The following is a 41,603-nucleotide window of genomic DNA, read 5'->3' on the forward strand; positions in this document are numbered from 1 at the left end:
TGGAATAGTGGGCGCGCAACGGCACGCCTGTTTGCGCGCGCATGGGTCGTGATCGAGCATCCTGGCCGCGGCGTACACCACCGCGCGAACCTTGCCCCCGGCCGGCCGCACGGCACGCCTCGGACCATGTCCGACGCAACGTAACAGCGCATTTTAAAGAAATCAAACGGTCCGCAACGCAGTTTTTTTGTAAGAATTCCCTTCGCGTCACGCCATTCTGTAGTAAGGGTCTGTAATTTCGGGCACTCTGACCGGCACGCCCGCGCACATCGTTCGGAACCCGTAATTTATGCGGGGTTATCAACAGAAAATGTGGAGAGGGCTGTGGATAATCGCTCCAAACGCGCTACAACTCATTGATGTCACGCGTTTTTCGCGTCGCGCCCGTTTCGCGCCGACGCAACTCGTCATATGATGAACGCGCGCGCCCGGACAGCTCGATGCGCGCGACGGGGATCCCAACGGCGGGTCCGGCGCGGCATCCAGCATGCGTTATCCGACCGGAGCCCCGCCCCGATCCGCACCTGCCAACAAAGTCTGCGAGCCGATCATGTCCAAGCCGAGCGAGCGCATCGTCGTATTCGTCACGACCGCGCAGAAACGCGCGATCACCACGACCGCGGAAGATCTGGGCATCAGCGTGAGCGAGCTGATGCGGCGCGCGGTGCTGAGCTTCGGCGCGACCAGCGAGCAGGTCAAGGCGGCGAGCATCGTCGACCGGTTGCGCGCGCCGCGCGCGCCCGATGCGTTGAACGCTGCGCTGCAGCGCGTCGCGCGCGGCACCCGTTATGCACGCGCGAGCGCACCGGCGGCGGTGCCCACGCGTGAGATCGATAGTGACACCAGCCATTCGCATAGCGCGGCGGATGCGCCGAATCCGCCTGACGCAGCGGGTATTTCTGCTTCTGCCAGCACCGCCACGCCCGACCAACCCGTCAGCACATTGAAAGCATCGCCGGCCGCAAGCGTGCCGCCCTCGACGCTCGCGCCCGCTCATCGCGGCTCGCTGCTGCCCGCCGGCGTCGTCGCCGCGCTCGCCGCCGAACAGGACGAACAGGTCACGGCCAGCGCCGAAGCACTCGCGCGACTCATCGCGGGCCGAGCCGCCGATAGCGCGGATACCACCGATAGCGCCGATACCGCTAATACAACCGACCACCGCGAAACCGCTGAACGCGCATCGCCGCCGTCCGGCACGCCGGCGAGTCTGCGCAATTCGCTAAAACGTCGCCGCGCTGCCCCTACCCCCGACGACGACGATCCGCACGGCGATCCGAGCACCGAAGGCGGCCGCTTCGCGTGACCCGACACGTGACGCGACACGTGACGCAAGACGTGAAGCGAGCCGTGACGAATCCAAACGAACACGTGACGAACGCGTGACCGGCGTAACGGAAAATTACGCAGCGTTGCCAGCGTCGCCCGCGCACCTTTCCTGACGCAATTCGAGAGAACCAATGGTGTAACATCCGCCGGCAAGTTCATGCGCGGCGCGTTGTCCATTGCGGCTTTCCTGCATCGACACAGCGAGCTGCGCGCGCAGCGCGCCGCGGACAATCGGCCACCCCTATTGCAATTGGCGAGCGCGCCCCGAACTGGGCTGCGAACGTCGCGCAGCATCGTGCGCGGCGGCGTAAAGTAGCAATTCAAAGCAGTGCCGGCGCGTGGACCTCGTCCGCGCGCCGCTTACATTCACTGGAGGTTTTCATGTCGCTTTTTGACAGCATTTCGCGCACGCTCAAAGGTCTTCTGAACGATGCGGCCGACTCGGTGCAGGATCCGTCGCGCGACTCGCGCCAGATCGTGCGCGAACTCGACGACAGCATCGGCCGCGCCGAAAACTCGCTGATCGAGATTCAGGCGCAGGTCGCCACCCAGCAAAGCAAGCGCGATGTTGCCGCGGACAAGGCGAAGAAGTATGAAGACGGCGCGCGCCGCGCGCTGCAATCCGGCGACGAGGCGCTCGCGCGCGAAGCGCTCGCCGCGCAGGCCACCGCCGAAGCGGAACGCGATGCGTTGACGAAGGAACTGACCTCGCTGGAGCCGTCGGTCACGCAACTGAAGAGCCAGATCGACGACATGCGCACGCGCCGCAACGACCTGAACGCGCGCTCGAACATCCTGCAGGCCAAGCAGCAGATCGCCGAAGCGAAGGACGTCGCGGCAACCGCGCTGGGCGGCATCGGCGGCAAGAATCTCTCCGAAGATTTCCAGAAGCTCGAAGACAAGGTCGCGCTGTCGAATGCGCGTTCGGACGCACGCCTGAATTCCGCCGATGTGAAAAGCGGCAAGGCGCTCGACGACAAGCTCGCGGATCTGAACCGCGGCCCGTCGGTCGAAGATCGTCTCGAAGCATTGAAGAAGCAGTTGAACACGCCGGCGCAGTAAGTAGTTATCGACTGATGGAGACGGGCGCACCGCGCCCGGTCCGCACATGAAAAAACTTTTCGCAACCGCCTTCGCTTCGCTGCTGCTGGTGTCGGCCGCCGCGTTCGCGGTGCCGACCGTGCAGCAGATCGAGTCGGCGATGGCGCAAGGCAACTGGCAGCAGGCCGACACCGACCTTACAGAAGTGTTGCAGGCGCATCCGAACAATGCGCGCGCGCACTATCTGTACGCGCAGGTCCTCGATCGCGAAGGCCGCTACGCCGACGCGCTCGCGCAGATCCAGCAGGCGAAGACGCTCGATCCGCAGATCCGCTTCACCGACCCGGCCCGCTTCGCGCAAACCGAAGCGCGCCTGCGCAGCGATGCGCAGCGCGTGGGCGGCAGCGTCACCCGTCGCGCCGACAATCCGTTCGCGCAGCAGAATGCGCCTGCTGTGCAGCAACAATCGACGCTCGCGTCGCAAGCGCAATCGCATGGTCCGGGGGTGGGTATGTGGATCGGTATCATCGTTTTGATCGCCGTGATCGCACTGGTGCTGCGCTGGACGCTGCGCCGCGCGCGCGGCCAGCAGGATACGCGCGCCGACGACGAACGTCGCGCGCAAATGAAACGCGCAACCGAGATGCTGAACGCGGTGCGCTCGCTCAAGCTCGACGTGAAGCTGTCCACCGCGCCGGGTCACGAGCTGCTGGAGAAAGACGTCGAGGCGACCGAAGAGCAGTTGCGTGGCGCGGTCGAAACGCTGTCGAACGGCAAGAATCCGTTGCCGCCGTATCAGCTCGACGAATTCGAGCAGCGTATCGCCAGCCTGCGCGCGCGCGCCGACGGCCGGCCCGATCCGACTGCCGCATCGGTGGGCAGCGGGCAGTCCGCGTATGCTCAGGAAGCCGAACGTTTGAATCAGCAGCAGGCGCCTTATCCGCAGCAGGCGCCCTACCCGCAGCAACCGCAGCAGCCGCCCGTCATTGTGCAGCAAGGCGGCGGGCTCGGCGGCGGGATGGGCGGCCTGCTGACCGGCGTGCTGCTCGGCGAAGCGCTGAATCATGGCCGCGACCGGGTGATCGAGCGCGATGTGATCGTCGATAACGACGAGCTGCGCCGCCGTGGCGGCGACAATGGCGGCAACCTCGATTTCGGGCAGGGCTCGAACGACTGGAGTGACGACGGCGGTGGCGGCGGTGTCGATATGGGCAGCAACGACGATTCGGGTGGCTGGACGGATACCTGATCGCCTCGTGCTGGCCAATTTCGCCACGCGTTGATTAAGAACAGGCTCCTTCGTGGAGCCTGTTTTGCGTGGGCGGTTCGGTCGGTGTGCGCGCGCGCCGGCTTGCGCGCCCCGCCGCTTACGCCTACGCCGCCGCTTCCGCCTCGCTGCCCGCCTCGTGCTGCGCGAGCACCGCCGCGCCCGCGAACAGCCGCACGATGAACCGTTCCGCGTAACCGATCAACGCTTGCCGGCGCGCCGCATCGGCATCCAGATACTCGGCCGACAGATGGAACAGCTGCAGCACGATCTGCGTGCTGACTTCCTCGACGCTCGCGCGCGCCAGTTGTGGCATCAGTTTGAGTTGCACGACGTCGTCGGCCATTTCCGCCGCGATTTCGTGCAGATTCGCGCGCACCGCGTCGCGCAGCGCCGGCGACGTGCCGTGATATTCGACCAGCGCGCTCAGAAACGCCTCGCGATTTTCCAGCGCGAACTCGAAGAACGCGACGCACGCGCGCCGCGGCACGCTGTGCGGTTCGTCGTGCGCGGCGAGCCAGCGCTCGCGCCGCAGCATCGGCCGCAAACGCCGGCTGACCGACGCGATCGCTTCGCGCGCGAGGTCGTCGAGCGCGTCGAAATGGCGATAGAACGTATTCGGATTGAGGCCGGCTTCGCGCGCGAGTTCGCGCAAGCCGAGGCTCGCAAAGCTGCGGCCGCCGGCCGTCAGCCGCAACGCGGCTTCGATCAGCTTGCGTTTGCCGGGCGCCAGCTCCGCGCCGGACGATGCGTCGGGGAAGGTCGTCATCGTGCTTTCAATCGTCGCGCGGTGTGCGCGTTTAATAGCAGCACTCTAAACGATCTTGACGCGATGTGTACAGTTGTCTACCCTGCGCTTTATTCCGCGTGTAGACAGCTGTAGACGCCGACGCGCGGACCGCTTTCACCCCGTGCCGGAGACCGTTGTGACGCCTGCCCTTTCCGCCTCATCCGCCACGCCGCGAATCGCGATCGTCGGCAGCGGCTTTGCCGGTCTCGGCATGGCGATCCGGCTGCTGCGCATCGGCATCACGTCGTTTACGATCTACGAGGCCGCGGATGACATCGGCGGCACCTGGCGCGACAACACCTATCCGGGCGCGGCCTGCGATATCCCTTCGCATCTGTATTCGTTCTCGTTCGAAGCGAACCCCGCGTGGTCGCGCGCGTTCAGCGGCCAGGCGGAAATTCTCGCGTATCTGCGCCATTGCGCGCGCAAATACGGCATCGAGCGCTACGTGCGCTATAACGCGAAAGTGCGCGCCGCGCGCTTCGACGACGCGCGGCAAAGCTGGCTCGTCGAACTCGAAACGAAGAGCCCCGACGAAACGCCCGAGACCATCGAAGCCGACGTGCTGATCGCCGCCAGCGGTCAGCTATCGCGCCCCGCGCTGCCGCGCATCGAAGGGATCGAGCGCTTCGCGGGCAAGCTGTTTCATTCGGCGCGCTGGGACCATGCGTATCCGCTCGACGGCAAACGCGTCGCGGTGATCGGCACCGGTGCGAGTTCGATCCAGTTCGTGCCGCAAATCCAGCCGCGCGTCGCGCACCTGGACCTGTTCCAGCGCACCGCGCCGTGGGTGATGCCCAAGCGCGACAAGCCGATCGGCGAGCGCGCGCAGCGCCTGTTTCGCGCGCTGCCGTTCACCCAGCGCCTCGTGCGCAGCGCGCTCTACTGGCGGCACGAATCGCACGCGCCCGGCTTCATCGTCAATCCGAAGCTGATGGAGATGTCGATGAAATTCGGCCTCAGCTATCTGGACCGGCGCGTGAAAGACCCGGCGCTGCGCGCGAAGCTCACGCCCAATTACCGGCTCGGCTGCAAGCGCGTGCTGCTCTCCAGCGACTACTACCCGGCCGTCAGCCAGCCGAACGTCGAGGTCGTGACGAGCGCGATTCGCGAGATCGTCGCCGACGGCATCGTCACCGAAGACGGCGTGCATCGCCCGGCGGACGCGATCATCTGCGGCACCGGTTTCCAGGTCAACGACGTGCGCGCGCCGTTCGAAGTAACCGGCCTCGACGGCGCCGATCTGAGCGAGCTGTGGCTGCGCGACGGTCCCGAAGCGTATCTCGGCGTCAGCATCGCGAACTTCCCGAATTTCTTCATGCTCGCCGGCCCGAATACCGCCCTCGGCCACAACTCGGTGATCTACATGATCGAGTCGCAACTGCAGTACATCGTCGATTGTCTGCGCGTGCTGCGCAAGCAGCGCGCCCGCACAATGACGCTGCGCGCCGATGTGCAGCGCGAATTCAACGCACGCCTGCAGCAGCGGATGCGGCACTCGGTGTGGACCAGCGGTTGCCATAGCTGGTACCAGACCCACAGCGGCAAGGTCACCGCGCTCTGGCCCGGCTTCACGTTCAGTTTCCGCCGGCGCACCCGGCGCGTGAAGCCGCGCGACTATCGCTTCGCGCGTTGATCAGGATGACGTAGCTTGTGAACGCGGCGCCGCCGAAGCGCCGCGCGATTTCGCACGACCAGACTGGCACAACCACGGAGACAAACCAGATGACACGTATCGATGCGGGCTCGCGCGACTGCGCACTCAATCCCGAACCTGACGCCGCCAGCGCGCCGTTGCCGCGCCGCTCGCTGGCCGCGCGGCTGGGCATCACCAGCGTCGCGCGCGCGGACCTGCGCCGCCGCTATACGCAACCGGGCTCCCAGTTCGTGTCGATCATGGGCGCCGACGTGCACTACATCGATGAAGGCCACGGCGACACGCTCGTGATGCTGCACGGTTTCGCGTCGTCGCTGCATACGTGGAATCGCGTCGCCGACGAACTGACGCGCTCGCACCGGGTGATCCGCCTCGATCTGCCGCCGTTCGGCGTCACCGGGCCGCTGCGCTCGGCGAGCGGCGCGATCGAAACGATGAATCTGCCGGCCTACCGCCGCTTTATCGATACCTTCATGCAGGCGCTCGGCATCGAACGCGCGACGCTGCTCGGCAATTCGCTCGGCGGGTTGATTTCGTGGGACTACGCGCTGCGCCATCGCGGCGCGGTCGAGCGGCTGGTGCTGATCGATTCGGCAGGATTCCCGATGAAGCTGCCGGTCTATATCAACCTGTTCAACAGCGCGCTGGTGCGCGCGAGTTCGACGCACTGGCTGCCCGAGACGATCGTCAGGAGCGCGGTGCGCAACGTGTACGGCGATCCGCGCAGGATCGACGCGCTGGCGCTGCGCCGCTACATCGAGTTCTTTCAGGCAGAAGGCACGCGCGAGGCGATCGGCAAGATGGTGCCGACGCTGGACTTTCGCGAAGTGGACACCGATGCGCTGCGCACCCTCGAGGTGCCCACGCTGGTGCTATGGGGTGCGAAAGACCGCTGGATTCCGACCGCGCACGCGGCGCAATTTGCGAGCCGCATTCCGCGCGCGCAATCGGTCATGTATGCGGGGCTCGGCCATATTCCGATGGAGGAAGCGCCCGAGCGCGTGCTGAACGATCTGCGCGCGTTTCTGGACGCGCCGCGCGCCTGAGCCGCCGGCCCGCCGCCGGGCCGCCAGCGGCGCGCCGCCGCTAGCCGCGGCTGCCGCCCAGCAGAAGCAGCAACTCCCACAGAAACTTGCAGATCATCACGATCAGTTCCCACAAGCGAAACAGCGGCTCCCAGTCCAGCACGCGCAGAAGGGACTCGATCATTACGAACATCGTCAGGTCGGAAATAGTGATGGCCCCGCGACGCGGCCTCTCTGTTCATCATAGCGACTGCGGGATATCCCCGATCAAGTCGTGCGTAAGTTCGCCGTAAACGCATCGGAAGCCCCACTTTATAAATCGCCGCATCCGCAATGGATCGCCAATCAGGAGACCTTCATGACGCGCTTCAGTTTTCGCCGCGCGGACCGTTCGCGCACGGTCGTCGGCGATATTGCCGCACAGGCCGGCAAACTGGGCATCGAAATCTGCGACGTGTCGGGACACGTCGACGAAGTCGCCGCGCGCGTCGAGCGCCAGGCGCAAGTATGCCGTGCGCTGCGCGAATCGGCCGCGCAAACGCTCGCCGGCAATCACCGGATCGCCGCGGCCGCGCGCGAAATGCGCAGCGTCTCGGCCGAAGCGGCAACCGGCGTGCAGCAATCGCAGAGCACGCTGGAAGCGTCGCTCGCCGACATTCACGGGCTCGTCGAAGGGGTGACCGTGATCGAGAGCCAGATCGGCGCGCTGCGCAGCGCGCTCGCGCACGTGAGCCGCGTGTCGGAGGAAATCTCGCTGATCGCGCGGCAAACGCATCTGCTCGCGCTGAACGCCGCGATCGAAGCGGCGCGCGCCGGCGAGTCGGGCCGCAGTTTCGCGGTGGTGGCCGCCGAGGTCAAGAACCTGTCGGCGAAAACCGCGCAGGCGACCGGCCAGATCGAAACCACGCTCGCGCAGCTGACCCAGCAGACCGAACAGCTGATCAACGAAGGTTCAGTGAACACCGCGCGGGCGCACCGGGTGCGCGAAGGCACCCGCAAGATCGGCGACGTCGTGCACGCGACCGGCGACGCGATCGCGCAACTGAACACCGAGGCCAACCAGATCGCGTCGCTGACCGGCGAGATCGAAACGCAATGCGATGGGCTCGAAGCTCAGGTGCTGGAAATGGCGAGCGGCGTCGAGGATTCGAGCGAGAATTTCGTGCAGGCGAAAAACCGGCTCGGCCATCTGCTCGGCGTGTCGGAGACGCTGATCGAGCTGACCGCGGCCACCGGGGTGGAGACCGCCGACACGCGTTTCATCGGCGCGGTGCAACAGACCGCCGCCGCGGTCGGCAAGCTGTTCGAGGCGGCGGTCGCGCGTGGCGACATCACGCTCGACGAGCTGTTCGACTCGCGCTACGTGCCGGTGCCGGGCAGCAATCCGCAGCAGTTCACGACCCGTTTCACCGCATTCACCGACCGCGTACTGCCGGCACTGCAGGAACCGTTGCTCGAACTCGATCCGCGCGTGGTGTTTTGCGCCGCGGTCGACGTGCGCGGCTATCTGCCGACCCACAACCTGAAGTTCTCGTTGCCGCAACGCGACGACGCGGTGTGGAATTCGGCGAACTGCCGCAACCGCCGTATGTTCGACGATCGCACCGGGATCGCGGCCGCCTCGCATACGAAGACGTTTCTGCTGCAGACCTATCGACGCGACATGGGCGGCGGCCAGTTCGTGATGATGAAGGATGCGTCGGCGCCGGTGTTCGTCGGCGGCCGGCATTGGGGCGCGGTGAGGATTGCCTACAAGGTGTGAGCGAGGTGTGAGCGCCAGGCGGGTTCGCCAGCGGCGCCGCGATGAGCGGGCGCCGCGCACTCACGCGCACGACGCCCCGCGCGTTCGGATCAGACCGCCATCACCGAGCGTTTGCGCTCGGCGCGCTGCATGAAGAAGTTAGTCGCGACCACGCCGACCGTGACGACCGCGATAAATAGCGTCGCCAGCGCGTTCATCTCCGGGTTCAGGCCGAGACGCACGCGCGAGAACACCACCAGCGGCAGCGTCGTCGAACCGGGCCCGGACAGGAACGCCGACAGCACGAGGTCGTCGATCGACAGCGTGAACGACAGCAGCCAGCCCGACACCAGCGCCTGCGAAATCAGCGGCAGCGTGACCGAGAAGAACACCCGCAGTGGCGTCGCGCCGAGATCGAGCGCGGCTTCTTCGAGCGACGGATTCAGTTCGCGCACCCGCGACTGCACGATGATCGCGACGTACGAAATGCACAGCATCACGTGGCCGGCCCAGATCGTGAAGATCCCGCGTTCGGCCGGCCAGCCGATCAGGCGCGCCATTTCGACGAACAGCAGCAGCAGCGAGATGCCCTGAATCACTTCGGGGATCACCAGCGGCGCGTTGATCATCCCGGTGTACAGCGTGAAGCCGCGAAAGCGGCCCATCCGCGCGAGCACGAAACCGGCCCACGTGCCGATGATCACCGACGCGAACGCGGTCAGCAGCGCGATCCGCAACGACAGCCACGCTGACGCGATCAGCTCGTCGTCGTGCAGCAGCGCCACGTACCAGCGCGTCGAGAAACGCGTCCACACGGTGACCAGCTGCGATTCGTTGAACGAATAAACGATCAGGCTGACGATCGGGATATACAGGAACAGAAAGCCGATGCCGAGCGCGATCAGCTGCAACATGCGATTCGGTTTCATCGACGGCCCTCCTCCAGCGCCTTCGCCTGCGCGCGCTGGAACAGCGCCATCGGCACCAGCAGCAGCAACACCATCGCGCAGGTCACCGCGGACGCCATCGGCCAGTCGGCGTTGTTGAAGAACTCATTCCACATCACGCGGCCGATCATCAGCGTATTCGCGCCGCCGAGCAGCTCCGGGATCACGTACTCGCCGACCGCCGGAATGAACACCAGCAGGCAGCCCGCGATGATGCCGTTTTTCGACAGCGGCAGCGTGATCTGCCAGAACGCTTTCCACGGTTTCGCGCCGAGATCGTAAGCGGCTTCGAGCAAGGTCAGATCCATCTTCACCAGATGCGCGTACAGCGGCATCACGAGGAACGGCAGGTACGAATAGACCATGCCGATATAGACCGCGGTGTTGGTGTGATACAGCTCGATCGGCGTATGGATCAGGCCGATCGACATCAGGAAGTTGTTCAGCAGCCCGTTGTTCTTCAGGATGCCGATCCATGCGTACACGCGGATCAGGAACGACGTCCAGAACGGCAGCATCACCGCCATCATCAGCAGATTGCGGTGGGCCGGGTTCGAACGCGCGATGTAATACGCCATCGGATAGCCGATCAGCAGACACAGCAGCGTCGAGATGGCCGCGACCACCACCGAGTTCACATAGGTCGCGAAGTACAGGCTGTCGGTCAGCAGGAACGCGTAATGCGACAGGTCGAGCGTGATGCGCAGCGCGCCTTCGCTGAACTCCACCAGTCGCGTGTACGGCGGAATTCCGAGTTGCGAGTCGGCGAAGCTGATCTTCACGACCAGCAGGAACGGCACGAGGAAAAACAGCAGCAGCCAGATGAACGGCCCCGCCACCACCGCGGTGCGGCCGGTCAGCTTCAGACGCCGCACCGGCCACGCGAAAAACGAGGTCAGTGCGCCTTTCATGCCGTCAGCACCACGCCGGCCGACGCGCTCCAGCGCACGTACACTTCGTCGCCCCAGGTGGGCGTTTCGATTTCGCTGAGCGCGAGGCTCGTCACGTTGGCGATCACGGTCTTGCCGCCGTCGAGCTTCACGTGATACAGCGAATAGCCGCCCATGTATGCGATATTCGTGACCACGCCCTTGCCCCAGTTGTACGCGCCCTCGGGCGGCTTACGGGTCAGCGCGATGCGCTCGGGGCGCACCGAGATCGTCACCGGCATGCCGAGCGGCCCGGTGATGCCGTGGTTCACGTGCAACCGGCAAGGCAGGTCGGGCGTCTCGATGAACACGTGATCGGGTTCGTCCTCGACCGTGCGGCCGTCGAACAGATTGGTCGAGCCGATGAACTCCGCCGAGAAGCGGCTGTTCGGATATTCGTAGACTTCGTGCGGGGTGCCGAGCTGGACGATCTGCCCTTCGCTCATCACCGCGAGCCGGCTGGCCATCGTCATCGCTTCTTCCTGGTCGTGCGTGACCATCATGCAGGTCACGCCGACGCTGTCGAGAATATTGACGAGTTCGATCTGGGTGCGCTGGCGAATCTGCTTGTCGAGCGCGGACATCGGCTCGTCGAGCAGCAGCAGTTTCGGCCGCTTGACCAGCGAGCGCGCCAGCGCGACGCGCTGCTGCTGGCCGCCCGACAGCTGATGCGGCTTGCGTTTGGCGAAGCGGCCCATCTGCACGAGTTCGAGCGCGCCGGCCACGCGCTCTTTCAGTTCGGCCTTCGGCACGCCTTCCTGCTTCAGACCGAACGCGACGTTCGCCTCGACCGTCATGTGCGGAAACAGCGCGTACGACTGGAACATCATGTTGACCGGCCGGCGATACGGCGGCAGTTGCGCGAGGTCCTCGCCGTCGATCAGGATGCGCCCGGAGGTGACGGTTTCGAGGCCGGCCATCATCCGCAGCAAGGTCGACTTGCCGCAGCCCGAACTGCCGAGCAGCGCGAACAGTTCGCCCTTTTTGACCGACAGGTTGACCCCTCTGACCGCGACGGTTTCGCCGAACTTCTTGACGACGTCGACGATCTGGATGAACTGGTCCGCGGCGTCGCCGACGGCGGCGTTCGGGCCCGGGGACGGCGCGGCGTTGCCTGCCAGCGCGCCCGGCTGGTCACTACTGATCATAATGCTGCTTCACTCCGGCGTTTGACGAACAAAGCCCCCGGTGAACACCGAGGGCTTCTTGATGATGCTGATCCCGACTTGCTGCCGCTTAGCGGCCGGACTTCAGTTCGGTCCACAGGCGCGTTTGCAGGCGCTGGATTTCAGGCGGCAGCGGCTTGAGCAGGAACAGCGTCTTGATGGTTTCCGGCGACGGGTACACAGCCGGATCGTTGGCGACGTCCTTGTCGACGTACTTGCGCGCTTCGGTGTTCACGCTCGGGTAGTACACCGAGTTGGTGATCGCCGCATGCACCTGCGGCGTCTCGATGTAGTTGATCCACGCGTGCGCGGCTTCCTTGTGCTTCGCGTCCTTCGGAATCGCCATCACGTCGAACCATACCGGCGCGCCGCCCTGCGGAATGTAGTACTCGATCTTGTACGGCTTCTTCGCTTCGGCCGCGCGATGCTTGGCGATCACGACGTCGCCCGACCAGCCGAACGCAAAGCAGACGTCGCCGCCGACGAGGTCGTTGATATAGCCCGACGAGTTGAACTGCGTGATGTACGGCCGGATTTTCTTCAGCACTTCGAGCGCGGCGCGGTAGTCGGCCGGGTTCGTGCTCATCGGGTCCTTGCCCATGTAGTGCAGCGTCGCCGCGAACATCTGGTCCGGCGCGTCGAGCACCGACACGCCGCAGGCCTTCAGCTTCGAGATGTTTTCCGGCTTGAACAGGATGTCCCAGTTATTGAGCGCGGTGTCCTTGCCCAGAATCTGCTGCACTTTGTTGACGTTGTAGCCGAGACCCGTGGTGCCGTACGCCCAGGGCACCACGTACTTGTTGCCCGGATCGGCGCCGGCCACCAGCGCCATCAGCGCCGGATCGAGATACTTCAGGTTCGGCAGCTTCGATTTGTCGAGCGGATCGAAAATGCCGGCGGCAATCTGCTTGCCCGCGTAGTTGCTGGTCGGCACGACGATGTCGTAGCCCGAGTTGCCGGTCAGCAGCTTGGCCTGCAGCGTGTCGTCGCTGTCGTAGTTGTCGTATTTGACCTGGATCCCGGTCTGCTTCGTGAAGTTCGGGATCGTGTCCTTCGCGATGTAATCGGACCAGTTGTACACGTTGAGCTGCGTATCCTTCGCAGCGGCCGTCAGCCACGGCGCCGCGCACAAAACCAGCGCCGCTACCTGCCCTGCAATCCGTTTGTTCATCCTGATCTCCGAACCCCTGTCGTCGCTCAAGCCGCGGCCTCGCGCGCAGCCCCCTGAAAACCCCGAAAACTACCACCAAATATTGCCCGCTCCAAAAAGAAACCCGGAGCTGTCGCGCAAACGGTACAGGCACAGGCCGTACCACTGCAAAATGGCCGCAATTTTAACGGGTTATCGGCGTGTGTCCACCGGAAAATACGCGCGCGGCAAGCCGCGGCAGCCATGCTGAGCGTGGATTGCAGGCGATTTGGCGGGTTGTTGTCAAACGGTTGTCGGGTGGTTGCCGGGTTGGCGCGGCGTCGCGCGCGCCGCAATGCACCTATGATGATTTCCTGATGCCCAGCGCGGGTGCCGGTGGTGCGTGCCGGTGGTGCGCGCGTCGGGAAACGCGCGCCGGATCGCGGCCGGCGGCGCACAATGGTTGCTGATCGTTGCTGATCGCACGGCGCTTGCGGCGACTGAACCGGTGAACCGGCAACGGCCAACCGGCAACGGGCATGTGGCTTGCAGCAGAATGCGTTTTCCGGGCTCGGGTATCGATGAACACCAATCCTTTCGGGTTGCGCTCGAACCGCCGCCGGCGTGTGCCCGGGGATCCGGCGCGCCCGGCGCACTGGTTTTCGTTTCTCGGCGCCGGCGCGCTGATCGCGGTCGGCTATATCGATCCCGGCAACTGGGCGACCGCGCTGGGCGCCGGCGCGGGCTTCGGCTACCGCCTGCTCGGCATCGTCGCGCTGTCGAGCCTGATGGCGATGCTGCTGCAATGGCTGTCGTCGCGGCTGGGCGTGGTGACGGGACGCGATCTCGCGCAGCTGTGCCGCGAACGCACCGGCCGCGGCGGCACGCTGTTCCTGTGGCTGACCAGCGAGGTCGCGATCATCGCCTGCGACGTCGCCGAGGTGGTCGGCAGCGCGGTCGCGCTGCAATTGCTGCTCGGCGTGTCGCTGACGGTCGGCGTGCTGATGTCGGCGGTCTGCACGTTCGCGCTGCTCGCGCTCCAGCAGCGAGGCCGCAAGCTCGAGGCGGTGATCGCCACGCTGATCGGCTTCGTCGGTTTGTGCTTCGTGGTCCAGCTCGCGCTCGCGCGGCCCGACTGGCGCGCGGCGCTGGCCGGCACCGCGCCGAGCGTCGAGTTGCTGCGCAACGCGGGGATGGTGTGGCTCGCCGCGGGCATCGTCGGCGCGACGGTGATGCCGCACAACCTCTATCTGCATTCGGCGCTCGTCAAACATCACGCGCCGGACGGCAGCGACGCGCAGATCAAGGTCGCGCTGCACGTGATCAATCTCGATACGTTCGGTTCGCTCGCGTTTGCGTTCGTGATCAACGCGGCGCTGCTGATCGTCTCGGCCGCGGTGTTTTACACGAGCGGCCATCGCGACGTGACCGATCTGGCCGATGCGCATCGGCTGATCGCGCCGCTGGTCGGCAGTCACTGGGCCGGCATCCTGTTCGCGGCGGCGCTGCTCGCGTGCGGGCTGAGCGCGACCGTGACCGGCACGCTGGCCGGCCAGGCCGTGATGGAAGGCTTTCTGCAATTGCGGCTGCCGCGCTGGAAGCGCGCGCTGCTCACGCGGGCGCTCGCGATCGGGCCGGCGTTGCTGGCGGTCGCGCTGTTCGGCCCGCACGGTTCGAATCAACTGCTGGTCGCAAGCCAGGTGGTGCTGAGCCTGCAACTGCCGCTCGCGGTGGTGCCGCTGATCCGCTATGCGTCCGATCCGGCGCTGATGCGCGGCTGGCGCGTGCACGGCGTGCCGCTCGCGTCGGCGTGGTTGTCGGCGGCGTTCATCATCGTGCTCAACGGCGCGTTGTTGTGGCAACTGGCGGCGGGCGCGTCACAGTGAACCACCGTGAAAGGTCGCGGCCGACGGCGAATCGCGCGTATCGGTTAACATAGCGGCACTTCGCTTCTGCGCCTCAAGGTTTCCGATGACTTCGAATCTTCACGATCTTCCCGACAGCCCATGCATCGGCGTATGTTCCACGCTCTTCGACGAGGTCTGCAAAGGCTGCGGCCGCACCGCGTCGGAAGTGTCCAACTGGGTGTTTCTGAGCGACGAGGAAAAACGCGCGATCTGGACGCGTATCGAGCAGGAAGGGACCGCGATGCGGTTTCAGAACGATAAGGTGTGAGGCCGCGCTTGTCGCGAGCCGTGCATCGCACGGTTGGCCCGCGGTGCGGACCATGAAAAAATGCCGGGGCAGTTGAACTGCGCCCGGCATTTTTTATCGCTATTTGCGAAGGCCAAGGTGAAGTGAAGGCGATGGCAAACGCGCCACGCTTCCCGCATTTTCAAACCCGGTGATTCGCCGCAGCGCTCACCTTCCGGCTGCGTCAATCAACCGATGGATCGCACGCGCACTGGAGCGCGGGCGCCTTGCTCGCGCGTTCCGCCGCGGCGAGCCGTTGCAGCGTGGCGAGACCGAGCAGCGCGAGCCCGAGCCCCAGCGTGAAATCGGCATGCACGCCCGCGCGGTCGACGATCGTGCCGCCCACCGCCGAGCCCGCCGCGATCGCCACCTGAATCACGCTGACGAACATCGCCGAACCCGCTTCGGGCAGGTCGGTCGTGCCGCGCTGAATCCACACGCTGAAGCACAGCGGCAGCGCACCGAACGCGATGCCCCACAACAGCATCCCGGCGGTTTCGCCGATCGGCGAATGCTCGAGCAGCAACATCGACGACATCGCGCCCAGCAGCAACAGGATCATTGCCGCGACCGATTTTTTCAGGTGGTCCGATATCACCATCGACGTCAACGCATTCGAGAAGAAGCCGATCAGACCGAAGCCGAACAGCAGCAGCGTGATCGTGCTCATCGCGAAGTCGTGTTCGAGCAGCGGCGCGATGTACGTGTAGGTCGAGAAATGCGCGCCGAACACGAGTGCGACCATCAGCATGCTGAGCCGCGTATGCGACCTGCCCAGCAGAGCCTTGAAGTCGGCCAGACGCAACGCCGATGCCGACGGCAACGACGGCACGAGCAATAGCTGCGCGAGCAGCGCGAGCGCGACCAGCCCCGCGGTGGCCGCGAACGCGAACCGCCACGACGCGAACGATGCGATGAACGTGCCGAGCGGCACGCCGACCACGGTTGCGAGCGTCACGCCGGTCAGGATGGTAGCGGTCGCGCGAGCCGCATCCTTCGACTGCACGAGACGCGGCGCCGCCGCGGTCGCGAGCGTCCAGAAACCGCCCAACGCGGCGCCGAGCAACGCGCGGCCCGCCAGCATCACTGCCAGATTCGGCGCCGCCGCGCAGACGAGGTTCGCGATCAGCAGCATCGCGGTGAGCAGCAGAAACACGTAGCGTCGATCCATGCGGCCGGCGCTGACGATCAGCGTCGGCGCCGAGATCGCGGCCAGCACGCCGGGCGTGGTGACCATCAGACCGGCGACACCGGTCGACACGCCCAGGTCATGGGCGATTTGCGGCAACAGGCCGACCGGCAAAAACTCGGCCGTTACGAACGCGAATGCGCTGACGGCCACGGCAATGACCGATAGCCATTGCGCGGCCGAGGTCGTGGAAGTCGAAGTTCCATCGACGGAGATTGGAGGCGTAGCGGTATCGATTTGCATGATGGGACGGGTGACAGATTGAATGCCCAACTGTAAGGTGGGATTCGGTCCGGAAAAAGCGGTGTTCTCTGAAAAGAGTGGCCAGCGTGGCTGAACAATGGCCATGCGGGTATCGCAACACGAGCAGCGTCGGAAGACGAACTACGGACAACCGAACAGCGATTCGCGCAAGCGGGCAGACAAACCCCGCGGAGATTACCGGCGTGAAGAAAAAAGCCCACTTCTGCGAAGCGGGCTTTGCGGCGATTCGCGTGCGGCGAACGGCTCGCCGCACGAATCGTTTTATTTACTCGACACCCTGACTCGTCAGGAAATCCTCGTAGTTGCCGCCGAAGTCGGTCAGCGTGCCGTCGGTCTTCACTTCGATGATCCGGTTCGCGAGGCCGCTGACGAACTCACGGTCGTGCGACACGAAGATCAGCGTGCCTTCGAACTTGTCGAGCGCGATCTGCAGCGATTCGATCGACTCCATGTCCATGTGGTTGGTCGGCTCGTCCATCATCAGCACGTTGTGGCGGCCGAGCATCAGCTTGCCCCAGATCATGCGGCCCTTCTCGCCGCCCGACAGCACCTTCACCGACTTGCGGATGTCGTCCGCGTTGAACAGCAGACGGCCGAGCGTGCCGCGCACCATCTGCTCGTCGTCGCCTTCCTTGCGGTACTGGTCGATCCAGTCCATCAGCGTGACGTCGTTCGGAAACTCTTCGTAGGTGTCCTGCGGCATGTAGCCGATGTTCGCGTTCTCCGCCCACTTCACGGTGCCGTGATCGAGTTGCAGCGCGCCGAGCAGCGAGCGCAGCAGCGTGGTCTTGCCCGCGCCGTTCTCGCCGATGATCGCGATGCGCTCACCCGGCTGCACGCTGATGCTGAAGTTGTTGAAAATCGTGCGCTCGTATTTCTTCGAAATGCTGTCCGCGACCACCGCGATGTTGTGCAGCTTCTTCTCGAACTCGAAGCGGATGAACGGGTTCTGCCGCGACGACGGCTTGAATTCCTCGATCTTGATCTTGTCGATCATCTTCAGACGGCTGGTCGCCTGACGGGCCTTCGACTTGTTCGCCGAGAAGCGGCGCACGAAGTCCTGCAGGTCGGCGACACGTTCCTTCGCCTTCGCGTTGGCGGCCTGCTGACGCTCGCGCGCCTGCGTGCTGGCGAGCATGTAGTCGTCGTAGTTGCCCGGATAGACCTTCAGCGTGCCGTAATCCATGTCGGCCATGTGCGTGCACACCTGATTCAGGAAGTGCCGGTCGTGCGAGATGATGATCATCGTCGAGTTGTACTGGTTCAGAATATCTTCCAGCCAACGGATCGAGTTGATGTCCAGGTTGTTGGTCGGTTCGTCGAGCAGCAGCACGTCCGGCTTCGAGAACAGCGCCTGCGCGAGCAGCACGCGCAGCTTCCAGCCCGGCGCGACGTTGCTCATCGGGCCGTTGTGCAGATCGATCGAGATGCCGATGCCGAGCAGCAGTTCGCCCGCGCGCGCTTCGGCGGTGTAGCCGTCGTACTCGGCGAACTTCGCTTCGAGTTCGGCCGCGTGCATGTAGTCGTCGTCGGTCGCGTCGGGGTTCGCGTAGATCGCGTCGCGCTCGCTCATCGCGGCCCACATCTCGGTGTGGCCCATCATCACGACGTCGAGCACGCGCACGTCTTCGTACGCGAACTGGTCCTGGCGCAGCTTGCCCAGGCGCACGTTCGGCTCGAGCATCACGTTGCCCGAGCTCGGCTCCAGGTCCGAACCGAGAATCTTCATGAAAGTGGATTTACCGCAGCCGTTCGCACCGATCAGGCCATAGCGGTTCCCTTCCCCGAATTTGACCGAAATGTTCTCGAAGAGGGGCTTCGGCCCGAATTGCATGGTGATATTGGCGGTAGACAGCACGGCGCGTCCCTTTGAATGTGATATCGGCGAAAAACCGAATATTTTAGCAGATTTTGAGAAATCAGCCGGCGATGATCGTGGCGGCCCGGTTTGCGCGGGTTGTTCTCACGCGCCGCCCGGCCCGCCGCGCGGCGTTTGCAACACGTCGACGAACGCCGAGAAATCCGCTCCGGCCAGCCCCATCGCCGCGGCCAGCCGCAGCAATTGCTGCACCGTCGAGGACACCGGCATCGGCGTGCCGGTCTCGTACGCGGTCGCGGCCACCGTATCGACGTCCTTCTGGAACGTGCGCAACGCGCCGATCGGCGGTTGGCCGCTTTGCGTCATGCGCGGCACGAAGGTCTGCAGCAGCACCGAATCGGCCCAGCCGCCGGCGAGCGCTTCGGTCAGTTTCGCCGCGTCGATGCCGCTGCGCTGCGCGAGACTGACCGCCTCGGCGATCGCCGCGACGGTCGCCGTGACGATCGCCTGATTGCACAGCTTCGCGGTTTGCCCGGCGCCGACCTCGCCCATGTGCGTGACGCGCGATGAGTACGCGGCCAGCAACGGGCGTACCGCGGCAACGTCGCTGGCCGCGCCGCCGGCCATGATCGCGAGCGTGCCGGCGCTTGCGCCGCCGACGCCGCCGGAAACCGGCGCGTCGATCCAGCCAATCGGCGTGCCGGCATTCGCGCCGGATCCCCCGCCCGCCGCCGCCGCGCGCTGTGCATCATCGCGCGCGCCATACTGCGCGGCGCGCCGCGCCAACTCACGCGTGGCCGCTGGCGGAATACTCGAATGATCGACGATCCAGCGCAGCCGGCGCGGCGCTGGCGGATCGCCGTCGAGCAGCCCCGCCGCGCCGAACACGGTCTGCTCGACAGCGGCCGCGTCGGCGACGCACAACAGCACCGCATCGCAGCACGCGGCCAGCTCGCGCGGCGTCTGGACGAGCTTCGCGCCGTCGGCCTGCAACGCCTCGGCCTTGGCCCGCGTACGGTTCCAGACATGCACGGTATGCCCCGCGCGCAGCAGATGCCGGATCATCGGCGCGCCCATCAGACCGGGGCCGCAAAAACCTATTTCCACGTTCGAACCTCGTCGGCTATCAGATTGAATGGCGAATTTCTCGCGCGGACATGATAACGGCGCGCTGTCGCGCGAGACCGGGCATGCGACGTGCGGCTGCCCGTTCGGACAGCACGTTCCACCCCGAATCCGCCGCGAATCCACCCCAATCCGCCGCGAATCCCGCGAACCGTTGCCTATACTTTTTCCAGCAGGGTTCGTTCCGAAGCGCGTTTTTTCCGACCAGCGGCGTCAACCCAGGAGGACATCCATGTCAGACCACGTTTACAAGAAGATCGAACTGACCGGCTCGTCGACCAGATCGATCGACGACGCCATCAGCACCGCAATCGCGAAGGCATCGACTACGCTGCGCAATCTACACTGGTTTGAAGTCACGGAAACGCGCGGCCAGATCGAAGACGGCAAGGTCGCCTACTGGCAGGTGACGCTGAAGGTCGGCCTGCGGATCGACTGACGCGGCGTTGGTAGCGTCCCACCGAGATGCCGCCGCCCTGCGATGCGGGCGCGGCGGCCGTAAAAAAAGCTGCGTTCAACCCGGGTTGAACGCAGCTTTTTCATTACCCCGCAGGTTTGAGCGGCACCGCCGCCAGCCCGCATTACGTCCAGCTTACTTCGGCAGCGATCCGTCGACACCCTCGACATACCAGTTCAGCCGCTGCAACTCCGGATCGGTCAGCGTCTTGCCGGCCGGCACCTTGACCGTGCCCGACTGATCCTTGATCGGCCCGGTGAATACGTCGCGCTTGCCGCTCGCCAGATCGCCGCGCGCGGCGGCGACCTGTTTCTGCCCGTCGGCCGGAATCGCCGAATTGTTCAGATCTTCGAGATCGACCGCCTTTTGCGGAATGCCCCACCACACCGGATCGTTCTTCCACTTGCCGTCGAGCACCTGCTGGATCACCGCGGTGTAATACACGCCCCAATGCGCGACCACCGAGCCCAGATGCGCGCCCGGTCCGAACTTCTTCATATCGGAGTCCCAACCGAACGCGTACACGTGCTTGTCCGACGCGGTCGCGAGCGTCGCGGTCGAATCGGTGTTCTGCAGCAGTACGTCGGCGCCCTGGCCGATCAGCGTTTCGGCCGCCTGCTTCTCCTTGCCCGGATCGAACCAGCTGTTGATCCAGATGACCTTCGTATGCACCTTCGGATTGACCGAGCGCGCGCCGAGCGTGAACGCGTTGATGTTGCGCACCACTTCCGGAATCGGCACCGACGCGACGAAGCCGAGCGTGTTGCTCTTCGTCACGTAACCGGCCGCGACGCCGGCCAGATACGCGCCCTGGTACATGCGCACGTCGTAGGTGCCGAAGTTCGGCGCCTTCTTGTAGCCGGTCGCGTGCAGGAACACAGTGTCCGGAAAGTCCTTCGCGACCTTCAGCTGGAAGTCCTGAAAGCCGAAGCTGGTGCCGAAGATGATCTTGTTGCCCTTGTTGGCGAGATCGCGGAACACCCGCTCGGAGTCGGCCGATTCGGGCACGTTCTCGACGCGGGTGATCTTGATCTTGTTGCCGAACTTCGCTTCGGCCTCCCTCGACCCCTGGTCGTGCGCGAAGGTCCAGCCCGCGTCGCCCGGATTGCCGAGGTAGACGAACGCGACGCCGGGCACGTCGGCGGCCTGCGCGGACTGCGCGAGCGGCGCGCTCAATGCGAGCGAAGCCGCGCCCCACGCGAAGGCGGTCAGCAGATTTCTTCTCTTCATGTTGTTCCCCTGTCGTATTTAGCGAATCATCGTGAGCGGATCTAATCCTGCGCGGCGCTCAGCCCGCGAGGAAAAACGGTTTGCCGAGCGAGGCCGGCGCATTCAGGCGGATCGTGTTCGGATTGCGCGAAATCAGCGCGAGCACGACGATCGTCGCGACGTACGGCAGCATCGCGAGGAACTGCGTCGGCACCGGCACGCCGATCGCCTGCGCGTAGAACTGCAGCCCGGTCACCGCGCCGAACAGCAGCGAGCCGATCAACAGACGCCCGGGCCGCCACGTCGCGAACACGACCAGCGCGAGCGCGATCCAGCCGCGCCCCGAAGTCAGATTCTCCTGCCACAGGTGCAGATTGACGATCGAGTAATAGCCGCCCGCGAGCCCCGCCATCGCGCCGCCGAACGCGACCGCGCCATAGCGCACGCCGACCACCGGAAAGCCGACCGAATGCGCAACTTGCGGCGACTCGCCGATCGAGCGCAGCACCAGCCCGGCGCGCGTGCGATACAGGAACCAGCCGATCGCCGCGAACATCAGGAATGCGAGGTAATCGAGCGGCGTCAGCGTAAACAGCGCGGGGCCGAGCACCGGGATTTTCGACAGCCCCGGGATGGTCCACGTGTCGATCGTCGCGCGCGCGGCGGCCGACGTGTACGGCTTGCCGACATACGCGGACAGTCCGATGCCGAAGATCGTCAGCGACAACCCGGTGGCGACCTGGTTGGCGAGCATCGTGAGCGTGAGGAAGCCGAACAATAGCGACATCGCGAGCCCGGCGCCGACCGCGGCGAGCACGCCGAGCCACGGGTTGCCGGTGATCGCGGTGACCGCGTAGCCGCTGACCGCGCCCATCAGCATCATCCCTTCGACGCCGAGATTGAGCACGCCCGACTTCTCGGCGACGAGTTCCCCCGCGCCCGCGAACATCAGCGGAATCGACGCGGTGATCGCGCTCGACGTGAGCGCACTGGCTTGTTGAATATCCATAAGCAAATCGATACGTGGATTAACGGGCGGATCAATGAGCGGCGGCCGTCGCCCGGCGCCGTACGCGGTAGTTCACGAACAGGTCGGCGCCGAGCAGGCAGAACAGCAGCAAGCCCTGGAACACGCCGGATAGCGCCTGCGGCAACTGCATCGAGGTCTGCACCGCTTCGCCGCCGAGATACAGCAGCGCCATCAGCAGACTCGCGAGCACGATGCCGAGCGGATGCAGCCGGCCGACGAACACGACGATGATCGCGGTGAAACCGTAACCGGGCGACCACGTCGCCTGCAACTGGCCGATCGGTCCGGCGATCTCGCCCATGCCGGCCAGACCCGCGAGGCCGCCGCTGATCAGCAGCGAGGTCCAGATGGTCTTCTTGTCGGAGAAACCCGCATAGCGCGCGGCAAGCGGCGCAAGTCCGCCGACGTTCATCCGGTAGCCGGCGAAGCTCTTGCGCATGAAGAGCCAGACCAGCGGAATCGCGATCAGCGTCAGGAAGATCGATGCGTTCAGGCGCGTGCCGCGCAGCCATTTCCAGTGCCAGTCGCCGTACAGCGTCGGAAACAGCGCGTCGCCGCTGAACATTTCGGAGAGCGGAAAATTCATCCCCTGCGGATCGCGCCACGGCCCGCTGACCAGATAGATCAGCAGTTGGGTCGCGACGTAGGTCAGCATCAGGCTGACGAGAATCTCGTTGGTGTTGAAACGGCTCCTCAGGAACGCGGGGATCGCGGCCCACGCCATCCCGCCGGCGACGCCGGCGAGCATCATCGTCGGCAGGATCCACCAGCCGCTCGCCTGATCGAAGTAGATCGCGACACCGCTCGCGGCGATCCCGCCGAGCAGCATCTGCCCTTCGGCGCCGATGTTCCATACATTCGCGCGATAGCCGATCGCCAGCCCGAGGCCGATCAGACACAGCGGCGACGCTTTGAGCAGCAGCTCGGACCAGCCGTTGACGCTGGACAGCGGTTCGATGAAGAACGCGTGCATCGCCTGCAACGGATCGCGGCCGACGAGGCCGAAGATCAGGAAGCCGATCGCGAGCGTCAGCAGCGCGGCGATCAGCGGCACCGCGAGCTGCATCGCGCGGGACGGCGACGTGCGGGCTTCGAGTCGGTAAGGAAGCATCATGGTGGAGTGGAGTCGTTCTGGTTATGGGGTTGCGGCTCAGGGACGCGTTAGGGTCGCGGGCAATGCCTGCCCGGTGCTCGAACCGTTTCGTATTCCCGCTTCATGCATGCGCGGGCTGATCGGCCGCCGGCGCCGCGCCCTCGCGATCGCCGAACAGCCCCGACATCCAGCGGCCGATTTCCTCCGCGTTGGTCGCGCCGGTCGCGCGCACCGGCGAGAGCCGGCCGCCGGCCAGCACCGCGATCCGGTCGCAGATATCGAACAGCTCTTCGAGCTCCTCCGAGATCACCAGAATCGCGACGCCGCGCGCCGACAGATCGAGCAGTTGCTGCCGGATGAACGCGGCCGCGCCGACATCGACGCCCCACGTGGGCTGCGCGACCACCAGCACCTTCGGCGCCTGCAAGATCTCGCGGCCCATGATGTATTTCTGCAGATTGCCGCCCGACAGACTTTGCGCGAGTGCGTCGGGGCCGCCGCAGCGCACGTCGAACGCATCGATGCAGCGCTTCGCGAACGCGCGCATCGCGCCGGCCCTGATCCAGCCGGACTTGACCATGCTCTGCCGGTGCGCGGTCAGCAGCGCGTTGTCGGCCAGACTCATCGCCGGCACCGCGCCACGGCCAAGCCTCTCTTCCGGCACGAAGCCGAAACCGAGCGCGCGCCGGCCGCCCGCGCTCAGGCGCGCGGCGGGCTTGCCGCAAATCGCGATCGCATCGGCGCGCACGCTGCTTCGGTCCGCGCGCTTCTCGCCCGACAGCGCGGCCAGCAATTCGGCCTGACCGTTGCCCGACACGCCGGCAATGCCGAAGATTTCCCCGGCATGCACGCTGAACGACACGTCGCGCAGCGAGGTGCCGAACGGATCGTCGCTCGCCACCGACAACTGCTTCACGTCGAGCAGCAGCGCGCCCGGCTTATGCTCGCGGCGCGTGTAATCGGGCAGCGAATGACCGACCATCAACTGCGCGAGCGACGCGTGCGTCTCCTGCTTCGGCTGCACGCGACCGGTCACGCGGCCGCCCCGCATCACCGTCGCGCTGTCGCACAGTTCCTGAATCTCGTCGAGCTTGTGGCTGATATAGAGGATGCTGCAGCCTTCGGCCGCGAGCCGGCGCAGCGTCATGAACAGCTTGCGCACCGCCTGCGGCGTCAGCACCGAAGTCGGTTCGTCCATGATCAAAAGGCGCGGATTCTGCAGCAGGCAGCGCACGATTTCGACCCGTTGCCGCTCGCCGACCGTCAGGCTATGCACGTGGCGCTGCGGGTCGATGTCGAGACCGTAGTCGGCCGACACCTCGCGGATGCGTTTGGACAGCGTTTTCAGATCAAACGGTTCGTCGAGCGCGAGCGCGATGTTCTCGCCGACCGTCAGCGTCTCGAACAATGAGAAGTGCTGAAACACCATGCCGATGCCGAGCTTGCGCGCGGCCGCGGGATTGGCGATCTCGACCGTCTCGCCTTCCCAACGGATCTCGCCCGCGTCGGGCCGCACCGCGCCGTAGATGATCTTCATCAGCGTGCTCTTGCCGGCGCCGTTCTCGCCGAGCACCGCATGAATCTCGCCGGGCGCGACGCTCAGCGTGACGTCGTCGTTGGCGCGCACGGCGGGGTATTGCTTCGTGATGCCGGTCAGCGCGAGCCGCGGTAGCGCGTCGCCGCGGGTCCGGGCGCCGTCGCCGGAAGGAAAGTCGCTCATAGGATTCCGTAATGCTTTCATGACGCCGCCTGGCGCGTGATTGTCACCTGCATGCTGCCTGAATACCGACCGTGGTTACCGCCATGCATCGCGCAACGCTGCTGCGTGCGGCGCGCCGATCCGTCACCACAACCGGATGACGATACCCAATTCAATCCGCTCAGTCGAGCCGACAAAATTCGCGCAAACCCGCGTCACAGCAAGCGCTGCGGGTATCTCTGCCTTGACGCGGATTTTCGTCCATATTAAAAGCCATATAACCCCACGCCCACTCGATCAGCCAGCCCATATATTTCGGAGAACCCATGAGCCAGCAACGCGAGGCGATCGACACGTACCTGCTGCGCGTGTTGCACACGCTATTGATGGAGCGCAGCGTCACGCGCGCCGCCGTCAAACTGAATCAATCCCAACCCGCGATCAGCGCGGCGCTGCGCCGTCTGCGCGACATCACCGGCGACCCGCTGCTGGTGCGCGGCAAGTCCGGCATGGTGCCGACCGAGTACGGCCTGCGCCTGCTCGAACCGGTGCAGAACGCGCTGCGCGAAATCGAGCGCATCAAGTTCCAGCAGCACAACTTCGATCCGGCCACGTCGATCCGCTGCTACCGGATCGGTTGTCCCGACTATCTGAACGTGCTGTTCGTGCCGACGGTCGTCGAGCGCTTTCGCCAGGCCGCGCCGAACGCGACGCTCGAATTCCATTCGCTCGGTCCCGCGTTCGACTACGAACTCGCGCTCGAAGACGGCAAGCTCGATATCGTCGTCGGCAACTGGCCGGAGCCGCCCGAGCAGTTGCATCTGTCGAACCTGTTCGTCGATCAGATCGTCTGCCTGATGAGCAATACGCATCCGTTCGCCAAGCGCGGCAACCTCACGCTCGACCAGTATCTGAACGCGCCGCATCTCGCGCCGACGCCGTACTCGGTCGGCCAGCGCGGCGCGATCGACGTGCACCTCGCGCGCGAGCGCCTGAAGCGCCATGTGGTCGTCACGCTGCCGTACTTCAATCTGGCGCCGTACGTGCTGATCAAATCGGATCTGATCTTCACGACCACGCGCCTGTTCGCCGACTACTACGCGAAGTTTCTGCCGCTGACCGTGGTGCCGGCGCCGCTCGATTTTCCGCCGATGCAGTACTACCAGTTGTGGCACGAACGCGTGCATTACTCGGACGAAGTGCGCTGGCTGCGCTCGCTGGTGGCGGAGGCGACCAAGACGCTGATCGACAAGCCTTGAGCGAAAGCGCGGGACCCGTTCCCGCCTAAGCCGCCGCCTGATACAGCTCGCGCGCGAGGCGGTTGTGCCGCTCGATCACCGGTCCGAGTTCCAGCGTCGCCAGTTGCCCATCCTTCACGACCACCTTGCCGTCGATCACGCTCACGCTCACCTGCGATGGCGCGCAGAACACCAGCGCGGCCACCGGATCGTGCAACGCGCCGGCAAACAGCGGCTGACGCAGATCGAACGCGACGAAATCGGCCGCCATGCCGGGTGCGAGCGCGCCGATGTCGTCGCGATTGAGCACCCGCGCGCCGCCGAGCGTCGCGATTTCCAGCGCCTCGCGCGCGGTCATCGCATCGGGCCCGAAACCGACCCGTTGCAGCAGCAGCGCCTGGCGCACTTCGGCGACCATCTGCGCGCCGTCGTTCGACGCCGAACCGTCGACGCCGAGCCCGACCGGCACACCCGCCACGCGCATTCGCCGCACCGGCGCGATCCCCGATGCGAGCCGCATGTTCGAACACGGACAATGCGCGACGCCGGTGCCGGTGCGCGCGAACAGTTCGATGCCCGCTTCGTCGAGTTGCACGCAGTGCGCGTGCCATACGTCGCGACCGACCCAGCCGAGATCGTGCGCGTACTCGGCCGGCGTCATGCCGAACTTCTCGCGGCTGTACGCGACGTCGTTCAGGTTCTCCGCCAGGTGCGTATGCAGCGACACCCCATACTCGCGCGCGAGCAGCGCCGATTCGCGCATCAGATCGCGGCTCACCGAAAACGGCGAGCATGGCGCGACCACCACGCGCAGCATCGCGTAACGCCCGTCGTCGTGATACGTCTCGATCAGCCGCTGGGTGTCGGCCAGGATGTCCGCCTCGCGCTCGACCACCGAATCGGGCGGCAAACCGCCCTGTTTCTGGCCGACGCTCATGCTGCCGCGCGCCGCATGAAAACGCATACCGATGCGGCGCGCGGCGGCGATGCTGTCGTCGAGACGGCTGCCATTCGGATAGATATACAGATGGTCGCTCGATGTCGTGCAGCCGGACAGCAGCAGTTCGGCCATCGCGGTCAGCGTCGACACTTCGATCATCTCCGGCGTCAGGTGCGCCCAGACCTTGTACAGATTCGTTAGCCAACCGAACAATTCGGCGTTCTGCGCGGCGGGAATCGCGCGCGTCAGGCTCTGGTACATATGGTGATGCGTGTTGACGAGGCCCGGAATCACCAGATGGCCGCGCAGGTCGAGCACTTCGTCGGCGCTCGCCGGCAACGTGTCGGTCGGCCCGACCGCGACGATGCGGTTGTCCTCGATATAAAGGCCCGCGTCGCGCAGTTCGCGGCGCTCGCCGTCCATCGTCACGAGCACGTCCGCGTGCTTGACGAGCATCGTTTTGCCGGCTTGCCGGGGTGCTGGGTTCATCGTCATCCGTGTTCTCCGCCTGATTGCGTGCATGCCAAGCCGTTCGAACGCGATGCGGCGGCACGCGCACCGTGCCGCCGCGTTCGCGTGAACGCCGTAGGCCCGGTTACCCAGCGTGGTTGCGCCGTCTTCGGGGGTTGCCGCGAGGTCACGCAAGCACTCGCGTCGCCTCGCAGCGGCTGCGCCGCGTCCGGACTGCTCGCGAACCGCATCGGGTTCGGATCGGGTTCGCATCGGGTTCGCATCGGCCGCGCCGCATAGCCGTCACCTTCGGTGACCAAAATCGCGCTGACAACTCGCGCCGCTGCGATACCGGGGTTCAGACCATTCATATAGTGGTGCTTTTTTGGCGCCGGTACGATCGTCTCAGAAGCCGGCGGACCGCGCGCGGGTCGCTCGCGTCGCGCCGCCGGCAACGGTCCACGCGCATCGCATCGCGCGTGATTAGCGGCCCATCATGCGGCAATCATTATCTTTCCTATCGCTCGCGCGCCGGATGCACGATCCTTTTTACAATGGCTGCCACGGCGCTCGCTTCAGTTCGCCGACGGGTATGTAGCCACTGACGTGGAGCCTCGATCCGCCGCCAACGTAATGGATCGGGCCGCCGCCGACACCTCGCATTCACACAAGGACAATTGCGAATGGGCAAGCTCACTACCCATGTGCTCGACACCGCGAACGGCCGTCCCGGCGCGGGCATCAAGGTCGAACTCTTCGCGCTCGCGGGCGAATCCCGCCGCGCGCTCAAAACCGCCACCACCAATAGCGATGGCCGCTGCGACGAGCCGCTGCTCGAAGGCGCGGCGCTGGTCGCCGGCGAATACGAACTCGTGTTCGGCGCGGGCGACTATTTCGCATCGATCGGCACGAAGGTGCCGGAGCCGCGCTTCGTCGATCGCGTGGTGCTGCGCTTCGGTATCGCCGACGCCGGCGCGCACTACCACGTGCCGCTGCTGGTGTCGCCGTGGTCGTACAGCACGTATCGGGGAAGTTAATTAGTTTCCCCAGGCGGTTTGCGCACAGGGAGCGGCGCCGATACGAAAGCGTCGCCGCGCACAATGAATCAGAAGTGGAGGAGTTTCATGGAAGGCTTTATCACCGACTGGCTGAACCTCGCGATTCGCTGGTTCCACGTCATCGCCGCGATTGCATGGATCGGCGAATCGTTCTATTTCGTCGCGCTCGACAACAGCCTGAAACCGCCGCAGGACCCGAATCAACGTCGTCGCGGCGTATTCGGCGAGCTGTGGCACGTGCACGGCGGCGGCTTCTACAACATGCAGAAGTACACGGTCGCGCCGCCCGAGATGCCGGAGGACCTGCACTGGTCGAAGTGGCCGTCGTACACCACGTGGCTGTCGGGCTTCGGACTGTTCACCGTGCTGTATCTGTTCTCGCCGACCACTTACCTGATCGATAAAAACGTGCTCGACATGGGGCCGGTGGTGGCGGTCGCATCCGCGATCGGTTTTCTCGCGGCCGGCTGGATCGTCTACGACTCGCTGTGCCGGATTCTCGGCAGCCGCGACAAGCTGCTCGGTATCTGCGTCGGCGCGTACGTGCTGATCGCGGCCTACCTCGCGTGCCATATTTTCGCGGGCCGCGCCGCGTACCTGATCATGGGCGCGATGCTGGCGACGATCATGTCGGCCAACGTGTTCTTCGTGATCATCCCGGGCCAGCGCAAGATGGTCGACGCGATGCTCAAGGGCGACACGCCGAACCCGATCTACGGCAAACGCGGCAAGCAGCGCTCGGTGCACAACACCTATTTCACGTTGCCGGTGGTGTTCGCGATGCTGTCGAACCACTACGCGATGACCTACACGCATCCGTACAACTGGGCGGTGCTGGTGGTCATCATGCTGGCCGGCGCGCTGATCCGTCAGTTCTTCGTGATGCGTCATCGCGGCCAGGTGCTGTGGTACCTGCCGCTCGTCGGCGTCGCGCTGATGTGCACCGCGCTCGTGTGGACGATGCCGCGCCCGGTAGTGCCGGTCGCTCAGGCCGCCAATGCGCCGACCGTGAAGGTCGCCGATATCGCGCCGCTTCTGCAACAGCGCTGCGCGGCTTGCCACTCCGCCCATCCGACGATGATGGGCAGCGCGCCGGCCGGCGTGCTGCTGGATACGCCGGAGCAGATCTCGCAGAACGCGCAGCGGATCTATCAGCAGGCGGTGACGTTGAAGGCGATGCCGCTCGGTAACGTCACGCATATGACCGATGACGAGCGGACGAAGATTGCCGCGTGGTTCGAGGGGGGCGCGGCGAAGTAGGCTTTGCGGCGGGCTTGTCGCGGTAGCGATGGGCTTTGGGCGGAGGTTTTTTGCCTGAGTGACTTGCGGCTCGATCGGCTTTAGCCGATCGGGCCGTTTTTTTTGAAGCCGGAAACCATCGGTCAAGCCAGCTTCGCAACGGCCTTTGTGTCGCCCAGGGGCTACAATCTTCCAATAATGCGTCGAATTTGACGCCCAAGGGCTACAAATGACCAATCTCGCCGATGTCGCAGACATGCTGAAAGCCCTCCGCCGTGACAGCAAGCTGTCGCAGGAGGAACTGGCGCGCCGTGCGGGCGTCGCCCGCACTGCGGTCGCACGTATGGAAACGCTCGCGAAGAACGACATGAGTGTGTCCGTGCTCGTACGCTTGCTGGAAGCCGCCGGTTACGATCTCAAGTTCGTTGCGCACGGCCACGACCGCACGCTCGAAGACATCCTCGCTGAACAACGCAATGAGAACCCTGTTGCGCCGTATTGAAGCCCGAAGTCCGGTTGCCCGGCAGACGCCATTACCCAAGACGCGTCGACGTAGACTTCGACCCGGCACGCCAGTCACACCGCCACCTTCAAAACAAAAAAGCCCACGGCCAAAACCGTGGGCTTTTTCTTCAGCAATCGACATCGCGGGACTACCCCACGACTTCCACCATCAAACCGCCACCGCGCTCAACGCATCTTCGGTGAGCCACAACGACTCCGCGAGACCCTGCTCGTTCAGATTGAGCCCATCGCCACCCCGATCGATGACGATAAAGTCGCTCACCTCGCCCAACGCAATCAGCGGATGGTGCCACACGCCCTTCGCGTAATTGACGCCTTGCCAGCCGCTCGTGACGAACGCGCGAATCTTGCCCGCATCCAGCTCGCCGGCCGGCGCGACGACCACGAGATACGGCCTGTCGTTCAGCGGCACGAACGCCTGGCTGCCGAGCGGATGCCGCTCGAGCATCTTCACTTCGAACGGCAACTCGCGCGGCTGGCCGCGAAACAGATTCACCAGCGTCCGGCCGTTCTGCTCGCTGACGTCCACCTTCGCGAGATCGTGAAAGCGGATCGTCGTGCCCAGGTTGATCGGAATCTGCTTCGCGCCTTCGAGTTCGATCACGTCGCCGAACGCGGCGAACGCCTCCCTGGTCAGCGGTTCGATAGCGAGCGTTTTCATTCGAGCGTACCCCACAGACGCAGACGCGATACCCCGCCGTCCGGATAGATGTTGAAGCGCACGTGCGTGACCGGCCCAAGCGCCGCAATCTCGCTCTCGAAGAAATGCTGCTTGTCCATCTGCAGCTTCTGTTCGCCGAGCAGCACCGGCCAGAACATTGCCTGCGTGATGAGCGAGCTGTCGGTGCCGCCCTTCACGTACGCGGCCTGGATCGAGCAGCGGTCCGGATAGTTGCCCTTGAAGTGCGCGGTATCGACTTCGATCTTGCGGATCACGCCCGGCTGCGCGAGCGCGACGATCGCCCAGTCGTTGCCCGGCTCGCGACGCCGGCGCGTTTCCCAACCGTCGCCCATGTTCACGCCGCGGCCCGGCATCAACAGCGTCGACGCTGCGCCGAAGTGCTGGTTGTTCTCGCCGACCAGGTATGCGCCGTTTTCCATCGCGGCCAGATCGAACTGCTCGGTGCGGCTCGCGCCGGCCCAGTCGACCTGCGGCTGACCGTACACGCGCAGTCGCGCGATGCCGCCGTCCGGATAGATATTCACGCGCAGATGCGTATAAGCGTTGGCGTCGCCGACTTCGAGGTAGTGATGGCTATTGCCCTGCAACGTGGTGGACGGCACGATCTCGGTCCATTGCGTCGCCTGGTTCGGCGCGCCGTCGATCACGCGCGCCGCTTCCACCGACGCCGCCGGCGGGAAATTACCGGTGAAATGGCTGGTATCGAGGTCGAGCCCCTTGATCACGCCCGGGCGCGCGAGCTTGACGACGCACCAGTCGTAGCCGGTCGTGCGTTTGCGGCGGGTTTCCCAGCCGTCCATCCATTTGCCGTTGTTGTCGTACTTGCCGGGGATGAAGACGGCTGGCTCCGGATTCAGCATGCGGTCCTTCGGCGCGAAGAATTCGTCGCTGGCCTCGAGCGCCTGCGCGCCCAGACGCGGGTCCGCCAGGTTCACATACCGGCGCGTGAATTCCGGGGCGTTCGGGTCGAGAATCGGGAGTGCCATCTTAGTCGTCCTTGATATCGTATGGGGCTTAAAAAAAGTTGCGGTTCTTCGGTGTCGGCGCGCGTCTTACGGATTGCGAATTGCCTTATGCACCGACCAGATCGTCGAGCCGCAAACGTGCGATGCGATAAATCTGTTCGAGGCTCGCGCGCAATTCGTCGGCGCGGCTATTGTTCACCCGCGACTCGAAGTTCGCGATGATGCCGTAGCGGTCGTAGCCACGCACCGCGAGAATGAACGGAAAACCGAATTTCTCGCGATACGCGGTGTTCAGCGCCTGCAGCTTGTCGAACTCCGCCTGCGTGCATTGCGCGAGACCCGCGCCGCTTTGTTCGCGAGTCGACTCCGCGGTCAGCTCGCCGCGCACCGCCGCCTTGCCGGCCAGTTCCGGGTGCGCGTTGATCAGAGCCAGTTGCTTCTCGGCGCCGGCTGTCTCGACGATCTCCGACATCCGCTTGTGCAAGGCATCGACGCTCGCGAACGGCCGCTCTACGGCCGCGACTTCGGCGACCCACGGCGAGTGCTCGAAAATCCCCGACAGCGCCGCGACGAACGCGTCGTTGGAAATGCTGTTGAGTTGGTCCAGGGTGTATTGCATCGCCTTCATGCCGCCGCCTCGCGGTTATCGGGTTGGTAGGGATGAACTTCGTGCCAGTGTCGCGCGATATCGACGCGCCGCGTGACCCACACGCGATCGTGCTGTTCGATGTGATCGAGAAAACGCTGCAACGCGCGGAATCGTCCGGGGCGTCCGAGCAGCCGGCAGTGCATGCCGATCGACAGCATCTTCGGCACTTCGTCGCCCTCTTCGTACAGCACGTCGAACGCGTCGCGCAGATACGTGAAGAAGTGGTCCGCGGTATTGAAGCCTTGCGGGGTCGCGAAGCGCATATCGTTGGTGTCGAGCGTGTACGGCACGATCAGTTGCGGCACCTTCGCGCCGCCCGTCACCTCTACGTCCATCCAGAACGGCAGATCGTCGCCGTAGTAATCCGAGTCGTACAGAAAGCCGCCGTATTCGGCGACGAGGCGATGCGTGTTCGGGCTGTCGCGGCCGGTGTACCAGCCGAGCGGCCGCACGCCGGTCACGCGCTCGATCGCTTCCATGCCCAGCCGCATATGCTCGGCTTCCTGCTCCGGCGCCATGTCCTGATAGTGAATCCAGCGGTAGCCGTGACACGCGATCTCATGACCGAGTTCGACGAACGCGCGCGCCACTTCAGGATGCCGTTCGAGCGCCATGCCGACGCCGAATACCGTCAGCGGCAGATCGCGCTTTTCGAATTCGCGCAAAATTCGCCATACGCCCGCGCGCGAGCCGTATTCGTAGATCGACTCCATGCTCATGTGGCGCGCCGGATAGGCGGCCGCGCCGACGATCTCCGACAGGAACTGCTCGGAGCCGGGGTCGCCGTGCAGCACGCAGTTTTCGCCGCCCTCCTCGTAGTTCAGGACGAATTGCACCGCGATACGCGCTCGCCCGGGCCAGTTCGCGTGCACCGGGTGGCGGCCGTAGCCGATCAGATCGCGTGGGTAGTTCGAATCGAGTGGCATGGTTTGACGGATGCGTAGTGACGGGATCAGGAATGCGCGTGAAGCCCGGGCGGTGCGCACATTTAAAGTAAGTACCGCTACGGTTTTAAAGCTTTCGGCGAGCAGCGCGTGGTTGCCTGCGCTGGCGTGCGATGCAACGCTTCCGGCGCACGCCAGCGGTGTCTGATTTTCCGCCGGGTGCCGCCTTCAGCGGCCGCCGCAACTGCCGCTAGTTGCCGTTACAGCCGCCGCGCCGAGTTGACCCAGTGTAGCTAAAACACCCCGTCGCGCCCATACAGCGACGCAGATAGTGCGTGTTACGCGGAGTGTATGTGCGAAGCCGCCGGGTCGGCGTTTACCCGCAACTCGGCGGCACCGTTCAGCGCGCTCGCCGCATCGGCCGCCGGCGCATGACGCTCGCCCGGCGCGGCCACCGGCTCGACGACGCCGGGGCTGAATGACGCCAGCGCGCCGTCGTAGCGCTTCGCGAGCGGCCGCGCATAATCGCCGCGTTTGGCGGTCGCGAGCCGCAACGCGACCAGCGCCTCGGTCCATTTGACGGCCGCCGTCACCCCTTCGATCACCGGCGCGCCGAGCGCGTCCTCGATCTGCGCGCACAGCTCGGCCATCCCCGCGCAGCCCAGCACGATCGCGTCCGAGCCGTCTTCATCGAGCGCGCGCCGGCATTCGTCGAGGATGATCCGGCGCGCCGCCGAGCCCGGCTTGTCGAGATCGAGCACCGCGACGTCGCTCGCACGCACATTGCGGCAGAAGCGCTTCATTCCGTAGCGCTCGGCCAGATGCCACGCCATCCCGCAGGTGCGCGCGAGCGTCGTCACCACCGAGAAACCCGGCGCGAGCACGCTCGCAGCATGCATCGCCGCCTCGGCGATGCCGATCACCGGCCCGCGCGCCAGCTCGCGGGCCGCGTATAGCCCCGGATCGCCGAAGCACGCGATCACGTAGCCGTCGCAGCCGTCGCGCTCGCCGGCTGCAACCTCGGCGAGCAGACCGGGGGTGGCGAGTGCCTCGTCGTAATAGCCTTCGATCGACGGCGGCCCCATCGTCGGATTGACCGCGATCACTTCAGTGCCGGGCGCCGCAACTTCGCGCGCGCAGCGCCCCATCGCCTCGGTCATGCGGTGCGTCGTGTTCGGATTGATCAGTTTGATGCGCATAACGACTCCTGTTCGACTTCTGTTGCGGGGGTGCGAACCTGGCTGCACCCGCCTGGACCCTTTCCCGAATCCGCCCGATTCAGCGGACCAGCAGCCGATAGAACAGCGCGCCGAGCCCCGCGCCGATGAACCACGAGAAATTCGCGCAACCGTCGAGACCCGGCACCATCACGCAGACCACCGCGATCAGCGCGGCCGGCAGCAACGCGGCCACCGCGCGATAGTTGACGCCGTTGCGATACCAGTACGAGCCATTCGGCGCGACCGAGTACAGATCGTCGAGCACGATCTTCTGACGCTTGACGAGGTAGTAATCGACGATCAGGACCCCGTACAAAGGTCCGATGAAGCTGCCGAGCACGTCGAGCGTGTAGTGAATCACCGACGGGTTGTTGAACAGGTTCCACGGCGTGATGAAGATGGAGGCGACCGCCGCCAGCATGCCGCCCGCGCGCCAGCTGATCAGGCGCGGCGCGACGTTCGAGAAGTCGAACGCCGGCGACACGAAGTTGGCGACGATGTTGATGCCGATCGTTGCGATCGTGAAGGTCAGCGCGCCGAGAATCACCGCCATCGGATAGTCGATGCGGCCGACCGTTTCCACCGGATCGGTAATCAGTTCTCCGAACACCGGCAGCGTGGCCGCGGTGGTGATCACCGTGACCAGCGAAAACGCGAGGAAGTTGACTGGCAGGCCCCAGAAATTACCGCGCTTGACGCTGCGAAAGCTCTTGCCGTAGCGCGAGAAGTCGCCGAAGTTGAGCATCGGTCCGGAGAAGTACGACACCACCAGCGAGATCGCGGTGATCATCACCGGCACCACTTCCATGCCGTGATATTTGACGCCTCCGAGGTTGATGCCGATGTTGCGCCAGCCCGCGCGATACACCATGTAGCCGGCCAGAATGAACATCACCACGTACACGGCGGGGCCGGCGAAGTCGATGAACTTCTTGATCGTCTCCATCCCGTGCCAGAACACCAATGCCTGAAGCACCCACAGCAGCATGAAGCCGGCCCAGCCGAGCGTCGACAGACCGAGCATGCCATGCCGGTGCACGTCCGCGTACGGCAGCAGCTGCGGCACGAACTTCAGCACGACGATCACCAGCGCGCTCGAAGCCAGATAAGTCTGGATTCCGTACCATGCGACCGCGATCAGGCCGCGAATCACCGCCGGCACGTTCGCGCCGAGCACGCCGAAAGTCGCGCGGCACGCGACCGGATACGGCACGCCGTTCGCCTGGCTCGGCTTCGCAATCAGGTTGCACAGCACGTTGACGATCGTGATGCCGACCAGCAGCGCCACCAGCACCTGCCAGCTCGTCAGGCCGAGCGCGAACAGGCTGCCCGCGAATACATAGCCGCCGACGCTGTGCACGTCGGACATCCAGAACGCGAAGATGTTGTAAGCGGTCCAGTTTTGCGCGCGTAGCGGCGCGAGGTCTTCGTTGTAGAGCCGCTCGCTGTAGCCGGCCGGGATCGACGAATTGACCTGAGTTGCGCCGTCCGCATAGTTCGAAACGGGATGACTGCCTGGCGATGCACTGAACTGAGCCATGATTCCTCCTTTGAATGGGGACCGTCGATCGAAAATCGAAGGACATTGCATCGGCCATGCCAGTCGCTTGCCTCTCGCGCTCGCCTCGTGCTCGATTGCGCTCGCAGAGGCTGGCGCCGACAGTGCCGGCCGAGCCGCGGGTGTCTCCGTACTGAAGTACTTGTGCTTATCGCATCGCCGGCCGCCGCGGATTTCCGGCGATGCGTGACTGCCCGATAACCGTCGCGTGGCGACGCACGTGCGTGTTCAGGCCGGCGGCGCCGCCTGGGGCCGCCTTGCCATGCTCGATGTGGTTTCAGTTCAACTCAGTGCGGCGCGCACCAGCAACGGGCGCTCGCCGGCTGTCTGCCTCAGCCTCGGGTGGACCTGGCTGCGGCTGTCTTCAGGATGTTTATTTCGACGCCAGCGCGCCGAATACTTCGTGCAAATCCGCCGCGCCGCGCGCGGGACGCTCCAGCATTTTCAACTCGACGCTTTGCAGATGGCGCGACATCAGCGCCGCCGCCTGTTTCGCATCGCCGGCGTCGAGCGCGGTGAGAATCGCTTCGTGGTCCTCGAACGAGCACGGGCTGCGTCCGAGCGACTCGTACAGCGCGGAAATCAGCGTGGAGCGCGCGACCAGCCCATGCAGACAATCGCACAGCACGGTGTTGCCGGTCAGACTCGCAAGCTCGGTATGAAACTCGCCCGACAGGCGGATCCACGCCGGAAAGTCGCGCGTTTCGAACGCCTTGCGCTCGCGGCCGATCATTGCGCCGATGCTCTTCAAACGCCGCATGCCGTGTCCGCTACAGATCTTTTCGACGACGGCCAGCTCGATGATGCGGCGCATTTCGAATACCTCGTGCACCTCCTGCAGCGACGGACTCGCGACAAACGCGCCGCGATTCGGCTCGAGGTCGACGAGGCGTTCGCCGGCCAGTTGCGACAGCGCCTGGCGGATCGGCCCCCGCTTCACGCCGAATACTTCGCAGAGCTGAGCTTCGGTCAGCTTCGCGCCGGGGGCCAGCCGATGCTCGAGGATCGCGGCGCGGATACGCTCGGCGATCGCTTCGGGTTTCGCACTGCTCGCGGCGGAATCGGTGTCGGACATGATGTGCGTCTCGGTATGTTGGTCATCATAGGATGGACACAAATATTGTCAACAATTTTTGCGTCGATTTTTGACAGTTTCGGGGTGACGGGTATGGTGCGGTGGCCGCAATCCCCGGCTGGCCGGCCTTCCGCTGAGAATCTTACCCGATGGAAGTGGCGCAGCCGGTTGATGTAGACAGGTTTTTGTCAACAAAAGCTGCGTATATTGGCGGGTGGGGTGGGCGGCTGGGACGACAAAACCAGGACGGTTAGTTGCGTTATCGGGATTGAAAAAAGAGCGGACTTTGAATCTGTGCAACGACCCGTTGCACAGATCGCCATCACGCCAGATACGGATACCCCGACACCGTCAGCCTGAACCCCTGCGAGTTGGCAACCAGCCGGGCATCGGCGCCCACCGGCAACGTCACCATGTTGCGGATATGCCCGAACTGCAAACCGGTGATGACCGGAATGCCGACCAGCGCGCGCACCTGCTCGATCATCGCTTGCAGGTCGTAGCCGTTGTCGTAGTCATATTGCTTGCCGCCCGAGAAATCGCCGAGCACAAGCGCCTGCTGCTGCGCGAGGATGCCGGCCAGATGCAACTGATAGATCATCCGCTCGATCCGGAACGGCTGCTCGTTGACGTCCTCGAGAAACAGGATGCCGCCCTGCACCGGCGGCATATACGGCGTGCCGACCAGCGATGCCAGCACGGCCAGATTGCCGCCCCACAACATGCCGGACACGTCGACGGTTTGCGTCTGCGGGGTGTTGCCGGTCACCGTGATGGTGGGCTTCGTCAGCGCCGACCAGAAGTGCTGCATCGTGAATTCGCTCACTTCGTCGGCGCCGAAATCGCTCATCAGCATCGGGCCGCCGAAGGTCTTCACGCCCGCACGCGCGAGCAGCGCCATCTGGACCGCGGTGAAGTCGCTATGGCCGACCAGTGCGATCGGCTGATCGGCGAGCCGCCGTTGCAGGCCTTCGTAGTCGAGTCCGTGCAGGATTCGCACCGCGCCGTAGCCGCCGCGCACCGCGAGCACGACGTCGGGCAGATCGCGCGACGGATCGGCGAGCCGGTTCAGGTCGGCCGCGCGTTCGCCGTCGGTACCCGCGAAGCGCTGATAGCGACGCCGCGCGGCGTCCTCGCCTTGCACCCGGTGCCCTTGCGCGCGCAGCCGATGCAACGCGCGATGCAGCACCTCCGGATCATGCGGATAACCGGACGGCGCGATCAGTTCGATGGTGCGATGAGCGGTCATGGCGAGACCTGTTGGGTGTGATTGTTTTGAAGCGGTTTGGCGGGTGGCGGATCGTTACCCGATGCTATCCGATGCTTCCCGATGCTTCGTCAGCGCCCTGCCCTTCGCCCCGCGCGGCTGCGCGCGCTTCCCGGCTCGCGCGGCGCCGCTCCGCGAAAAACGACTTGAGCGCCGCGCCGCATTCGGCTTCGAGCACGCCGCCGCAGACCGTCGTGTGATGGTTCAGTTGCGGATTGGCGAACGCATCGACGACGCTGCCGCACGCACCGGTTTTCGGATCGCGCGCGCCGAACACGACGCGCGCGATGCGCGCATGCATGATCGCGCCCGCGCACATCAGACACGGTTCGAGCGTCACATAAAGTTCGCAGCCCGGCAAACGATAGTTGGCGAGCGACTGCGCAGCCGCGCGCAGCGCGACCATTTCCGCGTGCGCGGAAGGATCGTGCGCGCCGATCGGATGATTGAAACCCTTCGCGATCACTTCGTCGCCGCGCACCAGCACCGCGCCGACCGGCACCTCACCGGCTGCGCGCGCCTCTTCGGCGGCCGCTTGGGCGAGCGCCATGAAGCGCAGATCGCGCTCGGACACGGGTGGCGTCGCGGGCAATTCGGGGCATGTGGGCGATTCGGGCAATCTGGATGGTTCGGGCGGAGTGGCGGGTGCAGTCATAGCAAGCTGGGCCTGGCCGGCCGCGTCGGCCCCAGCGTCATTGTCAGGCTGCGCCGACGCGCCCAGCGCACCGGCGGGAACGAGCGGCTCGTTCACTGCGAACCCGCATTGGCCGTTGCGCCGCTGCCGACGCGCTCCGACAGTCGCTCGGCGATCCGCCGGCAGTATTCGCGCGGCAGCACCATCGGGCCGCCGCGCAACGATTCGAGCGCCATATCGAGCGCGAGGATGCGGGCCTGCAGACGGCAAAGGGTCGCCTGATCGCTCACGGCATTGAGCTCCGTTTGCAGGTCGCGCAACGCGCGCAGCTGCTCGACGGCAGGCGGCACGAAACCCGCATTCTTCAGAATCCGGTTGGCGACGCGTACTTCTTCGGGAACCAGCGCATCGTCGTCCAGCGCCAGCGGCGCGCCCGCGCCGGGCAAATCGTCGAACTCACCGCGCGCGGCGGCGGCGGCAATACGCTGTTCGACAAGCGCATCAAGCAATCTCATCTGCAATCCACTACGTTGCGGCCCGAGCATTCTATCAGGGAGCCTTCACGGCTTCCCGGCCAACGACCAGCGCGCCAACTCGACATGCTGGTTGCGCCCGAGCAGGCTGTGGACCAGCACGAATTCGCGCACGTTCCAGCAGACCGGCTCGACCGGCCGGCGCTCAGCCCAGGGCATTCCGTACGCCAGCGTCACATGCGGCGTAAAACGCGCATCGGGCTCGATGCCAAGTTCGCCCAACGCCGCTTCGAGCGCATCGTGAAGCGCATGCAAACCCTGCACGCCATCTTCGCCGACCAACACCGCGGGGCCCGGCCGGGGCTTTTTGGCAAAGCTCGTGAGCGCGTCGAACTCGACCGTGAACGGCGCGATGCTGAGCGTCGTCGCTGCCCGCCTGGCCCCCTCGATACGTTCGTCCGGCAAGCCGCCCGCGAAGTTGCCCAGATGCCGCAGCGTCACATGCAGACGGTTCGCCGCGAGCGGCTTGCTGCGCACCCGCGCGTCCGCGCACAGTTGCTGCGCGAACTTCGCGATTCCGGCCGCGGTGTTGCGGTCGGGATAGACCGCGAAAAAGAGTCCGTCCGTGGGTGGTGGCGGCGCCTCGAGCCCGGGCAGCCATAGTTGTTCAGGCATCTTGCCTCGTTCCTTCGCTGGGTTTGCGGGCCCGCTCGGGCGCGTTCCAGTCATAGTACTGTACATTCATACAGTATAGAGGATCGAGTCGTAAAAAAGGGGCCATCTGCGCACTGAAGGACCTGGCCGGCGCGCGGCGCTGCTCGATCCACGCGCGAAGCCCCGATGATCAATCTCTCGATGCGAGCGCGCGCCTAGCGCAGCGGCCGCGCAATCAGATCGTCGAGCAGCGCGGCATAGGTGGCGACCACTTGGCGATCATCGGGCAGAAAACGGACAATCCCGGTGCGCTGCTTCTCGCGATACCACGACGCATGCGCGTCGTGATTTTCGAGCGCTTCGATCGCCTTGCGCGCGCCCTCTTCCACATCGTTGCCGCGGTAGTAGTAACCGAGGTCCGCGCACAGATGCGCGTTGTGCACGAGCGGATAACCCTGCCAGCACACTTCGAGGTAGAAATAATTGAGCGGGTTTTCGAGTTGATGGGAGATCACGATATCCGTGTTCTGCGCGAGAAAAGTCGGCGTTTCGTGGCGTCCCAGAAACACCGCCTTGTGATTGCGCACGATATCGAGCTGATTCATCAGCGCGATGAATTCCTTGCTTTCGCGCGCGATCCGGTCGGCATTGGTGACCTGCAGCAGCTCGACGCTATCGGGCCGCTGCCGGTACACCAGTTCCGCAATCAGCGCCGGATACAGGCAGAACTTCACGACGTTGATGTTCGGCTCCATCACGCTGAGCCGTTTCGCGCCATCGCGCGGCTGGTACACGCCGGCGTTCGGCAGGCTTTTCACGCGCTCGTCGAGAAACATCGGACTCCAGACGAACGGCACCGCCCGCGCGCTCTGTCGGCGCAACACCTCGAAATACGAACGGCTGATATGGTCGACCTGCGGGATCATCCAGATATCGTCGTAGCGCTGGTTGACGAACAGGTTTTCGCCCCACATCGGCTTGCGAAACAGAACCGAC

At 65.0% G+C, this 41,603-nt stretch carries 39 protein-coding genes; 13 read left to right on the forward strand and 26 right to left on the reverse strand.

What is annotated here, in order from left to right:
* Nucleotides 1-550: 550 nt before the first annotated feature.
* The 3 genes from LJ656_RS03395 to LJ656_RS03405 all read left to right on the forward strand — a co-directional run bounded on the left by LJ656_RS03395 (nt 551) and on the right by LJ656_RS03405 (nt 3,616).
* Nucleotides 551-1,303, forward strand: a complete 753-nt coding sequence (locus LJ656_RS03395; protein WP_230507850.1) for a hypothetical protein — start codon at nt 551-553, stop codon at nt 1,301-1,303.
* A gap of 404 nt (nt 1,304-1,707) precedes the next feature.
* Nucleotides 1,708-2,388: a PspA/IM30 family protein gene (locus LJ656_RS03400; RefSeq protein WP_230507851.1), complete on the forward strand. Its 681-nt coding sequence runs from the start codon at nt 1,708-1,710 to the stop codon at nt 2,386-2,388.
* Between the two features lie 46 nt (nt 2,389-2,434).
* A complete protein-coding gene (locus tag LJ656_RS03405) occupies nt 2,435-3,616 on the forward strand; it encodes a tetratricopeptide repeat protein (protein ID WP_230507852.1) in 1,182 nt (393 codons plus the stop codon).
* Nucleotides 3,617-3,740: 124 nt separating this feature from the next.
* Here the strand turns inward: LJ656_RS03405 and LJ656_RS03410 are convergent, their stop codons facing one another.
* Entirely contained in the window at nt 3,741-4,403 is a 663-nt protein-coding gene (locus LJ656_RS03410) for a TetR family transcriptional regulator (RefSeq protein ID WP_230507853.1), read from the reverse strand.
* 157 nt (nt 4,404-4,560) lie between these two features.
* Between LJ656_RS03410 and LJ656_RS03415 the strand changes: the two genes are divergently transcribed.
* Entirely contained in the window at nt 4,561-6,060 is a 1,500-nt protein-coding gene (locus LJ656_RS03415) for a flavin-containing monooxygenase (RefSeq protein ID WP_230507854.1), read from the forward strand.
* A gap of 89 nt (nt 6,061-6,149) precedes the next feature.
* On the forward strand, nt 6,150-7,127 hold the full coding sequence (locus tag LJ656_RS03420) for an alpha/beta fold hydrolase (RefSeq protein ID WP_230507855.1): 978 nt from the start codon (nt 6,150-6,152) through the stop codon (nt 7,125-7,127).
* A 40-nt stretch (nt 7,128-7,167) separates the two neighbouring features.
* Here LJ656_RS03420 and LJ656_RS34855 read toward each other — a convergent pair whose 3' ends face one another.
* The gene (locus LJ656_RS34855; RefSeq protein ID WP_268998468.1) at nt 7,168-7,290 is read right to left on the reverse strand and encodes a hypothetical protein; all 123 of its coding nucleotides are present in this window, start codon (nt 7,288-7,290) and stop codon (nt 7,168-7,170) included.
* 174 nt (nt 7,291-7,464) lie between these two features.
* Between LJ656_RS34855 and LJ656_RS03425 the strand changes: the two genes are divergently transcribed.
* On the forward strand, nt 7,465-8,868 hold the full coding sequence (locus LJ656_RS03425) for a methyl-accepting chemotaxis protein (RefSeq protein ID WP_230507856.1): 1,404 nt from the start codon (nt 7,465-7,467) through the stop codon (nt 8,866-8,868).
* A gap of 89 nt (nt 8,869-8,957) precedes the next feature.
* Here the strand turns inward: LJ656_RS03425 and LJ656_RS03430 are convergent, their stop codons facing one another.
* From LJ656_RS03430 to LJ656_RS03445, 4 genes are all read right to left on the reverse strand, one after another.
* The gene (locus LJ656_RS03430) at nt 8,958-9,776 is read right to left on the reverse strand and encodes an ABC transporter permease subunit (RefSeq protein WP_230507857.1); all 819 of its coding nucleotides are present in this window, start codon (nt 9,774-9,776) and stop codon (nt 8,958-8,960) included.
* Nucleotides 9,773-10,705 (reverse strand): ABC transporter permease subunit, encoded by a 933-nt coding sequence (locus tag LJ656_RS03435; protein WP_230507858.1) that lies wholly within the window; start codon nt 10,703-10,705, stop codon nt 9,773-9,775. The genes LJ656_RS03430 and LJ656_RS03435 overlap by 4 nt, the downstream gene beginning before the upstream one ends.
* On the reverse strand, nt 10,702-11,871 hold the full coding sequence (locus LJ656_RS03440) for an ABC transporter ATP-binding protein (RefSeq protein ID WP_230507859.1): 1,170 nt from the start codon (nt 11,869-11,871) through the stop codon (nt 10,702-10,704). Before LJ656_RS03440 ends, LJ656_RS03435 begins: the two co-directional genes overlap by 4 nt.
* 88 nt (nt 11,872-11,959) lie before the next feature.
* Nucleotides 11,960-13,060, reverse strand: a complete 1,101-nt coding sequence (locus LJ656_RS03445; protein ID WP_230507860.1) for a polyamine ABC transporter substrate-binding protein — start codon at nt 13,058-13,060, stop codon at nt 11,960-11,962.
* 539 nt (nt 13,061-13,599) lie between these two features.
* On the opposite strand from LJ656_RS03445, the gene LJ656_RS03450 reads away from it, so the two are divergent.
* The gene (locus tag LJ656_RS03450; RefSeq protein ID WP_230507861.1) at nt 13,600-14,904 is read left to right on the forward strand and encodes an Nramp family divalent metal transporter; all 1,305 of its coding nucleotides are present in this window, start codon (nt 13,600-13,602) and stop codon (nt 14,902-14,904) included.
* Nucleotides 14,905-14,989: 85 nt separating this feature from the next.
* On the forward strand, nt 14,990-15,193 hold the full coding sequence (locus LJ656_RS03455; RefSeq protein ID WP_230507862.1) for a DUF1289 domain-containing protein: 204 nt from the start codon (nt 14,990-14,992) through the stop codon (nt 15,191-15,193).
* A gap of 202 nt (nt 15,194-15,395) precedes the next feature.
* Here LJ656_RS03455 and LJ656_RS03460 read toward each other — a convergent pair whose 3' ends face one another.
* The 3 genes from LJ656_RS03460 to LJ656_RS03470 all read right to left on the reverse strand — a co-directional run bounded on the left by LJ656_RS03460 (nt 15,396) and on the right by LJ656_RS03470 (nt 19,590).
* Entirely contained in the window at nt 15,396-16,643 is a 1,248-nt protein-coding gene (locus LJ656_RS03460) for an MFS transporter (RefSeq protein ID WP_230507863.1), read from the reverse strand.
* Between the two features lie 286 nt (nt 16,644-16,929).
* Complete coding sequence (locus LJ656_RS03465; RefSeq protein WP_329958793.1) at nt 16,930-18,522, reverse strand: ABC-F family ATPase; 1,593 nt, start codon at nt 18,520-18,522, stop codon at nt 16,930-16,932.
* A 105-nt stretch (nt 18,523-18,627) separates the two neighbouring features.
* Complete coding sequence (locus tag LJ656_RS03470) at nt 18,628-19,590, reverse strand: NAD(P)-dependent oxidoreductase (RefSeq protein ID WP_230507864.1); 963 nt, start codon at nt 19,588-19,590, stop codon at nt 18,628-18,630.
* Nucleotides 19,591-19,840: 250 nt separating this feature from the next.
* On the opposite strand from LJ656_RS03470, the gene LJ656_RS03475 reads away from it, so the two are divergent.
* Complete coding sequence (locus tag LJ656_RS03475; RefSeq protein ID WP_230507865.1) at nt 19,841-20,047, forward strand: dodecin; 207 nt, start codon at nt 19,841-19,843, stop codon at nt 20,045-20,047.
* A 153-nt stretch (nt 20,048-20,200) separates the two neighbouring features.
* Here LJ656_RS03475 and LJ656_RS03480 read toward each other — a convergent pair whose 3' ends face one another.
* From LJ656_RS03480 to LJ656_RS03495, 4 genes are all read right to left on the reverse strand, one after another.
* Nucleotides 20,201-21,295, reverse strand: a complete 1,095-nt coding sequence (locus tag LJ656_RS03480) for a BMP family ABC transporter substrate-binding protein (protein WP_230507866.1) — start codon at nt 21,293-21,295, stop codon at nt 20,201-20,203.
* 58 nt (nt 21,296-21,353) lie between these two features.
* Nucleotides 21,354-22,283, reverse strand: a complete 930-nt coding sequence (locus LJ656_RS03485; RefSeq protein WP_230507867.1) for an ABC transporter permease — start codon at nt 22,281-22,283, stop codon at nt 21,354-21,356.
* Nucleotides 22,284-22,314: 31 nt separating this feature from the next.
* A complete protein-coding gene (locus LJ656_RS03490) occupies nt 22,315-23,418 on the reverse strand; it encodes an ABC transporter permease (RefSeq protein ID WP_230507868.1) in 1,104 nt (367 codons plus the stop codon).
* Between the two features lie 100 nt (nt 23,419-23,518).
* Nucleotides 23,519-25,117 (reverse strand): ABC transporter ATP-binding protein, encoded by a 1,599-nt coding sequence (locus tag LJ656_RS03495; protein WP_230507869.1) that lies wholly within the window; start codon nt 25,115-25,117, stop codon nt 23,519-23,521.
* A 305-nt stretch (nt 25,118-25,422) separates the two neighbouring features.
* Between LJ656_RS03495 and LJ656_RS03500 the strand changes: the two genes are divergently transcribed.
* Nucleotides 25,423-26,355: a LysR substrate-binding domain-containing protein gene (locus tag LJ656_RS03500; protein WP_230507870.1), complete on the forward strand. Its 933-nt coding sequence runs from the start codon at nt 25,423-25,425 to the stop codon at nt 26,353-26,355.
* Nucleotides 26,356-26,380: 25 nt separating this feature from the next.
* Here LJ656_RS03500 and LJ656_RS03505 read toward each other — a convergent pair whose 3' ends face one another.
* Entirely contained in the window at nt 26,381-27,769 is a 1,389-nt protein-coding gene (locus LJ656_RS03505) for an 8-oxoguanine deaminase (protein WP_230507871.1), read from the reverse strand.
* 638 nt (nt 27,770-28,407) lie between these two features.
* Here LJ656_RS03505 and uraH point away from each other — a divergent pair.
* The 3 genes from uraH (at nt 28,408) to LJ656_RS03520 (ending at nt 30,523) form a co-directional block, all read left to right on the forward strand.
* Entirely contained in the window at nt 28,408-28,761 is a 354-nt protein-coding gene (gene uraH / locus LJ656_RS03510; RefSeq protein WP_230507872.1) for a hydroxyisourate hydrolase, read from the forward strand.
* 87 nt (nt 28,762-28,848) lie between these two features.
* Nucleotides 28,849-30,042, forward strand: a complete 1,194-nt coding sequence (locus LJ656_RS03515) for a urate hydroxylase PuuD (protein WP_230507873.1) — start codon at nt 28,849-28,851, stop codon at nt 30,040-30,042.
* A gap of 208 nt (nt 30,043-30,250) precedes the next feature.
* The gene (locus LJ656_RS03520) at nt 30,251-30,523 is read left to right on the forward strand and encodes a helix-turn-helix domain-containing protein (protein ID WP_230507874.1); all 273 of its coding nucleotides are present in this window, start codon (nt 30,251-30,253) and stop codon (nt 30,521-30,523) included.
* A gap of 171 nt (nt 30,524-30,694) precedes the next feature.
* On the opposite strand, the gene LJ656_RS03525 is transcribed toward LJ656_RS03520, so the two are convergent.
* The 12 genes from LJ656_RS03525 to LJ656_RS03580 form a co-directional block, all read right to left on the reverse strand.
* Nucleotides 30,695-31,207, reverse strand: coding sequence for an ureidoglycolate lyase (locus LJ656_RS03525; protein ID WP_230507875.1), 513 nt, complete (start codon nt 31,205-31,207; stop codon nt 30,695-30,697).
* Complete coding sequence (alc, locus tag LJ656_RS03530) at nt 31,204-32,214, reverse strand: allantoicase (protein WP_230507876.1); 1,011 nt, start codon at nt 32,212-32,214, stop codon at nt 31,204-31,206. The genes LJ656_RS03525 and alc overlap by 4 nt, the downstream gene beginning before the upstream one ends.
* Before the next feature lie 85 nt (nt 32,215-32,299).
* Nucleotides 32,300-32,821: a 2-oxo-4-hydroxy-4-carboxy-5-ureidoimidazoline decarboxylase gene (gene uraD / locus LJ656_RS03535; protein ID WP_230507877.1), complete on the reverse strand. Its 522-nt coding sequence runs from the start codon at nt 32,819-32,821 to the stop codon at nt 32,300-32,302.
* Entirely contained in the window at nt 32,818-33,768 is a 951-nt protein-coding gene (gene puuE, locus LJ656_RS03540) for an allantoinase PuuE (protein WP_230507878.1), read from the reverse strand. The genes uraD and puuE overlap by 4 nt, the downstream gene beginning before the upstream one ends.
* A 296-nt stretch (nt 33,769-34,064) precedes the next feature.
* A complete protein-coding gene (locus LJ656_RS03545) occupies nt 34,065-34,925 on the reverse strand; it encodes an aspartate/glutamate racemase family protein (RefSeq protein WP_230507879.1) in 861 nt (286 codons plus the stop codon).
* A 79-nt stretch (nt 34,926-35,004) separates the two neighbouring features.
* Nucleotides 35,005-36,486: an NCS1 family nucleobase:cation symporter-1 gene (locus LJ656_RS03550; protein ID WP_230507880.1), complete on the reverse strand. Its 1,482-nt coding sequence runs from the start codon at nt 36,484-36,486 to the stop codon at nt 35,005-35,007.
* Nucleotides 36,487-36,877: 391 nt separating this feature from the next.
* Nucleotides 36,878-37,579, reverse strand: a complete 702-nt coding sequence (locus LJ656_RS03555) for a GntR family transcriptional regulator (RefSeq protein ID WP_230507881.1) — start codon at nt 37,577-37,579, stop codon at nt 36,878-36,880.
* Nucleotides 37,580-37,901: 322 nt separating this feature from the next.
* Nucleotides 37,902-38,828: a muramoyltetrapeptide carboxypeptidase gene (gene ldcA / locus LJ656_RS03560; protein WP_230507882.1), complete on the reverse strand. Its 927-nt coding sequence runs from the start codon at nt 38,826-38,828 to the stop codon at nt 37,902-37,904.
* 64 nt (nt 38,829-38,892) lie between these two features.
* Nucleotides 38,893-39,501, reverse strand: coding sequence for a tRNA adenosine(34) deaminase TadA (gene tadA / locus LJ656_RS03565; protein ID WP_268998469.1), 609 nt, complete (start codon nt 39,499-39,501; stop codon nt 38,893-38,895).
* Nucleotides 39,502-39,593: 92 nt separating this feature from the next.
* Complete coding sequence (locus tag LJ656_RS03570; RefSeq protein WP_230507884.1) at nt 39,594-39,995, reverse strand: DnaJ family domain-containing protein; 402 nt, start codon at nt 39,993-39,995, stop codon at nt 39,594-39,596.
* Between the two features lie 45 nt (nt 39,996-40,040).
* A complete protein-coding gene (locus tag LJ656_RS03575) occupies nt 40,041-40,628 on the reverse strand; it encodes a 2'-5' RNA ligase family protein (RefSeq protein WP_230507885.1) in 588 nt (195 codons plus the stop codon).
* Nucleotides 40,629-40,822: 194 nt separating this feature from the next.
* Nucleotides 40,823-41,603: DUF2827 family protein (locus LJ656_RS03580; protein WP_230507886.1), on the reverse strand; the 781-nt coding region annotated here is incomplete at its 5' end.

This window comes from Paraburkholderia sejongensis (assembly GCF_020880815.1).
Classification (GTDB): Bacteria; Pseudomonadota; Gammaproteobacteria; order Burkholderiales; family Burkholderiaceae; genus Paraburkholderia; species Paraburkholderia sejongensis.

Excerpts from the sequence above, each read along its gene's own strand:
- LJ656_RS03555 (WP_230507881.1), bottom strand. The coding sequence starts at position 37,579 with ATGTCCGACACCGATTCCGCCGCGAGCAGTGCGAAACCCGAAGCGATC.
- LJ656_RS03500 (WP_230507870.1), top strand. The coding sequence starts at position 25,423 with ATGAGCCAGCAACGCGAGGCGATCGACACGTACCTGCTGCGCGTGTTG.
- uraD (WP_230507877.1), bottom strand. The coding sequence starts at position 32,821 with ATGAAGGCGATGCAATACACCCTGGACCAACTCAACAGCATTTCCAAC.
- puuE (WP_230507878.1), bottom strand. The coding sequence starts at position 33,768 with ATGCCACTCGATTCGAACTACCCACGCGATCTGATCGGCTACGGCCGC.
- LJ656_RS34855 (WP_268998468.1), bottom strand. The coding sequence starts at position 7,290 with ATGATCGAGTCCCTTCTGCGCGTGCTGGACTGGGAGCCGCTGTTTCGC.
- LJ656_RS03405 (WP_230507852.1), top strand. The coding sequence starts at position 2,435 with ATGAAAAAACTTTTCGCAACCGCCTTCGCTTCGCTGCTGCTGGTGTCG.
- LJ656_RS03545 (WP_230507879.1), bottom strand. The coding sequence starts at position 34,925 with ATGCGCATCAAACTGATCAATCCGAACACGACGCACCGCATGACCGAG.
- LJ656_RS03495 (WP_230507869.1), bottom strand. The coding sequence starts at position 25,117 with ATGAGCGACTTTCCTTCCGGCGACGGCGCCCGGACCCGCGGCGACGCG.
- LJ656_RS03505 (WP_230507871.1), bottom strand. The coding sequence starts at position 27,769 with ATGACGATGAACCCAGCACCCCGGCAAGCCGGCAAAACGATGCTCGTC.
- LJ656_RS03460 (WP_230507863.1), bottom strand. The coding sequence starts at position 16,643 with ATGCAAATCGATACCGCTACGCCTCCAATCTCCGTCGATGGAACTTCG.
- uraH (WP_230507872.1), top strand. The coding sequence starts at position 28,408 with ATGGGCAAGCTCACTACCCATGTGCTCGACACCGCGAACGGCCGTCCC.
- ldcA (WP_230507882.1), bottom strand. The coding sequence starts at position 38,828 with ATGACCGCTCATCGCACCATCGAACTGATCGCGCCGTCCGGTTATCCG.
- LJ656_RS03490 (WP_230507868.1), bottom strand. The coding sequence starts at position 23,418 with ATGATGCTTCCTTACCGACTCGAAGCCCGCACGTCGCCGTCCCGCGCG.
- LJ656_RS03525 (WP_230507875.1), bottom strand. The coding sequence starts at position 31,207 with ATGAAAACGCTCGCTATCGAACCGCTGACCAGGGAGGCGTTCGCCGCG.
- LJ656_RS03515 (WP_230507873.1), top strand. The coding sequence starts at position 28,849 with ATGGAAGGCTTTATCACCGACTGGCTGAACCTCGCGATTCGCTGGTTC.
- LJ656_RS03480 (WP_230507866.1), bottom strand. The coding sequence starts at position 21,295 with ATGAAGAGAAGAAATCTGCTGACCGCCTTCGCGTGGGGCGCGGCTTCG.
- LJ656_RS03485 (WP_230507867.1), bottom strand. The coding sequence starts at position 22,283 with ATGGATATTCAACAAGCCAGTGCGCTCACGTCGAGCGCGATCACCGCG.
- LJ656_RS03575 (WP_230507885.1), bottom strand. The coding sequence starts at position 40,628 with ATGCCTGAACAACTATGGCTGCCCGGGCTCGAGGCGCCGCCACCACCC.
- LJ656_RS03475 (WP_230507865.1), top strand. The coding sequence starts at position 19,841 with ATGTCAGACCACGTTTACAAGAAGATCGAACTGACCGGCTCGTCGACC.
- LJ656_RS03430 (WP_230507857.1), bottom strand. The coding sequence starts at position 9,776 with ATGAAACCGAATCGCATGTTGCAGCTGATCGCGCTCGGCATCGGCTTT.
- LJ656_RS03395 (WP_230507850.1), top strand. The coding sequence starts at position 551 with ATGTCCAAGCCGAGCGAGCGCATCGTCGTATTCGTCACGACCGCGCAG.
- LJ656_RS03570 (WP_230507884.1), bottom strand. The coding sequence starts at position 39,995 with ATGAGATTGCTTGATGCGCTTGTCGAACAGCGTATTGCCGCCGCCGCC.
- LJ656_RS03450 (WP_230507861.1), top strand. The coding sequence starts at position 13,600 with ATGAACACCAATCCTTTCGGGTTGCGCTCGAACCGCCGCCGGCGTGTG.
- LJ656_RS03410 (WP_230507853.1), bottom strand. The coding sequence starts at position 4,403 with ATGACGACCTTCCCCGACGCATCGTCCGGCGCGGAGCTGGCGCCCGGC.
- LJ656_RS03425 (WP_230507856.1), top strand. The coding sequence starts at position 7,465 with ATGACGCGCTTCAGTTTTCGCCGCGCGGACCGTTCGCGCACGGTCGTC.
- LJ656_RS03455 (WP_230507862.1), top strand. The coding sequence starts at position 14,990 with ATGACTTCGAATCTTCACGATCTTCCCGACAGCCCATGCATCGGCGTA.
- LJ656_RS03520 (WP_230507874.1), top strand. The coding sequence starts at position 30,251 with ATGACCAATCTCGCCGATGTCGCAGACATGCTGAAAGCCCTCCGCCGT.
- LJ656_RS03435 (WP_230507858.1), bottom strand. The coding sequence starts at position 10,705 with ATGAAAGGCGCACTGACCTCGTTTTTCGCGTGGCCGGTGCGGCGTCTG.
- LJ656_RS03400 (WP_230507851.1), top strand. The coding sequence starts at position 1,708 with ATGTCGCTTTTTGACAGCATTTCGCGCACGCTCAAAGGTCTTCTGAAC.
- tadA (WP_268998469.1), bottom strand. The coding sequence starts at position 39,501 with ATGACTGCACCCGCCACTCCGCCCGAACCATCCAGATTGCCCGAATCG.
- alc (WP_230507876.1), bottom strand. The coding sequence starts at position 32,214 with ATGGCACTCCCGATTCTCGACCCGAACGCCCCGGAATTCACGCGCCGG.
- LJ656_RS03440 (WP_230507859.1), bottom strand. The coding sequence starts at position 11,871 with ATGATCAGTAGTGACCAGCCGGGCGCGCTGGCAGGCAACGCCGCGCCG.
- LJ656_RS03420 (WP_230507855.1), top strand. The coding sequence starts at position 6,150 with ATGACACGTATCGATGCGGGCTCGCGCGACTGCGCACTCAATCCCGAA.
- LJ656_RS03445 (WP_230507860.1), bottom strand. The coding sequence starts at position 13,060 with ATGAACAAACGGATTGCAGGGCAGGTAGCGGCGCTGGTTTTGTGCGCG.
- LJ656_RS03550 (WP_230507880.1), bottom strand. The coding sequence starts at position 36,486 with ATGGCTCAGTTCAGTGCATCGCCAGGCAGTCATCCCGTTTCGAACTAT.